Origin of the sequence: Hymenobacter artigasi, from assembly GCF_012275535.1 — a bacterium.
In the GTDB taxonomy this organism is placed as follows: Bacteria; Bacteroidota; Bacteroidia; order Cytophagales; family Hymenobacteraceae; genus Hymenobacter; species Hymenobacter artigasi.
This window is the reverse complement of record NZ_JAAVTK010000004.1, coordinates 226,722-284,392: the sequence shown is the minus strand read 5'-3', so window position 1 is coordinate 284,392 and position 57,671 is coordinate 226,722. Positions and strand designations below refer to the sequence as shown.

Here is a 57,671-nt window from a genome sequence, read left to right as displayed (position 1 = left end):
CCGCGAACCGGTGGTTACCTTTGTGGTTAGCCCCGTTTTGGGTTGTAAAAACAATAGTAATTCCCAAAGCGGCAGTTCCCCCGCCTTTTCTCACCCTATTACCGTTTTTTCAGTGGATATTTTTGACCGGGTTTCGGCCAACCGTGGGCCTCTGGGTTCGCATTCAAGCTATGCGCACGGCTACTTTGCTTTCCCCAAGTTGGAAGGTGAAATCAAGCCTCGCATGATTTTCCGGGGCAAAGAAGTGCTGACCTGGAGTCTGAATAACTACCTCGGGCTGGCCAACCACCCCGAGGTGCGCAAGGCCGATGCCGACGCGGCCGCCGACTACGGCATGGCCCTGCCCATGGGCGCACGCATGATGAGCGGCAATTCGACCCTGCACGAGCAGCTGGAAGACGAGCTGGCCGAGATAGTGATGAAGCCCACCGCCACGCTGCTCAACTTCGGCTACCAAGGCGTGGTGTCTATCATCGACGCGCTGGTGAACCGCCACGACGTAATTGTGTACGACGCCGAGTCGCACGCCTGCATCATCGACGGGGTGCGCCTGCACGCCGGCAAGCGGTTTGTGTACAACCACAACAACATGGCCAGCCTGGAAAAGCAGCTGGAGCGCGCCAAGCGCCTGACCGACGAAACCGGCGGCGGCATCCTCGTTATCACCGAGGGCGTATTTGGCATGTCGGGCAACCAGGGCGACCTGCGCGGCGTGGTGGCACTGAAGGAAAAATTCGACTTCCGCCTCTTCGTTGACGATGCTCATGGCTTTGGCACGATGGGCGCCAAAGGGGCCGGAACGGGCGAAGAACAGGGCGTACAGGATGGTATCGACCTTTATTTTTCGACCTTTGCTAAGAGCATGGCCAGCATCGGCGCGTTCGTGGCCGGGCCGGAAAGCGTAATTGACTATTTGCGTTACAACATGCGTAGCCAGATTTTCGCCAAATCGCTGCCCATGCCCCTCGTAGCGGGTGCGCTAAAGCGGTTGGAGTTGCTGCGCACCCAACCGCAGCTCAAAGAAAACCTCTGGACCATTGTGCGGGCCATGCAGAGTGGCTTGCGTGAAAAAGGCTTCAATCTGGGCACCACCACCTCGCCGGTAACGCCCGTGCTGCTGGAGGGCACCGTGGCCGATGCAACGCAGGTAACGCTGGATTTGCGTGAGAATCACGGTATTTTCTGCTCTATAGTGGTGTATCCGGTAGTGCCGAAGGGCGTAATTATGCTGCGCATCATCCCCACGGCCGCCCATACACTTGCGGATGTAGAGGAAACGATTGTGGCCTTTACCGCCGTGGCCGATAAGCTCAAAAAGGGCCTCTACAGCCGTACTACTGCGATTCCGGAGGCCGTTTAAAACGGTACTGCCAACTACCGACGCGGGCTGCCTGAAGAGGTAGCCCGCGTTTTTGTTTTTGGACTATTCTAATGGGCTGGCCGTTTGCGCAATTTGCGCAAACGGCCTTTTTTTTGACGAAATCTGCCTTTGAAAGCCGGGGAGGGCGTTTTAAAAAAAAGTGAAAAACTTGCTTGCATTTGAAATCCCTGTATATTAGGGCCGGCTTAACACCACCACAAACTCATTTTTCACCCCCAACCCCAACTTCCAATGAACAATTTTGGCAAACTGAAGGACCTCGTGATGTCGCTCGAAGACGATTTCTCGAAATTCTACGACAAGCAGAACGCTGCTGCTGGTACCCGCGTACGCAAAGGCATGCAGGAGCTGAAAACGATGGCTCAGGCGTTCCGCACCGAAGTGCAGAACACCAAAAACACCGGTGCGGCTGCGGCTGCTCCCGCTGCTAAGGCTCCGGCTGCCAAGAAGGCCGCTCCCGCCAAAGCTGCTCCGGCTAAGAAAGCCCCCGCTAAGAAGTAATTCTGAACCACGGGTTCGTGCGGATTCTTCGGATTTCGCGGATTCTGTGGACGAAAAAAAGGCCCCACCGCTTGGTGGGGCCTTTTTTGTGGATGTTGTGCGACTGTAAGGAGGGCAGGACGGTGGTATTACACCAACTCGACCAGGAAGTAGTTCTTTTTGCCCTTCTGCACCACCAGATATTTGCCGGCCAGGTGCTGCAGCGCGCCCACTGACGCATCGGGGGAGGCCACTTTCTCGCGGTTGATGCTCACGCCGCCGGCCTGAATCATCTTGCGGGCCTCGCCTTTGGAAGGAAAGATTTTGTGCAGGGTGAAATCGCTGAGGAAGGTAGTGGTGTTGAGTTCGGCCATCTCGGCGCGGAGCACGCGCAGGTGCGGCACGCCGGCAAATACATCGAGCAACGTGGCTTCATCGAGCGAGGCAAGGTCGCCGCCGCCAAACAGGACCTGCGAAGCGGCAATGGCGGCTTCGGTGGCTTCGGCCGAGTGCACGCGGGTGGTTACGTCGGCCGCCAGGGCCTTTTGCAGGGTGCGCAGGTGCGGGGCAGCCGCGTGCTCGGCTTCGATGGCCAGAATCTCGGGTTCGCTGAGCAGCGTGAACACACGGATGAGGCGCGGGGCGTCCACATCGGCCGAGTTCAGGAAAAACTGGTAGAACTGGTAGGGCGAAGTCAGCTTGGCATCGAGCCAGACGGTGCCGGTTTCGGATTTGCCGTACTTGGTGCCGTCGGCCTTGGTGATGAGCTGGCCGGTGAGGGCGTAGGCTTTGTTGGGTGCCTGGTGCCTGGTGCCTGGTGCCTGGGTTTCGGTCGATTCATCGGCGTTGTTGAGGCGGCGGATGAGCTCGGTGCCGGTCGTGATGTTGCCCCACTGGTCGCTGGCGCCCATTTGCAGGGTGCAGTTCAGCGTTTTGTTGAGGTGCACGAAATCGTAGCCCTGCAGCAGCTGGTAGCTGAACTCGGTGTAGCTGATGCCGTCGGAGCCGCTGTCCTCGTTGCCACTGATGCGGCGCTTTACCGAGTCTTTGGCCATCATGTAGTTCACCGTGAGGTGCTTGCCTACTTCGCGCAGGAAGCCCAGGAAGCCGATTTCCTTAAACCAGTCGTAGTTGTTCACCACCAGCGCGCCGGTGGGGCCTTCCGAAAAATCCAGAAACTTTTCGAGCTGGGCCTGAATGCCGGCCTGATTGTGGCGCAGGGTGGCTTCGTCGAGCAGGTTGCGCTCGGCCGATTTGCCGCTGGGGTCGCCAATCATGCCGGTGGCACCGCCTACCAGGGCCACGGGGCGGTGGCCGGCGCGCTGCAAATGCACCAGCAGCATAATGGTAGCCAGGTTGCCAATGTGCAGCGAGGCCGCCGTGGGGTCAAAGCCAATGTAGCCGGTGATGGGGGCATTGGCCGCAAGGTGTTCGGCAGTGCCGGGCATAGCGTCATGAAACATGCCGCGCCAGGTCAGTTCTTCAATGAGGGACATGGGGTCTTGGGGACTGGGGGACTTGGTTTTGGGTTGACCGGGAAGGCCGAATTCCTAAACCACGCCGGTAATAAAGAGGGGCAAAGGTAGGGGCAGGGGCAGGCAGGCGCTAATTTTGAGTCGGGATAGCACCCAAGTCCCTAAGCCCCCAAGCCCCCATGTCCCTACTTGAAGCCGACGCGATACTTAAGCAGCTCCAGCAGCGGCAGTTTCAACCCGTGTATTTTTTGCAGGGAGAAGAGCCGTACTATATTGATGTGGTGGCCGATTTGATTGAGAAAACCGTGTTGGCCGAGCACGAGCGTAGCTTCAACCAAGTGGTGGTGTACGGCAAGGACGTGGACGTGACGGCCATTCTGGGCCAGGCCAAGCGCTTCCCCATGATGGCCGAGCGCTCGGTCGTCATCGTGAAAGAAGCCCAGACCGTGGCCGACCTGGAGCAGGAACGGAGCTGGCCTTTTCTGGAGGCCTATCTTAAAAACCCATTGCCCAGTACCGTGCTGGTGTTCTGCTACAAGCACAAAACGCTGGACAGCCGCAAAAAGCTGGGCAAGCTGCTGTCGGGCAAAGACTCGTCGGCCGTGCTCATGACCAGCAAGAAGCTCTACGACAACCAGGTGCCGCAGTGGCTCACGGCCAACGTGCGCAGCCGGGGCCAGCAGATTACCGGGCAGGCCACTGCTATGCTGGCCGAGTACATCGGGGCCGACCTGGGCCGGCTGGCCAATGAAGTGGACAAGCTGGTGCTAAACCTCAAGCCCGGCCAGCCGATTGATGAGGAGCTGGTGCAGGGCATGGTGGGCATCAGCAAGGACTACAATATTTTCGAGCTGCAAAAGGCACTGGTGCAGCGCGACGTGCTGAAAGCCAACCGCATTCTGGCCTACTTCGCGGCCAACCCCAAGGCCAACCCGCTCATCCCGAACCTCACGCTGCTGTTCAACTTCTTCACCAAGCTGCTGGTGCTGCACCAGGCCGGCCCCAACCCGCCCGATGGTGTGTTCAAGAGCCTGGGCATCCTCAACAGCTTCGCGCAAAAGGAGTACCAGCAGGCCCTGCGCGTGTTTCCGCCCGAGCGGGTGGTGGGCCTCATCCACAACATCCGCCGGGCCGATGCGCAGAGCAAAGGCATCGAAAGCGGCTCGATGGACGACGCCGAGATTCTGCGGGAGCTGGTGTGGCTGATTCTGCACAACGTACCGGCCGGCGTGCTGGGGTAACAACAGCCCAATCATGGCCGTAACAGGAGGGTATTTCACTTTAAACTGATTTCACTCATGAGCGATAACCAACCTAGCGGCTCCCTGGGGGGCCTGATTTCCGGCCTGTTCGGCAGCCGAACCAATGACGATGGTACCCGTGCCGGCGGCTCCAATTCCGGTAAGCTGGTAAAAGGTGCCCTGCTGGCCGCCGGTGCGGCTTACCTCTACAAGCGCTACAAGGCCGGCAACCTGAACCTGCCGGGCATTACGCCCAAATTCAAATAGTCGGTCGGCTCCGGCCAACTCAACAAGCAGAAGGTCCCGTTGGCAATTGCTGGCAGGACCTTTTTGATTGATTTAACCTGTGGTTCCAGATGTGATACAGCTTGGCCGTAAATGCTTCGCGTATCTGGCGCTTTCTGCGCTACGGCTAGTTTCATTTGCAGCGGAATGTCGTGATAAGAACTTGACGGCAACAGAAAGATGAAAGCAGTAATAGACTTATCAGAATGGAATCTGACGGATGCGGAATTGCCCGGATTGGACAACATGGCGAAGGTGCATCTGCGGTTGCCTTATCCTGGCTATAAATCGTTAATGAACCACCCACCTGCCGAGCGAAGACGACGCATTGCGGCGCAAATATGGGAAGCTTTCAGGGCATTAAAGGCAAGTCTTGGGAAGGTGGCTTTCGAAAAAACGGGCACGCATTACCGTCCCGTTGGGGTGAGAGTGGTATTGCCGCTGAATCAACTGCCGGCCTTATTGGCAACAGCGGCGGTCAAAACGATTTCTATCGAGTCGATAGAAGGTATTAGCCGAAAAACGCCGGAGCCGGAGAGCTTCTTTTGGAGCATCAAGGCACGTTTTTCTATTCAGATAGAAAACGAAACAGGTGGATTCCAGGGGTACGAAGACCGAATTCTGTTGGTGAAAGCTGTGGATGAGGAGGAAGCCCACCGCAAGCTGCTGCCAGGCTTCGACAGCTATGCTGAGCCTTATTTGAACTCCGCAGGATTGTTGGTCCGATGGCAGTTTGAGGAATTTCTGGACGCATTCGCCACCGATGTTTCTTCGCTGGAGACATTCCTGCGCGACGAAGGAGTAGAGGTGTTTTCGGAACTCAGAAATCGAAAGCTCAAGCCCGAAATGGAGTGGCATCGGCGTGTGTAAGGCAATGGATTCCGCTGGGCAAGTCCCGAAGGATGTGCCAAGTTGAACTGCCGGACCGGCAATGAAATCCGCCTTTCCGCGTTAGCTGGGCAACCTACGGGCATTTATCGCTACTTTTGGCGAGTTCCCGGGCCCGGTGCGGCCCCTCCACGACAGGTATTTACATGAAGCTATTTCCCCGGCTGGCGCTGGCCGCCACCCTGAGTGCCGCGGCACCCATGGTAGCCCAGGCCCAGCAAACCCAGGTTTTCGCCTCCGATGAGCGGCACTTTCAGGAAGGATTGGAGTTGTTTGACCGTGGCCAGTACGGCGCGGCGCAGGAGGCGTTTCGGCAGTACCTGGCCATAGAGCCGGTGCACAGCAGCCAGGCCGGCCCCGCCGCCGGCGACCGCACCGCCGATGCCGAGTACTACTACGCCGTGAGCGGCCTTTACCTCTCGCACCCCGATGCCGAGGGCCTCATCCTGGATTTCGCGGCCAGGCACCCGGCTCACCCGCAGGCCGCCGCAGCCTACTTCGAGCTGGGCAAGTTCTACTTCGACCAGAAAAACTATGAGTCGGCCATCCGCTACTTCACCAAGGTAGCGCCCGACAACCTGAGCAACGACCAGCGCGCCGAGTCCGATTTCAAGCTCGGCTACAGCTATTTCGAGCAGAAAGACTACGAGAAGGCCCGCCTGCTGTTCGACCGCAACAAGCAGGTACAGAGCCAGTATAAGTACGCCAGTTCCTACTATGCCGGCTACCTCGGCTACCGCGCCGGCGACTACGCCGCCGCCCGCGCCGACCTCGGCGTGGCCGAGCAGAACGACGCCTACAAGCCGGTCGTGCCGGCCATCATCACCCAGATTTACTACAAAGAGGGCAACTACGATGGCCTGATTGGCTACGCCACCAAGGCCCTGCAAAACACGCCGCCGCCCCAGAATTCCGATGAAATCCAACTGCTGGTAGGCGATGCCTACTACCAGAAGGAACAGTACAAGGAGGCTGCCGAGTATTACGATAAGTACGCTGCTGTGCATCAGAACCGGATTGAGCCGGCGCTGCAATACAAAATTGGCTACGCCAATTATAAGATGGGCGACTTCAAGGGCGCCATTGCCAACCTGAAGAACGTGGCCGTGCGCCGCGATTCGCTGGGCCAGAACGCCGCCTACCACCTCGGCCTGAGCTACGTGCAGGCCAACCAGAAGCCCCAGGCCGTAACGGCTTTTGAGGCCGCCCGCCAGGGCACGTTCGATAAGAACATTGCCGAAAACGCCACCCTCAAGCTGGGCCAGGTGCAGTACGAGCAGGGCAACCTGCCCGAGGTCATCAACGTGCTGCGCGACTTCCGTAAGAAATTTCCGCGCTCGAAAAATCAGCCTATCGTCGACGACTTGCTGAGCAATAGCTTTCTGTCGTCGACGGACTACGCGCAGGCCCTGACCTACCTCGAAAGCATCGACGACCGCAGCGAAAAGCTGGATGCCACCTACCAGCGCGTGGCCTATTCCCAAGCCGCCTTGCTGTACAACAACGGCAACTACGCCCAGGCGCTGCCGTTGCTGGACAAGTCCCTGAAATTCCCGTCCGATGATGGCCTGCGGGCAGCGGCGCAGGTGTTGCGGGGGGAGATTTTCAGCGTGGGCCAGCAGTATCCCGATGCCATTACGGCCTATGCCGCCGCGGCGCGCTCGGTCCGGCGGGGCGGGGTGAGCCCCGAAGAGGCCGATTTTGAGCAGAAAGCCCGCTATGGGCTGGGCTATGCTTACTACAATACCAAGCAGTACGATAAGGCCCGCCCGCAGTTCGCCGCCTTCCTGAATGATACCGACGCCAAGCCCGCCGACCCCAACTACTACGACGCCACCCTGCGGCTGGGCGATACCTACTACGTATCGAAAAACTACCAGCAGGCCCTCGACCTCTACGACAAGGTTATCAAAGCCAACGCAGCCGATAAGGACTACGCCTACTACCAGAAGGGCCGCACATTGGGCCTGATGGGCCGTCGCGAGGAGGCCACCAGCACGCTGGCCGCCCTGCTCAAAACCAACCCCAACTCGCGCTATGCCGAGGAAGCCGTGTTCCAGCAGGCGCAACTGGCGTTTGAGGCCGGCGAGTACCAGCCGGCCGTCGCCGGCTTTACCCGCCTGATTGAGGGCCGTCCCAACAGCCCCCTGATGCCGCAGGCCCTGCAAAAGCGCGGCGTGGCCTACGCCAACCTCCAGCAGCAGGACAAAGCCGTGGTCGATTTCCAGCAGGTGCTGACTGGCTATCCGCGTAGCGAGGCCGCCGCTCAAGCACTTTACAACCTGCAGGAGAGCCTCACGGCGCTGGGCCGCACCGAGGAGTTTGACTCGGCATTGGCTGCTTTTAAAGTCCAGAACCCCGACAGCAAGGCCACTGAGAGCGTGGAGTTTGAAGCGGCGAAGTCTTTATATCTGGCTGAGAAATACAAGCCTGCCATTCTGCGCATCGAGTCCTACTTGAAGCAGTACCCCGAATCTTCCCTCGGGGCCGATGCCCGGTTCTTCCTGGCGGATTCGTACCTGAAAACCGGCGACAAGCAGCAGGGCCTGGCTCGCCTGCGCGCCGTAGTGGCCGAGGGAAAAAGTGAATTCCTGAACCGCGCCGTGGGCCGCCTCGCCGACCTCGAATTCGAAAACAAGAGCTACCCCGAAGCGGCTAAGCTCTACGAGCGCCTGCGGGGAGCCAGCACCAACCGCCGCGAAGTGGCCAATGCCACGCTCGGCCAGATGCGCAGCCTCTATGAGAGCGGCGACTACCCCGGCACCCGCCGCGTGGCCGAAGAGCTGCGTACCCAGGCCGGGGCCACCGCCAACGCGACCAACGCCGCTTTGCTCTACTTAGGCAAGGCCAGCCTGCGCGCCGAAAGCTATGACCAGGCCGCTACCGAGCTGGCAACAGCCGTCACGGCCGCCCCGAACGACATCAATGGAGCCGAAGCCCAGTATTACCTGGCCGAAACGCTGTTCAAGCAGAAAAAGAACGAGGAAGCCAAAGCTGCGGCGCTGAAGGTCAACGCCGATTTCAGCAGCTACTCGCTGTGGCTGGGCCGGGCCTTCCTGCTGATTGCCGACATCTACGCCTCGGAAGGCGACAACTTCCAGGCGCGCGGCACCCTGAATTCGCTCATCGACAATAACTTCCCGGTGCCGGAAGTGCTGGAAACGGCCCGGCAGCGTCTCAAAACGCTGGGTGCTGACCAGGCCGAGGAAACCACTCCGCCCACCAAAACCCCGGTGAAAGCGCCCACTAAAGCCCCGGCCAAAACTCCGGCGGCTCCGGCCGGCACGCCCGCCAAGCCCACCATCGCGCCCCCCAAAGGCAAAGCCCCGGCCCCGCGCACTAATCTGCGCGGTACAACCACCGCCCCGGCTGATACTACCCAGCGTTAGAAACGGCGCATTTACTTCAAAGAAAACCAGTTGCTGATGAAGCGTTTGACGATAAATACAAGCCGTTCTACCAAATCCTCCAGCGGGCGGCTGGCCACCGGGCTGGCCCTGGCGGCCGTGCTGGCTGGCGGCGTAGCGCCCGCGGCCTCTGCGCAGGCCCAGCCCACCAAAGGCAAGTATAAGGGCAATATTGAGGAGGCCGAGATTGAGATTGTGAAAGAGCGGGTGAACCAGCTGCCCGAAGCCACGCGCAACTTCGATAAAATCAAGCTCCCGACGCCGCCCAAAGTCGAGCGCAAGGTGGCCTACACCTTTCCCGATTTCCGCCTGCCCGCCGACCGCCTCACGCCTTCGGTGAAGGTGCTTACCATTCGGGCCGAGGAGCCTACGCCCCTCACCGGCAACTTCGTGAAGGCTGCCATCGGCAACTACGGCACGTTCTACGGCCGGGGCTACTTCCACAGCACCCGCAATACCGACCATGCTTATGGGTTGGATATCAAACACGTAAGCTCCATTCAGGGTCCCGTGGATGGGAAGAACTCCCGGATGTCGGAAACCAGCGCCCATGCCATGGGCGAAATTTATCGCGGCACCGCCGCCATTGGCGCTACCCTGGACTTTGGCCGCGAGCGCTACAACTTCTACGGCTACGAGAAAGCGGCCAACGGCGCCCCGGTAGTTGCGCCCGAATCCGGCGACATCAAGCAGGTGTTCAACCGCTTCGCCGCCAAAGCCTACGCCCACAACCGCGACCCCGAGCAGCAGCTGCAGTACGATGCCAGCCTCGGCTTCCGGCACTGGGGTGACTCGTTCGACGCCTCCGAAAACGACTTCCGCCTCAACGCCAAGCTTGGCTATGCCCTCGGCGAATCGAGCCGCATCACGCTGGCCGCCGATGGCTCGTTTCTGTCGGACAAGTCGGGCACCAGTATCGCCGGCCCCCCTGCGCTGCTCCCCAACTTCGGGACGCGCAGCCGCACTTTCGTGCAGGCCACGCCGGCATACGAGTTTCTGCGCAACAGCATCGCCTTCTCGGTAGGCGCCACGGTGGGCTATTCTTCCGACACGGCCACCAGCGTAGGCAAGGGCGTAATTTATCCGGCCGTGCGCCTGGGCTATACCATCGAGCCCGAGAAGTTTATGGTGTACGCCGGCCTGGGCGGTGCCCTGCAGCGCGTGACGCGCTACGACCTCACCACCGAAAATCCCTGGCTGAACAGCAACCTGAACGTGGCCGATACCCATCGTGGCCCCACGGTGTACGCCGGTTTCACGTCCACGCCCGCCCGGGGCCTGGAGTTCAACGTGAAGGCCACCTACGCCCGCGACCGCAACCTGTATTTCTACCTCAACAACCCCGTCGACCCCACCAAATTCGACCTCGTGTACGACCAGAATGCCACCGGCGTGCTCAACCTGCACGGTGAGGTGCTGTACAACGCGGCCGAGAAATTCCGCCTGGGCACCCGGCTCGATTACAACAAGTACGCCCTCAAAAACCTGCCACAGCCCTTTCACCGCCCCGAGTTCCAGGGCTCGGTGTTCGGCACCTACAATGTATTCGACAAGCTGATGGTGGGCGTGGAAGGGTATTTCTTTTCGGCCAGCTATGGTATCAGCTATCTGCCCGCTACCAAACTAGGCGTGCCCCGCATTGCCGATTTCTACCGCGCCACCGACCCGATTATTGACCTGAATCTGCGCGCCGATTACCGCATTACGCCAAAAATATCCATCTTTGTAATGGGTAATAACCTCGCCAACCGGCAGTACCAGCGATTTTACGGGTATCCCGTGAAAGGTATTAACGTATTGGGGGGAGCTACCTACACGTTTTGATTGGGAACTTAGGGTCTTAGGGTCTTGGGAACTTGAATGTTAGGAATTGAAGCCGTCCGGCCCGGTGCTGCTGCTGCTCATTTCAGATATTCAGTTTTTCGAATGCTACCAAGGCTGAGTTTCCATGTTTCAGAATTCCCAAGTCCCGCATATGCACCTCGCCGACCACATTCGCCCCCTTCTCCGTGACCACGATTGCGTGATTATTCCGGACTTCGGGGGGCTTGTGGCCGATGTGTCGCCGGCCCGTGCGCAGCCCGGCCGTCAGGCCCTGAGTCCGCCCACCAAACTGGTCGCCTTCAACCAGGCCCTAACCCGCAACGACGGCCTGCTGGTTGATGCCCTGAGCCAGCACCTGGGCCTCTCTATCGCGCAGGCCCGAGAGGCCGTGCGCGCCGCCGTAGCTGCCCTGCAGCAGGAACTCGACGACACGAACCGGACCGAGCTGCCGGGCATCGGCATTTTCCGCCGGGCGGCGGGCCGGGGCCTCGCGTTTGAGTACACCGGCACCGATAATCTGCTGGCGGCCGCCTTTGGCCTGCCGGAGCTGGCTGCCCGCCCCGTGCGCGCTGCCGATGCCCGCGTCAAAGGCCCGCAGCCCATTTTGCGCAGCGGGGGTGCCCGCCGTACCACGTTGGCACGGCTGCTGCCGGCCAGCATTATCGCCATGGCCGCCGGCCTGCTGCTGCTGGCCAACTACCAGGTAGCAATGAAAGCCGGCTACCTGCCCGTGAGCTGGCAGGGCACTATGCCCCGGTGGGAGTGGGCGCAGCGCCAGCCCGGTATTGCCACGCCAATCATCACCGAGCCCCAGCAGGCCACGCTCAGTCAGCAGGATTTCCGGACCCGTACCACCGAAGGCATGACACCGGTTGAAAGCACGCCGGCGTTGCCCGTGCCGGAAATGGCTGCGGAAAATAGCGCGCCCATCCGCCCGTCGCTCAAAGAGGAAACGCCGGAAGCAACCGTCAGCGCCGTTGCAACTCCAGTAGCTGAAGCAGCTCCGGCCGTGCCCAAAGTAGTGGCCAGCAGCGCGCCGGTGGTGGTGGCCGCCGCACCGGTAGCCCCAGCCGCCGCCCCCGTGGTGGCAAAAGCCCCGGTCGCTACGGCCAGCACCATCACAATTAAAAGCCGCACTGGCCGTTGCTACGTCATTGCCGGGGCATATCGCAGCCTGGCTGGTGCCGAGCAGGGCCGCAAGCTGCTGGCCAAAAGCGGCCACGCCTCGCACATCATCCTGCCGCCTTTCGGTAGCCGGCTGTTTCGCCTCACGGTCGCCGACTACTCCGACATGGCCTCGGCCCAGCGCGAAGCCCAGCGCCTGCGCCTGAGCACGCACTGTGACTACAATACCCTGAAATTTTAATCGTCCGCATGTCCGTTTTCCTCCTGCAAGTGGTTCCTGCCGCTGCCGATACTATTAGTACTGCCGCCGTCGCTGCTGCCCCCCTTGCCGATACCAGTGTCCCCGTCATTGACCTGCTGCTACGCGGTGGACTGATAATGATTCCGCTGGTGGCGCTCTCAATTCTCTCGGTTTACATCATTATCGAGCGCTACTTCACCATTCGCCGGGCCGCCGGCAATCCAGAAGCTTTCATGGCGGGCATCCGCTCGCTCATGGTGAAGGGCGACCTGGCCGGCGCCAAGCTATACTGCGCCCAGAATGCCTCGCCACTGGCCCGCATGGTGGAAAAAGGCCTGCGCCGCATTGGCCTGCCGCTGAAGGAAATCGAAACCAGCGTGGAAAACGTGGGCAAGATTGAGATTGCGCGCCTCGAAAAAAACATCAGCATCCTGGGCATCATCGCCGGTATTGCGCCCATGATTGGCTTCGTGGGTACCATCATTGGGGTAATCAAGATTTTCTATTCCATCGCGGCCACCAAGGAGTTTGGTATTCCGCAGGTGGCCGATGGTCTGTACGTTAAGCTGGTAACCTCGGCCACCGGCCTCATCGTCGGCATCATTGCCCACGTTGGTTACCACTGGCTGAGCATCCTGGTTGAGCGCATGGTGTTCCGCATGGAAAACTCGGCCATAGAGTTCATGGACATTCTGCAGGACAACTAGTGGGGAATGATGAATTATAAATTTTGAATTATAAATTGAGGATAGACCATTCGTCTGATTCTGTTTTCAAAGTTTATAATTTATAATTCGAAATTTATAATTCCCAAAAAATGAATCTTTCCCGCCGTCACCGCCTCACTTCGCACGTCGAAACCGGGGCCATGAACGACATCATGTTTTTCCTGATGTTGTTCTTTCTGATTGCTTCAACGCTGGTTAACCCCAACGTTATTAAGCTGTTGCTGCCGAATGCTAAATCCAGCAAGCAGGTGATGAAGCAGCCCATTACCATATCGGTGGACGCGGCCGGACAATACTTCGTTAACAAAAAGCCCGTTGCGCCTGCCAACGTGGAGCCCGAGCTGGTAGCCCTGGTGGGCACCGCCCCAACCACTGAGCAGCCCACGGTTGTGCTGCGCGTGGATGCCTCATTGAACGTTCAGAAGCTGGTTGACATTTTAGAAATTGGCAACCGCCTCAAGCTGAAAATGGTGATGGCCACTCAGGCCCAGCAGGCTGCCGGTAAATAAGCCGATTTCAGCTGGTAAAGCGTACACTGCATCATGGCTATCGACTATCAAGAACCGCACCGCCGCGAGGGCCTGATTGGCACCCTGGTCGTACACGGGGTGCTGTTGCTGTTCTTTATCTTCTCCGTATTTAAAGGCCCGAATCCGCCACTGGCCGCCTTGGGCGGTGGCGACGGCGTGGAGCTGAACTACGGCATCGACGAAGCCGGCTCGGGCAATGTACAGAGCATGGCCACGGCCAATAACTCGCCCAACCGCGAAGACAGCCGCCCGCCCCAGGCCAGCCCCGACCCGCAGCCGCGCCCCGTGGCCGTAGCTACGCCAACTCCCACGCCGCCTTCGCAGGAGAAGATAATTACCAGCGAAGCTGAGGAAAGCCCTGTATCGGCGGCGCCGGTTGAAACGCCCGCACCGCCCAAAGAAGAAGTGAAAGCCGCGCCCAAAGCACCCCGCAAAGTAGCCGTGACGTTTGCGCCCAAAGGCAGCGCCACCGGCGGCGGCAACGGCGTGAACGGCACCAGCAATACCCCCACGGGCAACAACAACGGCGACCGGCCGGGCACTGTGGGTGACCAGGGCGACCCCAACGGTACCCTCGATGCTACGGCGCTCTATGGGGCCCCCGGCCGGGGCGGTAGCGGCAGCAGCCCCGGAAGCGGCGGCTTGGAAATGAGCGGCTGGCGCTTCGACACCAAGCCAGTGGTAGAAGCGGTGGACGATAACTCGGGCGTGATTCGCTTTAAAATCAAGATTGCGGCCGACGGAGAGGTAGAATCAGTAACCAAGGTTTCGGGGAACGTGTCGCCATCGCAGGAAAAACTGTGCCGCGACAAGCTGCTCGATACCAACTTCATCAAGACTAACTCGGCTCCCGGGGGCGCAACCGGCTTTTACACGTTCAAATTCTCGGTCAAGTAGCTTTCCGGCCAACTGATTCAAGTCCCGCCGCCTGTTAGCAGACGGCGGGACTTTTTCGTTGGCATCAGCCCGAAATGCTGTTAATTTGTGCTTTCTCCCCATTTTCGCTACCCCGTGACTTATCAGGAAACCCTTACTTACCTCTACGTGCAGCTCCCCATGTTTCAGCGGGTGGGCGCGGCCGGCTTCAAAAAAGGCCTCGGCAATACCTTAGCCCTGGCCGAGGCGCTGGGGCATCCGGAGCGTAAGTTTCGGAGCGTGCACGTGGCCGGCACCAATGGCAAAGGCAGCAGCTCGCACCTGCTGGCGGCGGTGCTCCAGGCGGCGGGCTATAAAGTAGGCCTATACACTTCGCCGCACCTGCGCGAATTCACGGAGCGCATTAAGGTGAATGGGCAGGAGCTGGCTCCGGCGTATCTGGTGGAGTGGGTGGCGCGCTGGCAGCCACTGTTTAAAGAAATCAAGCCTTCGTTTTTTGAGATGTGCGTGGCGCTGGCGTTCGACTACTTTGCCCAGCAGCGGGTTGATATTGCCATTGTTGAGGTTGGCCTCGGCGGCCGGTTCGATTCCACGAACATCATCACGCCGCTGGTGTCGCTCATCACCAACATCAGCTTCGACCATCAGGCGCTTTTAGGGAACACGCTGCGCGAAATAGCCGGTGAGAAAGCGGGCATTATCAAACCCGGCGTACCGGCCGTGGTGAGCCAGAGCCAGCCCGAAGTTGCCGAAGTATTCCGAAGCGAAGCCGCCGTGAAGCTCGCACACCTCGTTTTTGCGGACCAAATCTACCAGGCTACGTTTGCCGCCGAGCCCTCGCCCGAAACGGGCCTGCGCCCGATTGCCGTGAGCCAGCACGGCCGGCCCTACCTACCCAATGCCGAGCTTGGCCTGCCCGGCGACTACCAGCAGCACAACCTGCCCGGCGTACTCGCCACCCTGGATGAGCTGCGGGCCTTGGGCTTCCGCATCACGGAAGCGGCCGTGCGGACCGGCCTGCGCCAGGTCACGACGCTTACCGGCTTGCGCGGACGCTGGAGCATCATCGGCCAGCAGCCGCTGGTGGTGTGTGATACGGGGCATAATGCGGCCGGCTTGCAAGCGGTAATGGCTCAATTACAACGTGTTCCGCATGAGCGTTTACATTTGGTAATAGGTACCGTGAACGATAAGGACGTGGCGGCCATGCTGGCGCTGCTGCCGAAAGAGGCCACTTACTACTTCTGTGCGGCTACTATTCCCCGGGCTTTGCCGGCTGCCGAACTGGCGGAGCAGGGGGCCGGGCTGGGCCTGCAAGGGCAAGCCTATGGTTCGGTGGCAGTGGCGGTAGCGGCGGCCCGCAAAGCGGCCGGCTCCCGCGACGTGGTTTTCATTGGTGGCAGCACCTTTGTGGTGGCCGAGGTGGATGAGCTGTATGCCCCGACCTGACCAACCCGCTTTACCTTTGTACATCAACAAAGACCTACTGATTTGCCCCGAGTTAAGCTTCAGCGTTTTACCGATAACGCCTCCCGTCCCGACATCATTGAACCGGGCAAACCCGAATACGAACAGCTGGGTGGCCGCTGGCGCACCGATTTCTTCGCCGCGCCCCACCCGCTAACGCTGGAAGTGGGCTGTGGCAAAGGCGAATACACCGTAGGCCTTGCCCAGCGCCACCCCGGCCGCAATTTCCTTGGGCTCGATATCAAAGGGGAGCGCATCTGGCGGGGCAGCACCCGCGCCGCCGAAATGGGGCTGACCAACGTGGGCTTCGTGCGGATGCGGGCCGAGGCGCTGGCCGCCCAGTTTGGCCCCGGCGAGCTGGATGAAATCTGGATAACCTTTCCCGACCCCCGGCCCCGTGACCGCGACATCAAGCGCCGGCTGACCTCACCTCGTTTCCTCGGGCTGTACGAACAATTGTTAACTCCGGGCGGGCTGCTGCACTTGAAGACTGATAATGAGGGCCTTTTCGAATTCACCTTGGAAACGCTGGCGGCTCGTTCCGGCGCTACCGTGGAGCGCTTCACCCGGGATTTATATTCGGAAACCGACCCGGAGTTCACCGAAGCCCAGGCCATTCAGACCAATTTTGAGGGGAAGTACCGTGCCATTGGTGTGCCCATTAAGTACGTGCAGTTTCGGCTGACGTAAGCCAATGCTGTCTGGCTTCGGGCCAAACGAAACGCCCACGCAGGTGGCCATTATTACATGGTCCTGCGTGGGCGTCGTGCTTATCAGGCAGGCGTGTTTAGTCGATTTCCAAGGCCTCAAATACGGCTTCTAATTGGTCGAAATCGCGCAGTCCCGGCTTCACTTCGTCGCCGGAAGGGAAAACCAGGCCGGCCAATGGCAGCGTAGTAGCCAGGGCGCGGGCGCGGTCGGGGTGCAGGCCGGGGCCGAGCCACAGGGGCTTTTGGGCGCTGATTTGTTGTAGGGCCGCACGGGTTTCGGGCGTTTCGGACGTCGGCAATTCCAGTACGAAACCAATGGGCGAAGCGGGTAGCGACTGGCTCAGGGCGGCGAAATCCGCTGGTAGCTCCAGGTACACCGGCGGGGCTATTTCGGCTAGCTCCTCGCTGGTGCGGGGGGTGCGGAGCAGGACGGCATCCAGGCCGCATTCGCCAGCTATAGCGTTAATCTCATGGGCGCTAAGTTGGTCGAATTCACCTATCAGTTCAACTCCGGCAATCCAGCCGGCCAACTCTTTTACGGCCTTGGTATCGAGGTATCCGGGCAGGCTGGGGTCGAGAATAAAGGTTAGTTTATCGGCACCCATGCCGGCGCAGTAGCGGGCATCAGAAAGGTTATTAATGCCGCGAATAAGAAGAGGAACGAGGTGGGGCACAGTGGAGGCGAGGAGATGAAAAGAAGCCGCCCGGCAAGCACGGCGCGGGCAACGGACGCAGGCCCGATGGGCCCGCCACAAAAGTAGCGCCGAAGCGGGAGCCCGGCCGTATTTGAGGAGTGCGCGGCCGCCGTATCTTCGCTGCCATGAATGGAACCCGCCGCACGCCTTTGCTAGCCCCCTCATTTCTGGCCGCCGACCTGGCCAATCTGCAGGCCGAAACCGAGCGCCTTGCCACCAGTGCCGCCGACTGGCTGCACTTCGATGTGATGGACGGCCGGTTTGTGCCCAACATTTCTTTCGGCCTGCCCGTGCTGCAAGCCGTGGCCCGCTACGCCAAGCAGCCCATCGACGTGCACCTCATGATTGAGGAGCCGCAGCATTACCTGGCCGCTTTCCGCGACGCGGGGGCCAGCAGCATTACGGTGCATTACGAAGCCTGTCCGCACCTGCACCGCGTGGTACAGCAAATCAAGCAGCTCGGCTGCCGGGCAGGGGTGGCATTGAACCCGGCCACGCCGGTGGCGCTGCTCGAAGACATTGCCGCCGACCTCGACGTGGTACTGGTGATGTCCGTAAACCCGGGCTTCGGCGGGCAGGCCTTTATTCCGAATACGCTGAAAAAAGTGGCCATGCTAAAGGAGCTGCTGCTGAATACCGGTTCGGACGCGCTGATTGAAGTGGACGGCGGCGTGAACATGGACAACGCCGGCCCGCTCGTGGAAGCCGGGGCCGACGTGCTGGTGGCGGGCAACTTCGTGTTCAGCGCGCCCGAGGGGCCGGTGGCCACGCTGGCCCGCCTGCGCGACCACCTGGCCGGCCTGGAAATGGATGCCATGGCCGCCGGCCGTCGGCAATAGTTGGGCCGTCTGCTCGTTCTCAGCCCCGTGAAACAACCCTTTACGCCGCCGTTGTCGTCAGTGCCAGTTATTAGGAATGTTGAGTGCCGCCTAGTGTTGCTGGGCTTGCTGGCCCTGGGGCCATTGCAGGTAACTACGGTTTCGGCGCAGGCTACCACTCCGGAGCAAACGACACCCGTCGCGGTCGTTACCCTGACCGGCCTGCTCCGCGACGCCAGCGGGCAGCCGCTGGAACTGGCCGCAGTGGGAGTGGAGGGCCAGCCCGGCGGCACCAATACCAACGCCGACGGCACGTTTGCCCTGCCCGTGCGGGTGCCGGCCGAGGGCCAGAATGTGGTGCTGGTAGTGCGTCGCTTGGGTTTCATTACGTTGCGCCAAGCCCTGCGGCTTCCCGCCGATGCCGGCAAACCGCTGCGACTGACCATGCGCCTCGACACCAAGGCCCTGAACAACGTGCGCGTGACCGGCCGCTCCGACCAGGCCGATACCCGCGAGCAGGTAAGCATTACGCGCATCGACCCGCGCTCGGCCAAGGAACTTCCGTCGCCGTTTGGTGATTTCAACGCCATTCTCAAGACCCTGCCCGGCGTGGTGTCAAACAACGAGTTGAGCAGCACCTACAACGTGCGCGGTGGTAATTACGATGAGAACCTGGTGTACGTCAACGGCTTCGAGATTTACCGGCCGTTTCTCGTTACCTCGGCCCAGCAGGAGGGCCTGAGCTTCATCAACCCCGATTTGGTTAAGCAGGTGGAGTTCAGCAGCGGTGGCTGGCAGCCGAAATACGGCGACAAGCTGGCCTCGGTGCTGAGCGTGGATTACAAGACGCCCGAGAAATTCGCGGCTTCGCTCACGGCCAGCCTGGTGGGCGGCGCGGCCCACGCCGAAGCCCGCTCCGCCAATGGCCGCGTGAGCTACCTGGCCGGCGTGCGCTACAAGAACGCGCAGTACGTGCTCAGCTCGCTAAAGCAGGCGCAGGGTGGCTATAATCCGACGTTTTACGACGCGCAGGCGTTCGTGAACATCGGCCTGGGCAAGAAAGAGGACATGCAGCGCACCACGCTGGGCCTGCTGGGTGTGGTGGCGCACAACGACTACCGCTTCTCGCCCGAAACCGGCCAGGCCACGTTCTCGACCGGTACCAACCAGTTCACCCGCGTGTTCATCGCCTACGATGGTCGCGAGCGGATGCAGTTCGACACCTATCAAACGGGCCTGAACCTGAAGCACGACTTTTCGTCGAAGCTGCAGATGGAGCTGCTGGGCTCGGCCCTGATTTCGCGCGAGTTTGAGTACCGCGACGTGGAAGCGGCTTACACCTTCGCCGAAATCAATCGCGACCCGACCTCGCCCGATTTCAATCAGGCCGTGCGTCAGCGCGACATCGGCTCGCAGTTCAAGCACTCGCGCAACAACCTCACGGCGCAGATTTTCACGGCCGAAACCCGGGGCCGCTGGACGCCCGCCACCAACCACACCGTGCGCTGGGGCGCTAAAATCGGCCGCGAAAAAATCACCGATAAGCTCGACGAGTACAGCTTTGCCGACTCCGCCGATTTTGTGCCCGATGCCCGCCGTACCCGCCTGCTGTCGGACCTGAGCCTGCAAAGCACCCGCACCCAGGGCTTTGTGCAGGACACCTGGAACCTCGATTCGCTAACCGCCCTCACCTACGGGGCCCGGGCCCACTACTGGACTACTAACGGCCAGCTGGTTATCAGCCCCCGGGTGCAGTTTTCGCAAATCAGCCGCTCACACCCCAACCGCTCGTTTAAGGCGGCCGTGGGCGTGTACTATCAGCCGCCGTTTTACCGCGAGCTGCGCAACCAGGCGGGCGACCGCACCGACCCCAGCCAGCCCCTCGTCCAAACTGCCAACCTAAACGTGGAGCTGCGCGCCCAGAAATCCTACCACTTCATCGTGGGCAAGGAAATCAACTTCCGGCAGTATGGCCGGCCGTTCAAGTTTTCGGCCGAAGCCTACTACAAGTACCTCACCGACGTGGTGCCCTACGACGTGGATAACGTGCGCCTGCGCTACTTCGCAAAGAACAACGCCCGCGCCTACGCCGCCGGCTTCGATACCCGCATCAGCGGCGAGTTTGTGAAGGGGGCCGAATCCTGGTTCAGCCTCGGCGTGCTCACCACCCGCGAAAACGTGGATGGCGACTCGCTGAACGTGGTGGATGCCAGCGGCAAAGTGACCGGCCGTGAGCCCAAAGGCTACATTCGCCGTCCGCAGGACCAGCGCCTGAACGTGGGCATCTTCTTCCAGGACCACCTGCCGGACAACCCTTCGGTGCGTGGCTACGTCAACTTTGTGTTCGGTACGGGCCTCCCATTCAGCCCACCCAACCTGCCCGACCTGCGCGGCACCGCCGACCTCACCCGCAGCTACAACCGTGTCGATTTGGGCTTCTCCAAAGTGGTGGGCCTCAAAAATAACAACGCCCCCAAAGACCATTTCTACAGCTTCGAGAGCCTCTGGCTGGGCCTGGAAATTCTCAATGTCTTTGCCGCCAACAACGTGGCCGGCTACAGCTATTTGCAGGATGTGAACGGCGTGACGTACTCGGTGCCCAGCTACCTCTCGCAGCGCATCGTGAACCTGCGGCTGATTGCACGGTTTTGAACTTCGGGCTGGCTTATTTTCGGGGGTAGGCCTTGATTTGAAATTTCCGCTGGTCGCCCCATTTTCGGATGACGCTGAAATACAAGGTGTCGTTGCCGACGCTGTCGGAGAGCATTCCCCGGATGGACGGATACTGAACGTATTGGTGGTAGGCTAAGCGGTTGGGGTCCGCCGCGTATCGATTTTCGGCTAGGTCCCTGCCCGTACCCTCGGTGCCCGGCACCAGCATGGCCTCGCCCGCCGAGTCGGGGTCCGGGGCTAGGCGCTGCCCCTGGTAATTGAGCACCAGGCGGGGCTCGCCTAGCTTCGCTACGCGCCGAAAGAAAATAAAATCGTGCGAGGTGCGGGTACGCTCTTCCACCCAGCAATCGGTGAATTCAGCCCGATAGTTTTCGAAAACGAGGACATGGGGGCTCACCACATACTCCTGAAGCAGCACCCCTTGGGCCCGGGCATCGGCCGTCGACGCACTCGTCCACTGGCCCGAATAGCTGTCCCGCACGCTGACATCAAGGTATAAATAGCCGAGCACCAGCAGCAGCCCTACCGGAACCAGTGCAAACAAGCAACCTGCTGAGCGTTTTGGCATGATGAGTTCCATTGAGGTGAATGAATGCCTCAAAAGTCCCGGCCAGGACCGGTTGCGTTCATGACAATTGTCATTTTCGCTCTGCGGTGCGCATCAGGTTGTTTTGTTGCGCAGCCGGCTCAGCGTTTCCGAGGCCATGCCTAGGTGCGAGGCGATGTGCTGCAGCGCCACCCGCTGAAACACCGTGGGGAAGTCGTGCAGGAGTAGTTCGTAGCGTTCGGCCGCCGTGCGCGAACGCAGGTTCTGGGCCCGTTGCTCGCTGAGCACGTAATATTTCTCAATCAGCCGCCGGCCCACGTAGTTAAACTCGGGGAAATCGTGGTACAGCTGCTGCAGCTCATTGTAGCTAACGGAGTGCACCACGGCGGGCTCCAGTAGTTCGAGGTATTCGGCCGAGGGCTGCTGCGCGAAGAAGCTCAGAATAGAAATCACGAAGTCACCGGCCTGCATAAACCACGACGAAACCTCTCGTCCGTGCAGCAGCGTGTAGCCCCGCACCAGTCCGGTTTCTAAAAAGTACACGCGCCGGGCTACTTCGCCGGGCCGCAGCAACAGGTGACGGGCCGGCAGTATTTCCCGCCTGACTACAGCCGCCAGGGCTTGCGCCAATGCAGGACTAACCGGCTGAATAGCATCAATAAAAGCAAGGATTGGAGCCATTCGTTGCGGATTTTGCGGTAAGTGTGCCGGCGGGCTGAAAAATATCTTTCGACCCATTCCAAACCTTTCGCCTGGCTTCGGGGTAGTGGCAGCAGAAACAAAATAAGGCCGGTTTGTGCCAACCGATACTATTTCCGTTTTACCTTTGTGCCCGATGACCACCTTCTCCGCCCTTCTTTGTGCTGTTGCCGCTGCCCCGCTCACGGGCGGTCGGGCAGTTGCGGGCGTGCATCATCACCACCATCTGTGGGAGGCCGGGCTATGTGCCGGGTGCTAGCTTAGCACCGGTTGCCCGAGTCTCCACCGCCGCGTTCGGGGTGTGTGCCCCGGGCTTCACTGTTTCATTTTGCGGGAAGTTCAGCCTTGCGCCACCCTGGTTGCGTTGGGGCGATATCCAATGTCTGTGCCCTCGTTGGGCCGCACCCGCCAGTTACCCCATTTCATGCTCCGTTTAGCTATTCAAAAGTCCGGCCGTCTGAGCGAGGACTCCCTTGCCCTCATCCGCGAGTGCGGCATCAATTTCCTGAGCACTTCCTACAAGCTCAAGACCGAAGCCACCAATTTCCCGCTTGAAATCCTGTTTCTGCGCGATGATGACATTCCCGGCTACGTGAAGGACGGCGTGGCCGACCTCGGCATTGTGGGCCAGAACGTGCTGGTGGAAGCCGGCTACCCCAATCTGGAAGTCGAAACCCTCGGCTTCAGCAAGTGCCGCTTGAGCCTGGCCGTGCCCCGCGCCGATGCTTACCCGTCCATTGAGGTGCTGCAGGGCAAGAACATCGCCACCTCGTACCCCAATATCCTCGGCCGCTACCTGGCCGAGCACGGCGTGCAGGCCAACCTGCACACCATCAGCGGCTCGGTCGAAATTGCGCCCAGCATCGGGCTGGCCGAGGCCATCTGCGACATCGTGAGCAGCGGTTCAACTCTGCTCGGCAACGGCCTGCGCGAAGTCGAAACCGTCTTCCGCTCCGAGGCCGTGCTCATCGCCCAGCCCAACCTCACGGCCGAGCAAACCGACCTGCTGGAGCAGCTCCTGTTCCGGATGCAGGCCGTGCGCCGCGCCAAACGCAGCAAATACATTGTGCTGAATGCCCCCGTGTCGGCCCTGGAGGAAGTGCGCCGGTTGCTGCCCGGCATCAAGTCGCCCACCATCACGCCGCTGGCTGAGGCCGGGTGGGTGTCGGTGCAGTCGGTGGTGCAGGAGGATGAGTTCTGGCACATCACCAGCCAGCTCAAAGCCGTAGGTGCCGAGGGCATCCTCGTCCTACCCATCGAGAAGATGATTGCCTAGCCCATTACGCCATGCAGCTCTATTCCTATCCCGACTCCAGCCTGTGGGCCGCGCTCCAGCAACGTCCTGCCGCCGCCGAAGCGCCCCAGGTTGCCGCCCGCGTCCGGGCCATTTTTGAGCAGGTTCGCGCCGGCGGCGATGCCGCGCTGCTGACCTTAGCTGCCGAGCTCGACAAAGCCACGCTGACCAGCCTGCTGGTTTCCGATGCTGAATTCGCTGCCGCTGCCGCGCAGGTTCCGGCCGAATTACAAGCCGCCATCCGCCAGGCCAAAACCAACATCGAAGCCTTTCACACGGCCCAGCGCGAACCCGAATTGCGTGTTGAAACCATGCCGGGGGTGATGTGTTCTCGTCGGGCCGTGCCGGTGCAGCGCGTGGGCCTGTACGTGCCGGGCGGCTCGGCCCCGCTCTTCAGCACGCTGTTGATGCTGGGGGTACCGGCCCGGCTGGCCGGCTGCCCCGAGGTAGTGGTGTGCACCCCGCCGCAGGCCGATGGCTCGGTGAGCCCGGTTATTCTATTCGTGGCGCAGTTGCTGGGCATTGATAAAGTGGTGAAAGCCGGTGGGGCGCAAGCCGTGGCCGCGCTGGCGCTGGGTACGGCCAGCGTGCCGGCCGTCGATAAGATTTTCGGTCCTGGCAACCGCTACGTGACCGCCGCCAAGCAGCTGGCCGCCGCCGAATTCGGCGTGGCCATCGACATGCCCGCCGGCCCGTCGGAGGTGTTGGTCATTGCCGATGCCAGCGCCAACCCGGCTTTCGTGGCCGCCGACTTGCTGTCGCAGGCCGAACACGGCCCCGATTCGCAGGTAGTGGTGCTGAGTGATTCCAGCGCAGTGCTGGAGCAGGTGCAGGCCGAAGTAGTTCGCCAGTTGGCTCTGCTGCCCCGGCGCGACGTAGCCGCCCAGGCGCTGGCAAGCAGCCGCGCTATTTTGCTGGCCGATGCCACCAGTATGCTGGAATTTTCCAACCAGTACGCACCGGAACACCTCATTCTGGCCACCGACAACGCTGACGCGCTGGCCGCCCAGGTGACCAACGCGGGCTCCGTTTTCCTGGGGCACCTCACGCCCGAAGCCGTGGGTGACTACGCTTCTGGTACCAACCACACGCTGCCTACCAGCGGCTACGCCCGCCAGTACAGTGGCGTGTCGCTTGATTCGTTCGTAAAGAAAATTACCTTCCAGCGCCTCTCAGCCCAGGGCCTGCAGGCCCTGGGCTCGGTAGTGGAAATCATGGCCGAAGCTGAAGGCCTGGCTGCGCACGCCCGTGCCGTAACACTGCGGCTGGCTTCGCTGGATGCCAATGCCAGCCCGGCCGGTGCTGCTGCCACAAAGCCCTACGCCGGCCTCATTCGCCCCAGCGTGGAGCGGATGCAGCCGTATTCCTCGGCCCGCGATGAGTTTGAAGGCATGGCCCCGGTCATGCTCGATGCCAATGAGAACAGCCTGGGCTCCGTGGGGCCGGACGATTTTAGCCGCTACCCCGACCCGCACCAGCGCGCCATAAAGGCCGATTTGGCCCGCCTGAAAGGGGTGATGCCGAACCAGATTTTTCTCGGCAACGGCTCCGACGAAGCCATCGACCTGCTCGTGCGCCTCACCTGCACGCCGGGCCAGGACGCCATCGTCATCTGCCCGCCCACTTACGGCATGTACGAGGTGGCCGCCAACCTCAACGACGTGCGCGTGGAGCGCCTGCCGCTGACCGCCGATTTCCAGCTGCCCGCCGATGCCGCCGAAAAACTCGCGGCTTCCAACGCCAAGCTGGTTTTCCTGTGCTCGCCGAATAACCCCACCGGCAATCTGCTCGCGCAGGAAGCCGTGGAAACTATTCTGCGCAGCTTCCGGGGTCTGGTCATTGTCGATGAAGCCTACGCGGACTTTGCCGATGCGCCCAGCTGGATTACCCGCTTGGCCGAGTTCCCGCGCCTGGTCGTGATGCAGACCTTCTCTAAAGCCTGGGGGCTGGCCGGTTTGCGGCTGGGGGTGGCGTATGCCTCGGCGGAGCTTATTGCTTTTCTTGATAAAATCAAGCCGCCGTACAACATCTCGGCCGCTACCCAGCAGCACGCGCTGGCGGCCCTGGCCGCCGCGCCGCGCCTGCCCGAAATGCGGGATGAGCTGCTGGCCGGCCGGAGTTGGCTGGTTGCGCAACTGGCCGAGGTAGCCATCGCGGAGCATATTTTTCCTTCCGATGCCAACTTCCTGCTGGTGCGCTTCACCGTCGATGCCACTGCCGTGTACGACCAGCTCCAGAGCCGCGGCATCGTGGTGCGCAACCGTACCACGCAGCCTGGCTGTGCCGGCTGCCTTCGTCTCACGGTGGGCACTACGGCCGAAAACAGCCAACTCGTGCAGGCGCTCACAGAAATCGGGGCCGAAACGCGGGTTTCGATTGCTGCGTCCGCGTCCAGCATCTAATAAGTACCGGGCTGACCCCCGTTTTTCTCGTACCTCGTTAATCCCATTGAGTTGAAAAAGGCGCTTTTTATCGACCGCGACGGCACTATCCTCGTCGAGCCCCAGCCCAGCCAGCAAATCGACGGCCTCACGCCCGATAAGTTTCAGTTTCTGCCCGGAGCCATCAGTGCGCTGGCCCGCATCGCCCGCGATTTGCCCGAGTACGAGCTGGTGCTGGTAACTAACCAGGACGGGCTGGGCACCGCCAGCTTCCCTGAGGATACCTTCTGGCCAGCTCATCAGCTCATGCGCGATATTCTGGCCACCGAAGGTGTTCATTTCGCCGCCGAGCACGTCGACCGCAGCTTTCCGCACGAAGGCCTGCCCACCCGCAAGCCCGGCACGGGCCTGCTCGGCCAGTACCTCGACCCCGCCAACGGCTATGACCTGCCCAACTCCTACGTCATCGGCGACCGGTTGACCGATGTCCAGCTGGCCGAGAACCTCGGCAGCCAGGCCATTCTGATAGGAGAGGAGCCCGACGCCCGCGCTGCCCTCACCACCACGAGCTGGGATGCCATTTACCATTTCCTGCGCTACCCCGCCCGCATCGCCGTCATCGAGCGCAACACCAACGAAACCCAGATTGCCATCCGCCTGAACCTGGACGGCACCGGCCAGACGGATATCCACACCGGCCTTGGTTTCTTCGACCATATGTTGGAGCAGCTTGGGCGGCACAGCGGCGTCGACTTACACATAAGTGTAAAAGGCGATTTGCACATTGATGAACATCACACCGTTGAGGATACGGCTCTGGCCCTCGGCACCGCCTTCTCTCAGGCCCTGGGCGACAAGCGCGGCCTGGCCCGCTACGGCTTCCTGCTGCCCATGGACGAAGCCCTGGCCCAAGCGGCCATCGACTTTGCCGGGCGGCCCTGGCTGGTGTGGGACGCTGAATTTAAGCGCGAGCGGGTAGGGGACTTGCCCACCGAGCTGTTCTTCCACTTCTTCAAGTCTTTTACGGACAACTCCCGGGCGACTCTCAACATCTCCTGCCAGGGCGATAATGAGCACCATAAGATTGAAGCCATTTTCAAAGCCGTAGCCAAGGCCATTAAAATGGCTCTGGTGCGCGATGCTTCAACGGCTATTCCCAGCACCAAAGGCATATTGTAGAAGGGCAGCCAGCCAATTTATTGTATATCCAAATGAATAATAAAACTTGTTATTCATTTGGATTAATAAGGATTTGATTATGGAAATCGCAGTAGTAGACTACAAGGGTGGCAACGTGCAATCGGTGCTCTTTGCATTGGAGCGGCTGGGGGCCCAACCCATTCTTACCGCCGACCCCGAAGTATTACGGCGCGCCGATAAGGTGCTTTTTCCGGGCGAAGGGGAAGCCTCGTCGGCAATGCAGGCCCTGCGCGAGTCGGGTTTGGACCTGGTACTGCCCACCCTTACCCAGCCATTCCTGGGCATCTGTCTGGGCATGCAGCTGCTGGGCACGCACAGCGATGAGAACGATACGCCCATGCTCGGGCTGCTGCCCTTCCAGGTGCAGCGGTTCGTGCCTGATGCGGACCATAAAGTTCCCCACATGGGTTGGAACAACCTGCAGGCCTTGCGCGGGCCGTTGCTGGCCGGCCTCACAGAGGCCGACCACGTGTACTTCGTGCACAGCTATTATGCCCCCGTAGGCGCATATACCATTGCCCAGGCTGAGCATCCCGCCCCATTTAGTGCGGCGGTGCAACACCGCAACTTCTACGGCGTGCAGTTTCACACCGAGAAAAGCGGCGGCGTGGGCACGCGCATCCTGGCCAATTTCCTGGCGCTCTAGCATTCGTTCATCCTCAAATAAGTACCTACCCAGTGGAGATTATCCCTGCTATCGACCTCATCAACGGCCAGTGCGTCCGGCTAAGTGCCGGCGATTTTGCCCGGCAAACGACCTATGACGCCGACCCGGTAGCCGTGGCCCGGCGCTTTGCCGATGCGGGCCTGCGCCGCCTGCACCTGGTCGACCTCGACGGTGCTCGCGCTGGCCAGCCGGTCAACCTGGCTGTGCTCGAAGCCATCGCCAGCCAAACCAGCCTGGATATTGATGCCGGCGGCGGGATTCAAACGGCAGCGGCTCTGGCGCAGGTACTGGGTGCCGGGGCTGCCCACGCTACCGCTGGTAGCCTAGCCGTGCGCGAGCCCGCCACCGTGCAGGCCTGGCTGGCGCAGTACGGGGCTGATACCATCTTTCTCGGGGCCGACTACAAAGGTGCCCACATCGTTATCAATGCCTGGGTCGACCAGAGCGACCTGACGCTAACCGGCTTCGTGGCCGACTACCTGGCGGCCGGTGGCACCACGTTTATCTGCACCGACGTGAGCAAGGACGGCCTGCTCCAGGGGCCATCGCTGCCCACCTACCGTTTGCTGGTGGAGCAGTTTCCCACGGCCCGCTTTATTGCCAGCGGCGGCGTAACCACCATTAGCGACCTGGAACTGCTCGCGGAGGCTGGTATGCACGGAGCTATTATCGGCAAGGCGCTCTACGAAGGCACCATCGCGTTGGCCGATTTGCAGCGGTTCCTGTAGTAGATTTTGATGCCTGGCATTTAGTAAATATCCCTCCCTGTGGTTAAGAAAAGACTTATTCCCTGCCTTGACGTCCGCGACGGGCGGACCGTGAAAGGCATTCAGTTTGAAGGCCTGCGCGATGCCGGCGACCCCGTGGCCCTGGCCGCCCGCTATGCCTTCGAAGGGGCCGATGAACTGGTGTTTCTCGACATCACGGCCACCAACCAGCGGCGGCAGCCGCTCACGGAACTGGTGCGCGACATTGCCCGCGTGCTGGATATTCCTTTCACCGTGGGCGGCGGCATCAGCACCGTGGCCGACGTGGAAGCCCTGCTGCTGAGCGGGGCCGATAAGGTTTCCATCAACTCCGCCGCCCTGGCTCGTCCCGCTTTCATATCGGATTTAGCCCGGCGTTTCGGTTCCCAGTGCGTAGTAGTGGCAGTCGATGCCCGGTTGGTGGACGAAGAGTGGCAGGTGATGACCCGCGCTGGAACCACGCCAACCGGCCGCCAGGCCGTAGACTGGTGCCGAATGGCCGCCGATTTGGGAGCTGGCGAGCTTCTGCTGACGTCAATGAGCCACGACGGCACAAAGGCCGGCTTCGCGCTGGAACTGACCCGGGCCGTGAGCGACGCTGTATCGGTTCCCGTAATTGCCTCCGGTGGCGCTGGCCAGCCTTCTGACTTCACCGCTGTTTTCGAAGCTGGAGGGGCGGATGCGGCATTGGCGGCCAGCATTTTCCACTTCAACGAAACCGCTTTGCCGGCGCTGAAGCAATACCTGCACACGGCTGGTATTGCTGTGCGCCTGTAACATTTGTGTAAATTGTATCTTAGTCTTTAATATGTCTGCTGCTTCCACTTCGCCCACTAGTCTTCATTTTGATGCATCTACCGGTTTGGCCCCGGCCATTATTCAGGATGCTGACACCGGGCAGGTGCTGATGCTTGGGTATTTCAATGCCGAAGCCTGGGCCAAAACGCAGCATGAGGGACGCGTAACGTTTTTCTCCAGGTCGAAAAACCGGCTTTGGACCAAAGGCGAATCCAGCGGTAATTATCTCACGGTAGTCAGCACGCACATCGACTGCGATGCGGACACTGTCCTTATTCGGGCCCTGCCGGCCGGTCCGACGTGCCATCGTGGTACGGTGAGCTGCTTTGTGCAGCCGGAACAACTACAGGCACCAGCCGCGCCAATCGGCTTTCTGGGCGCGTTGGAACGGTTGATTGTGGAGCGGCAGCAATTTCCGGAGCGTGCCCCCACGTCCTACACTGTTTCGTTGTTCAAGAAAGGCCTGCCTAAAATTGCCCAAAAAGTAGGAGAGGAGGCCGTTGAAACGGTTATTGATGCCGTAGCCGGCCACCGCGAAACCCTGCCGGGCGAAGTTGCCGATTTGCTTTACCACCTGCTTGTGCTGCTCGTGGCCTCGGGCGTTTCCATGGCCGAAGTTATCGAGGTGCTGCAGGAGCGCCACCGCCTCCCCAACACCCGGCATTTGACGGAAGGATAGAAGGATAAATGCAGAAGGCCTATAAAATGGCTACCCGCGTTACCTGTGGCTTGCCGGCTCCCAACAGCTGCAGGTAGTAGGCCCCCGGTGCCAAAGCATTGCGCGACCACGTGAGCCGATGCCAGCCGGCGGCGGCGGGGCCATCATATAGGCGGGTCACTTCCTGGCCCATGGCGTTCAGCACCCGTAATTGAACGGTGGCCGCGCTGGGTAGCGAGAACACTACTTTCGTGCTTTCCTCGAAGGGATTGGGACTCACGGGAAACAGGGTGGGCACCGTGCTCAGGGCGGGGTAGAGCACGTAGGTGTCCACCAGCACCTGGCGGCGGGTATAGAATTGCAGGGAGAGGCTATCGGCGTTTGCTTTGATGAGCATGGCCCCAAAGTCCGCGTTGAACGTGGCTTTGCTCTCGGGTAGGCGCTGCATGTTTACGCGGTAAATGCTGCGGCCACCCAGGCCATTCACTACGTAGGGCATTTTATCCACCAAAAGCCGTTCGTAGTGATGGTCGTGTCCTGCCAGCACCACGGAGGCTCCCCATTGGCTGAAGGGCCATTGCAGAGCGACCGTGTTGCCATGGGCTCCCGAAGAGTAGGGGGCATGGTGCAGGTAAACAACATTCCAACGGCTCGACGAGGCTTCTAACCGGGCTTTTAGCCATTTAGCCTGCACCGAGGTGGCACTGATGCCATCGGGCTCGGCCGGGTCGCTGTTGAGCGCAAAAAAGTGCACGTCGCCGCGCACAAAGTCATAGTAGCGTCCGTTGCCGGGCAGGGTGAAATAGTCTTTGTATGCCTCGCCATTGCGCGTGTAGTAATCGTGGTTGCCCAGGGACGGAAAGAAGCGGTTGGTGGAAGCACTCGGTCCATAGCGCCCCCGGTACTGGCCAATGTAGCTGTGGTAGTACTGGCCAATGTTTTGGTCAATTGTGGCCGAATCGCCCGCATCATAATTATTATCGCCCAGGGTGATGATAAAATCCGGGTCCCATCCTTTGACGAGCTGCGCCACGTCGCGCTCTGCGTTGCCGGCAAACCCATAGTCCCCAATGGCCGCGAACCGTTGGGCATTGCTCCGGTGCGCCCCAGCCATTAGCAGCAGCGCAACGGCACTGCTGAAACATAGCAGCCGGGAATGCTGAAGCATAGTACTGAACGGATGCATAATTATAATGATTAAAGAAAAACGCAGAATTCCAGTAGAATCGAAAGTCGTATAGTCGTTCTATACTTATTTCGCAGCCTCATTAGTTACAATTAACAAAAATGGCCGTGCTGCTACTGCCGGCCGATGCTTGAAATACCAGATAGAAAGGTATTCACCAGGTTATTTATGACCTTTTATAAACAGGTGTTCAGACCGTTTTTATCGAAATAAAATTACCCTTACTTCAGCGCTGTTTCCAACTTAGAACCAGTAGCTGCCTTTGCTTTAACTATCAGCTGCTTGTTTTCCACGGCAAACAGCCCTTTTCGCTCGACCAAGCCCGCACTTTCCTTTCCTGAAATGACTGCGGGACTTAATTTATCTACCACTTCTAACCAAACCCGTTTATGCGACCTTTTTCCGCTCGTCCACGAGTGTCGTTTCTGCCCGCTTTAATCTTTTCACTCGCTACCTTTCAAGCCGTTGCCGGCGACACTATTTCAGTCGCCCCGCATTTGTACCACATCGACCAAAAACAAAGGTTGATTATTGTCAATCAGAATCTGGCCGAACTCAATGCCCAGGGCACGGCCAGTAAAAGCACCCTGCTGCTTGACAAAGCATACAGTCTGGTTCAACCGACGCTCGCCGTCCACACCGATGAATCGTACCAGGCGCAGTCGGCTGGACTTACATATACCGTGTATTTTTCGCAGCTGCCGGTCATCCATATTGCTGCCCGCAGTCCGATTGTCGACAGTCCCAGTGTGTTTGCTCAGTTTTCCATGGCCGAGTCGAGTGGCCGGTACTCGTCGGCCAATATGGGCGTTGAGGTAAGGGGAGGGTCTTCGCAAGGTTATCCGAAGAAATCCTACGAACTCAGTTTCTGGGCCGATACCACGGGCGTTACTTCCCGGGATATGAAGTTTCTGGGCATGCGCACCGATAATAAGTGGAACCTTCAGGCCATGGCTCATGAGCCGATGCGGATTCGGAGTAAGGCGGCTAATGAGCTTTGGCAGGAGATTCACACCATTTATTACAAAGCGGCAGAGCCGGATGCCAAAAATGGTATTGCAATCTCCTACGCGGAAGTATTCGTTAACGACGAATACAAAGGCGTGTACGCGCTTAGTGAGCGCATAGACCGCAAGCAGCTTAAGCTTAAGAAATACAACAACGGCATTACCGGCGAACTGTACAAAGGATTCGACTGGGGTGGCGCGGTTACTTTCGATACGCTTCCACCTTTTTCAAACACCAATGAAACGTGGGGTGGGTTTGAATACATGCACCCTGAGGAGCAGGTGAGCTGGTCCTTGCTCTACAATTTCGTTGACTTTGTTGAGAATAGTTCGGACGCGGTTTTCTACCAAACGTATAAGCAGCGGTTTAACCTGGCAAGTGCAGTTGATTATTACATCTTCATGAACTTGTTGCGAGCTACCGATAATACGGGCAAGAATCTTTACATCGCCAAGTATAAGCAAGGCGAACCCTATTATTACGTGCCCTGGGACTTGGACAACGTTATGGGCCTGAACTGGATTGCGTTGGACCCAGCTACCACCGGTCTTCTGAGCAACGGTTTTTATGACCGGCTACTTCAGGATTGCTCCCCGGGAGGGTTTCGGGCCACCCTAACGAATCGGTGGGTACAGCTGCGCGCAAGTATTATTACCGAGCCGCACATTATGGGGCTACTTGAAGCCAACCATTCGTATTTGGAATCGAATAGTGTTTACGAGCGGGAGCAGTTAGTCTGGTCTGATTTTACGAAAGATACCACTCAGCTTACCTATATGTCCACCTGGTTGCAGGGCCGGCTGAGCTACTTAGACCAAACGCTTGCACAACCCTGCGCAATTCTGGCCACAGCTGCAACCCCCGCAGCGAATGGAATCCGTTTCTACCCGAATCCCGCTAGTGACTACCTGACAATTGATTCGGGAGGCTCGGGCTGCACCGTTAGCATCAGAAACTTACAAGGCAAAGAGGTGTTGCTTACCGGGTTATTAAATGGTCAGAATAAGCTAGATATTAGCCAATTGAGTAAAGGACTTTATATCATCAAGATTGAAACAACCAATTCCAGTAGTATATCGAAACTGCTGATTAATTAATCTGTCTTCTTTATCATTTCTTAAGCTGGAAGGGTCCGAATTGCATCGTCTGCGATTCGGACCCTTCCAGCTTTTAGTTTTTTAGCTGCCGTCGTATTTTCTCCAGCAGTGCGATGGCGATGGCGACGTCTTCTTCCTCTGTAATTGAGAGCACTGTGTTTATTCCAGGGCCGCTAACCTGTAATTGGTACTCCCTGTGGTCGGTAACCGGGAAGGTGGCTATTGGAGGTGTTACGTGGGCTTCTGATGATTGGTGGTGCACATTTTTGCGCATCTCATCAGGTGCTTCCAGCTTTTCTACTTTGAGGGCTGCTTCCTGTCTTGGCGTTGTCTCAAAGAAGCCAAACAGACTGGCAACTGCATCTGTGTTTTCTTGGCTGTTGTTTTTACCAATGGGGGTCCCGTCTGGTGTTACGCTTGATTTCTTAACGTTTTGCAATGCGACTGCATCATCCGTAGCTGCAGTGTTCAAATCTGATTCTCCGTTAGGCTGTTTCTGGGATACCAGATTGTCTATTTCTGGTAAGCCTCGGAACACGTTGGTTTGCGGCTGCGGGCTAGCTAACTCACGTCTGGAACCCTGTGCTGCTTTAAAAGCATCGATATCGGCGATGATGTTCCGTTCATCGAGAATACCTACCATGCGGCAGCCGTCCACAAATGCTTTGGCTACTCCCGGTGCATTTATTTCTTCCACGCCAAACTCTCGGATTAGCATCACATCCAGCATTTGTACTGGCAATTCCCGTGAGCGGAATTTGCGGCAGATTTGCGTGAATAGGGGTGGGGTAAGGAATGCTTCGCGGTGGAAGGTTAATTCTTCCTGCTTGTCATAAGCATGCTTAATTCGTTTGAACAGCGTCGTTGTAGTTAGCAGTTCGCGTTTGCTGGTTATGAGTCCAAACTTTACTGCGGAGCCGATTATGGCTTTGAATGACCCACTGACTTTTCTGTTCAGTTTTCTTGCCGCGTTTTCTATCGTGCATTTTCCGCCCGTGTCATCGGTAATCTCGGCTAGTTCCCAGGCGCCTGTGTAGCTCGTTCTTGGGTAGTCTATCAGTTTTGGCATATTGTGGTGTAGGGGAAGTTAGCGGCTTAACAAAACTAGTCAATAAAAGTACAAAACGAGAAATATTTTATACTTTTATAGGCTTTTGTCGAGAAACTTGTGTCAGTATGCTCTCCACGACATACAGTACATGGAGTCGTAGTATATACGAAATATAAACTTCTCTGTTTCAATAGTGTCGTTAGGAGCTCAGAAACTTAAGAAACTTTTTTTTGATATAATGCACCCATACGCTCATAACCTAGTAAATGAATCAGTTACATAACGAAATACACATAGTATAAAAGATAATAGGAGAGGAGCATGTTATTAAAGTAATTATAAGTACATAAAATGCTCAATATTTTCTACTATCTTGTACTTATTTAAATTATCTTTTCAGTACACTCTGACTCTTAGCCATCAGTGTACAAAGTGCAATGATATACAGTGCGGCACAAAGTCAACAACAAGTCTTAAGTCTAAGGACAAATCCAACCCAAACGTGTCCATATCTTTAGTACAGCTAACAGTACCCATTAATAGAGCAACTGATGATGGACTTGCAGCTTAGACACCCAACGAAATGAACTAATAAACCAACAGGCATAAACCATCCGCAACAAAGGAAACTAGAGCAACAAAACGGAACCAACAGAACTCATAGCCGAAACCAAAGTCAGCTCCGGCAGGCTGAAGGCGCTGCAAGCCGAGTGGGAAGCCACCGGCTCGGTGCCCAGGACGACAGCCAAGGCATCTGGTGTACGTACCACAGCCTGCTCGATATCTATTACAGCAAGCAGGGTCAGTTCCTGCAAATAAAAGACCTGGACCACCGCCGCAAAAAGAAATAAGGAAAGCAAGTAACCAAATAAAAGAAAACCCAATCTACTGTACAATTGAAGATAGAATCTACTCAGAGTAGAATCTATTAATGAAACCAACTGCCGAGCATTCTTCATAAAACCCTATCAAAACAAAAGTCACTTAGGCTAGTGAAACGTTAGCGAGCCTTTTAAAGCAAGAAAAAACCACACCATATATTTTGTCTTATAATTTATATTATGTTAAGTAGCATATTCAAAAAAGAAAAGGCCCGCTTGAGTGCGGGCCTTTTCAGTCATCCTAATAGCAACCCCAGCCCCTACTTCGTCAGGGTCTTAAGCTTTGCATTAAGCTTCTCCGAATCGGCATTACGGCCTAAGCGGAAATAAACTTTCTGCAGGGAAACCAGCGTATTGCGGTCATCGGGCTGCAACTGAAGTGCTTTCTCAAAATATGGAACTGAAGCTTCAAAATATTTTTTACCTTCAGTTTCAAATTTCTTGCCCGAAGCCTGATACGTTTTCAGGTCCATTTTACTGGCCTTGGTGTATGCGTCAGCTGCCTTGTTGTAATTGTATACACCAAGGTTGAACTGGGCATCGAAATTGTTGGGCTCCAACTCAACGGCTTTCTTGTAATCAGCAACAGCCAGTTCGTTTTTCTTTTGCTGGTCATACATAGAACCACGAACTGCATAAAGGTTCGAATTACCGGGGTCGGCAATGATGGCCTTATTGATTTTGGCAAGGGCATCTTCCCCTTTACCACTGGCGAGCGACATGTTCAAATCCTCCAGCATAAAGGATTTATTGTTGGGGTAAGCTACCAGAGCCTGCTGCACTACTTTAGCAGCTTCGGCATTATCGTTCTGCTGCTTGGCCATTTGAAGCAAGCGCGAATACAACGTCACCGACTTGTAGTTCATGCCCAGCAGTTGGTTATAGCTCGCTTTGGCACCCGCGAAATCCTGCTTGGCTTCCGAGGCATACGCCGAGTACAGCACTGCAGTGGTATCCTGTGGCTTAATTCTGGAAGCTAGCTTATAGCTCTCAATGGCTTTGTCGTAGCTCTTCTCGTTGTAGCTGTTCACGGCATCGTTAAATGCCCGGCCGTAGAGCCCGTCCATTCTGGCAACAGCTTGCTTGCCGAATTCGCCATCCTTTGTATCCAGCTCAATGGTCTTGTTATAAGACTCATACGATTTCTGGAGGCCCTCGCCTGGCTGCAACTGTTTGCCGTAGATGGGGCTTTCCAGCATGCCTTCGTAAACTTGACCACGGGTAAACCAGGTTTTGGCTTTGCCGCTGGTTTTCTCGTTTACAATGGCTTTATCAATGTCCGTGCGGGCTTTATCCAACAAGCCGGAACGCTGGTTCAGAATGGCGTTGGTGACGGCTGAAGTTTGGGCGAAAGCCAGCGAGGGCAACCCACCGGCCAAAGCAACGGCGACGGCAATCGTCAGAAAGGTCTTCTTCATGAGTTCGGGAATTGGCCGGGATTCAAGTCTGAGTAAAAGTCACCCGACTTGATAACGGCGGGAAAAATGAAAAAAAGTGATTTTTTGGGGTAAGGCCCGAAACCGGAAACGATGGGTTGTGGCCTTGGGTTCGTCAAAAATAAACGGGGCGGACCAAATGGACCGCCCCGCTCCTACTTCAGCAATTATGCCAAGTCGTCGGATTCGGGTTCATCTTCCGAATCTGCTTCATCGTCGCTGTCGTCTTCCAACTCATCGTCGGTTTCGTCAGCCTCGTCGGCATCATCGTCAAGCGCTTCGTTTTCAGCACCATGAAGGGCTACTACAACCTGCGCCCCACCTTCTTCGGTGGTCGTGACGAGCACGGCTTCGGTTTCTTCCTCCTTTTCTTCGGCGGCAACTTTGGCTACCGAAGAAATTTCATCGTTGGCGCTGATTTTAATCAACCGCACGCCTTGCGTGGCCCGGCCAATCGTGCGCAAATCGCTCATGCGAAGGCGGATGGTAATACCGGACTTGTTGATAATCATCAGGTCGTCAGTATCATTAACGTCCTTGATGGCCACCAGATTACCCGTTTTTTCGGTAATTTTCATGGCCCGGACGCCTTTGCCGCCCCGGTTGGTCACGCGGTACTCATCGAGCGAGCTGCGCTTGCCGTAGCCATGCTCAGTCACCACCAGTAGTTCCTGGGTGGGGTCGGCGAGGCAGACCATGCCCACAACCCGGTCGCCGGGCGTGTCGGACAGGCTGATGCCGCGCACACCGGCGGCGGCCCGGCCCATCGAGCGAACCTTGCCTTCGTTGAAGCGAACGGCACGGCCGGAACGGAGCGCGAGCACTACTTCTGAGTTCGGCGCGAGCAGCTGAACATCGAGAATGCGGTCGCCTTCGTTGATGGTAATGGCGTTGATGCCAGCCGTACGTGGGCGCGAGTATGCTTCGAGGGGGGTTTTCTTCACGGTGCCCTGCTCAGTGCAGAACATCAGGAAGGTGTTTTCGAGGTAATCCGGGTCTTTGAGGCCCCGCACATTGAGTACGGAACGCACTTTGTCTTCGCGCGGAATCTCGATGAGGTTTTGCAGGGGCAGGCCTTTGGTGGCCTTCCCTCCTTCCGGTACTTCATACACCTTGAGCCAGAACACGCGGCCAAGCTCGGTGAAGAACAACAAGTACTCGTGGGTGGTGGCCACGAAAAGATGCTCCGTAAAGTCGTCCTTCTTGGAGATAGCCCCACGCGAACCGGCCCCGCCGCGGCCCTGGGCCCGGTATTCGTCGAGGTTGGTGCGCTTGATATAGCCTTCGCGCGAAATGGTGATGACCATGGCCTCGTCGGCAATCATGTCTTCGGTCGAGAAATCACCACCGATGTAATTGATTTCCGTGCGGCGGGCATCGCCGTAGCGCTCCCGGATATCGAGAAGCTCTGTTTTGATGATGCCGCGCTGCAATACTTCCGATTCGAGCACCGACTTCAGGTAGTCAACCAGCTTCATCAGCTCGTTGTATTCGGCCACGATTTTGTCGCGCTCCAAGCCGGTGAGGCGCTGCAGGCGCATGTCCAGAATGGCGCGGGCCTGCACTTCGCTCAGCGCGAAACGCGAGATGAGCTGGCCACGGGCCACCTCGGGGTCACGCGAGCTGCGGATGAGGGCGATTACCTCGTCGAGATGGTCGAGAGCGATGAGCAGGCCTTCGAGAATGTGGGCCCGCTTCTGGGCCTCGGCCAGCTCGTAGCGCGTGCGGCGCACAATAACTTCGGCGCGATGCTCGACAAAGTACTGGATGAGCTGCTGGAGGTTCAGCGTCATCGGGCGGCCTTTCACCAGGCACACGTTGTTGACGCCGAAGGAGCTTTGCAGCTGGGTGTACTTGTAAAGGTTGTTGAGCACCACGCTGGGCATGGCGTCGCGCTTCAGGTCGTAGACGATGCGCATGCCGTCGCGGTCCGACTCGTCGCGCATGTCCGAAATGCCCTCAATCTTCTTGTCGTTGATGAGCGCGGCCGTTTTCTCAATCATCGACGCCTTGTTCACCATGTAGGGAATCTCGGTGACGACGATTTGCTCTTTGCCGGTTTTGGAGGTTTCGAACGAGGCTTTGGCGCGCATTACGACGCGGCCACGGCCGGTTTCAAACGCCTGCTTCACGCCCTCGTAGCCGTAGATGATGCCACCGGTGGGGAAGTCGGGCGCCGTAACGTACTGCATGAGCTCGGCCACCGTGATGTCGGGGTTTTCGAGGTAGGCAATGATGCCGCTCACGACTTCCGTCATGTTGTGCGGGGCCATGTTGGTGGCCATGCCCACAGCAATGCCCGTCGTGCCGTTCACCAGCAGGTTGGGGAACTTGGCGGGCATTACGCTGGGCTCTTCGAGCGAGTCGTCGAAGTTGGGCTGGAAATCGACGGTGTCCTTGTCCAGGTCGCCGAGCATTTCGTCCGAAAGGCGCTTAAGGCGCGCTTCGGTGTAACGCATAGCCGCCGGCGAGTCACCATCAACGGAGCCGAAGTTGCCCTGGCCGTCTACCAATGGGTAGCGCAGGCTCCAGTCCTGAGCCATGCGCACCATGGTGTCGTACACCGACGAGTCGCCGTGCGGGTGGTATTTACCCAGCACTTCGCCCACGATACGGGCCGATTTTTTGTAGGATTTATTGTAGCCCACGCCCAGTTCGCTCATGCCGTAGAGCACGCGCCGGTGCACGGGCTTCAGGCCGTCGCGGACATCGGGCAGGGCCCGGGAGATGATAACCGACATCGAGTAATCGATGTAGGCGCCCCGCATCTCGTCTTCGATGTTAATCGGAATGATTTTTTCGCCTTCCGCCATTGAGGGGGTTGATAGGCGGCTTGAAAAAACCCAAATAAGGTGGTTTTCAGCCGCAGGGTGAATGGTTCTTTATGTACGTGCGAAGATACAATAAAAAGGCCGCAACGGCAAGCGCTGCGGCCTTTTATAGACTTACTGAGGCAACAATTGGAAGGATGCCGGCGGCCGGCGCCAACCCTCAAAACCACCAAACGAGGGCCTTCACTCCCACCGCCGCCACCGGCCTAGCGGATGGACTTGCTGCGGTCGTTGTCGTGCTGCGCCGGCTTGGAATTCGTGGTCTTGATTTTCTCGCCGATGGCGGGGTTCTGCTTCTTCCAGAGCGGCTGGCCCCGGTACTTTACCCCGCTGTGCAGGTGCACCTTGCGCACATGGCACGATTCGATGGGACAGGTACGGCAACTGGCTAAGGCCACGAGCAGCAAACAGAATATCGAGCGAAAAAGCAGCTTCATCGGGCAAAGGTAACGCATGGGAAAGGCGGCAACAGCCCGCATTGGGCCAAACGCCGGTGGCCGGTTTTAGTCCTCGCCGTCCCACTCGGCCAGAAAGCGGGCCACGTAGGCTTCCATAAACGCATGGCGCCCACGGGCCACGGCGCGGGCGCCGTCCGTGTTCAGCCGGTCCTGAAGGTGGAAGAGCTTTTCGTAGAAGTGGTTGAGCGTGGGGGCTGTATTCTTCTGGTAGCTGGCAAAACTGTCGTGCACCACCGGGGCAATGGCCGGGTCGTGCAGCGAGCGGCCGGCGTGCCCACCGTAGGCAAACGCCCGCGCAATGCCAATGGCCCCGATGGCATCGAGCCGGTCGGCGTCCTGCACCAGGGCCGCTTCGATGCTCGAAACCGGCGTGGCTACGCCCGAGCCTTTGAAGGAAACCTCCCGAATGACGGTTTCGACGCGCGCGATAACTTCATCGGCTACCTGCTGACTGTGCAGCCAGGCGCGGGCGGCGCGGGGGCCGGCTTCGTAGTCGCCGCCGTGGAATTTCCAGTCGGCGATGTCGTGGAGCAGGGCGGCTAGCTCGGTCACCAGCGCGTCGGCCTCGGGATGAGCGGCGGCGAGGCGGCGGGCCATCAGCCAGACGCGGCGGATGTGCGCCCAGTCGTGCCCACTGCCTTCGTTGGCAAACTTGTCTTCGATAAAGCGGGCGGTGGTGGCGATTACGTCCAAGAGAGCTGTCAAAATGAGGGATAAAAAAAGCGGCCGCTACCCATGAGGAGCGGCCGCCGGGAAGCGGGCAAAAGTACGGGCTTATTTCTGCTCGTTGAGGCCCCAGTCATACTTCAGGTAGGTCAGGGGCGCATCGGGCTTGATTTTTTGCGTGGCGTAGCGGTTCACGAAATCCTGGATGGAAGTGCTGCCGTTTTTGGTAAAGTCCTTGGGGTAGAAGCTGAAAATGGAGGAGAGCTGCGGCTTATCGGCGGGCGTCAGCTTGTTTTTGGCGGGGTTGTTCACGAAGTCGCGGCCCTGCTCATCGAGCTGCGCATCCAGGCGCGGACCGACATAGGCTTCGTTGCGCAGGCGGGGGCACGACATGGCCGCACACACCAGCGCCACATGGATGCGGTTGTCCTTAAAGTTCTTGCGGATGATGCGGTGCTCGATGTCGTTGAGGGAATAATCTTTGCCGCCGAGCTTGATAAAATGCTGGTCCCAGGGCGTATCGACGAAGATTTTGGTGCCGCCCAGGTCCTTGATGCTCTTCACCGGGTAGCCGCGCAGAATGCGCTGCACGGTGAAGGCATTGTAGGCGTTTATCCAGTAGGCCAGTTCGTCCGTGGAAGTCCAGCTCTTACTGGGCAGGTGCGCAGACAGGTCCTGCAGATAAGCATTGAGCGCGAGGCTGTCGCCCTGCCACGCTTTGTAATCGACCAATCCCTGGTTGTTGACGTATTTTTTCAGCTGGCTATCCCAGGCGGCATGGGTGGGCGGCGTGGTTACCGTTTTGGCCGTGGGATTGAGGGGGATGAGGTAGCGGATATAGCCGCAGCCAGAGGTGAAAACTGTAGCCAGCGCAAACAGGCAAAGGAAGGTAAAACGAGGGATAAAGCGCATGAAGCAGATTCGCAAAAGAGTGGTGATGTCGGGCTTGATGCCCTGACAAAAGGTACTTACGCAGCCAACCCCGATTTAGGCAGCTTCACACGTCATTTAGCGGCATACCCGGTGCGTCATCCTGCGCGTGATGTCAGATGATAACACCTCAAATTACTCAACAGCCCCACGGCGCGTATCGGGGCATACCGAAAGAAATCAGAATAAGCTGGTTCATTTACTGCTTCGGCTACGCGAGCGGAGTCTCGGCATACCCCCTGAGCAGCGGGCCCGCTCCCGGTGGGTTCAACCCAGGAAATTCACTGCGATTACAGCTACCTGCCGTTTCTTCGCCTTTTAAAGCTCCATTTCTATGATTTCCCGTTATCTCCTTTCGGCGGCCCTGCTCCTGCCGCTGGCATCGGCACCGCAGCTGGCGGCCGCGCAAGTGCCGCTGGCCACCCCTGCGCCGGCCGATACCACGCACAAGTACCAGAACCCCGCCGGGGTGTCCTCACCGGTTAAAAAGTCGTTTTTCAAAAGCAAAGGGTTTCGGGCCAGCATTGTGCCGGCAGTGCTGATTGGCTACGGCATCAGCACCATCAACGGCAATGGCTTTTACAGCTCCTACGATGCCAAGAGTGACATTCGCCACACGTTTGGCGACTACACCAACCACATTGATGACTTCCTGCAATGGGCGCCCTACCTGGAGATTCCCGTGGTGCTGCTGGCCGGCGTGGAGTCGCGCAGTGACCGGATAAACCTCGGGCTTGTCATCGTAAAGAGTGAGCTGATTATGCTTTCCTCGGTGTATGTGGTGAAAACGCTGACGCGCATTGAGCGGCCCGATGGCTCCAATACCCTGTCGTTTCCTTCGGGGCACACGGCGCAGGCCTTTCTGGCCGCCAGCATTGTGCACACCGAGTTCCGCGACAAAAGCCAGTGGTACGGCATCGGGGCTTACACGCTGGCTACGAGCGTGGCGGCCTTCCGCATGATAAACAACAAGCACTGGGAGTCGGACGTGGTGGCCGGGGCGGGCTTCGGCATTCTCTCGGCTCACGTGGCCTACCTCACCCACCGCAACCGCTGGGGCCACAAGCCCACGGGCCGCGGCATCGGCGACACCAGCTTCATGCCCATGTGGACCCCGGCGGGCGGCACGGGCCTGTGCTTCACCTGGCGGCCGAAATAGCAGCCGGAGCGCCTCTGGATAAACGTCATTCGGCCCGTCGCAACAATGTGTTCCGACGGGCCGAATGACGTTTGAGCGGGCTTTATGCGTTAGACTATCGGAGGTTCGGTGCGCTCTGCATTATCGGTGCCAGTGTCTGCCTGCTCATCCAATGCTTCCAGCTCGACTTCGCGCTGCCAGATTTGAGCAGGGTTGAAAAGACTGGTGGCGGCAACCAGGTCTTCGAGCAGGTGGTCGTCGGGAGCGGCTTGCTCTTCCGGATTTTGGGGCGTTTGATTCGGGTCCATGAATCGCCTACGCTAACTGGTGACCTGACGGCTATTATTTTGGGTAACCGGTGGCAATACTCCGCTAAAATTCATTACACCGCCCGCCCCCGATGGTCAGGGTGGCGGTACCGCCCCTACTTCAATAGCATGATTTTAGGATTTCAAACCGATTTTATTCCGCTAATCACTACGGGCGTGAAAGTCCACACCATCCGCTTCGGCAACCGCTGGAGCGCCGGCCAGCCGATTGAATTTTACGTGAACGTGGGGCAGGACGACATGCGTAAGTTCTGGCCCGACGGAGTAGCGCAGAACGTTCAGGACATTCGAGTGGAAGTAAGGCACGGAACCCCGGTAATCGAAATAAACGGCCGCCAACTGTCTCCACCGGAACTCACCGAGTTCATTCACCGCGACGGGTTCAAATCGCCTGGGCTGCTGCTACAATTCCTGGACGGCTACTACGGCCTGCCTTTCATGGGCCAGCTCATTCACTGGACGGACTTAGTTTATTAGCCCAAAACGTCCCGTGGGCTCAGATTGAAGAACTAGCCGCCACCGTGAGACGCCAACGCTTCTGCCGGGACCTGCTTTACCGGGGCCTGGCCGAGCGGACCCACACCGCCACCCACGAAGCCACCAGCCTCACCGTGAAAGTGCGCCCCGACCTGATGATTACCAGGGGACCCCTCTTGGGCGAAAACCGGCCGTGTGGTATTCGTGGACTTCAAAACCACCAGCGCCTAGGACTACGCCCATTTCGTCGCCACCATTGAGCAGTACGACTACGACCGCTAGGCCGCTCTGTATTCTGACTTAGAGGCTATCCAAATAGGCAATTGTACCAGGTTATTCGGGCACAGGCAAAATGCAGCATGGCGAGGTAGTTTTCGGGCTTTTTGGCCCGGCGGATGAGCAGGTGGCGGAAGCAGTTGAGCCAAGAGTGGGTACGTTCCACGACCCAGCGCCGGGCTTTCTGGCCAGCTTGTTTGGCCTGAACTTCTTCGCCGCGCGGCCGGATGTGGGCCGTGTACCCAAGCTCGGCCACGACGTCACGCACCTGGGCGTTATCGTAGCCCGCGTCCAGGCACAGGCCCTGCTCGCTACCGGCGGCCCGTTGGGCGTCACGGGCGGCTTCGGCGGCGGGGGGCAAGCTACGCAAGGTGCTTTCCGTCAACTTCATGTCGTGCCGGTTCGCCCCCTCCAGCACCAGCCCCACCGGGATGCCCCGGGCTTCGGTCAAGAGGCTGCGCTTGACGCCGCCTTTGCCGCGGTCCGTGGGGTTGGGGCCCGTTTTTTTTCCACCCAACGGCGCTTTGTGCAGCGAACCGTTGAGGGCCATCTAGGCGAAGTTCAGCCCATCAAGTCGTCATAATCCTGCAAGGCCTCGCCCCAGAGACGCGCAAAAACCCCCGCCTGCACCCATTCCTGGAAGCGGCTATGCGCCGTCGAGCCCTTGCACAAACCCGTTGCATCCAAGCCTTTCCATTGGCAGCCCGTGCGCAACACAAAGAAAATGGCGTTCAGCACCTGCCGGTCGGCAATACGCTGCCGGTGGCGGCCCAACGGGTGAGGCTTGGGCACTTAAACGGATAACAACGGCTCTAGCTGGGCCCATAGCGTGTCTGAAATGCTAAACTCTTGGGTCGTCGCCATGCGCAAAGTCGCCATGCGCAAAGTCGCCATGCGCAAATTTAATCCCTATTTGGATACGCTCTTATTAGGCGCGGCACGATTTATTATCATCGGGGTGCAGAAACCGCGCATCAAGCGGTTAAAGCAAATGCCCGAGGTGTGGCAGTTCGAGGTAAAGCCGGCCCCCGGCCTCACAAAGCAGGGCCGCAAAAAGTACGAGCGGCTGCTGAAGGTCTTTTGACAGAAGCAAGCCCTCTCTCTACCAAGCCCACCTGCGCAACTGTTAACTCCCGCATGAAGCTGGGCGCAGGTAGTTACTGAGCAGTAGTAAGAGTACCGCATAAACACACTTGTTTCCAACCCCAAAGGCCCCCGCACCGAAGCCCCAACCACACGACTCGGGCTTCTTGGTATCGGCAAGGGCAGGCCGCTACCAGCGGGCGCATGGGCGGTGGCGGGGCCTCGCCCATTAGCCGGTTCAACTGCCCGCACACCCCACCCGCCCGGGCGGGCTCTCACTTCAGCATCCTGATGAGGTGCTCGGCGAGGGCTACGTAGGCGGCGCCGCTGGCATCAACGGCCACGCCGTTAGGCATCTGCAAATTGGCAGGCCGGGTGTCGAATTGATACAGCGTACTAACCGCGCCGGTGTCCATCGCCACGCGCCGGATGCTGTAGCTGCTCCGGTCGGCCACATAGATGTTGCCGTCGTTGGCCAGGGCCACGCCCATCGGTGTACCGAAAGTGGCCACCGCGCCGGCACCGTCGAGGCCGCCCGTAGCGCCAGTGCCGGCCAGGGTAGTTACGGTGCGGGTGGCCACCACCAGCTTGCGGATGCGCCGGTTGCCCAGGTCGGTCACGTACACGACGCTGCCGTTGGCATTGGCCGCAACGCCAGCGGCCCCGTTGAATCGGGCGGCCGCGCCCACACCGTCGGCAAAGCCGGCCGTACCGCTGCCGGCCGGGGTGCTCACCACGCCGGTAGCCACCGCCACCTGGCGGATGAGCCGGTTGTCGGCCACGAACACCATGCCGTTGGCGTAGGCCACGCCCGTGGGACCTGAGAAGGTGGCGGCCGCGCCCACGCCGTCGGCCGTTCCCGATGCGCCGCTGCCGGCCAGGGTACTCACCGCGCCGGTGGCCAGGTCAATCTGGCGGATGCGGCGGTTGCCCCGGTCGGCCACGTACACCGAGCCGTTGCCGTAGGCCACGCCCGTGGGGTCGCTGAAGGCCGCGGCGGTGCCCACGCCGTCGGCAAAGCCAGCCGTACCGCTGCCGGCCAGGGTGCTCACCGCGCCAGTGGCCAGGTCAATCTGGCGGATGCGCTGGTTGCCCCGGTCGGCCACGTAAAGCTGCCCGCGTCCGTCCACGGCCACCCCGGTGGGGTCCGAGAAGAGGCCCCTGCCGAGGTCGCTGTATCCGGACGTGGGTGGAGACGAAGGAGTGCCGTAGTCGCCAGCGAAGGTGCCGGTGTTGGGCACGATGCCCACGCCGGTAAGGGTGGGTTCGCGGCCGGTGGTGAGGTTCAGCCAATACGCGCCGCTGAACACGTACACGCCGGGCGTGCCATCGACCTGAAACACCTGCAGGCCCGCGGCCGGGGCCACGATGGCCGCACGCTGGGCTGCGGTGAGCCGGGGCGGAAGCAGTCCCTGGGTGGTCGATTGCACCTCCAGCGCCGCCGAGGCATCGGGGGCAGTGGTGCCGATGCCCACGCTTTGGGCCGGGGCCGACAGACTAACAGCTGCCAGTAAAGTTGCCAGGGCCAGGCCCCGACGCAGATTAGTAAAACGATTCTTCACGAAAAAAAGAGAAAGAAATGAGTCAATTGAGATAAGAAGGCCGGGCTACTCCACCACGCAGCGGCTGTCAAAGCGGGCCGTGGCCGTAGTGTAGCGCAGGAAATAAGCCCCGCTGACCAGGTTGGCGAGCGGTACGGCGCCGTGGGCACGGCCGTCCAAGGCCAGGGTGCGCACCACCCGGCCCAGCAGGTCGAGCACTTGAAGGGTGCCGGCCTCCGCCGGGCCAGTGTAGAGGTAGGTCGCGGGCTGTCCCACGGGCACCTTGGTCGGGTACACCACAAAGCCCGCAGCCTGCGGGGCCAGGGCCACGGCGCGCACCGGCGAGTAGGTGAACGTCCCGCTCAAATCAGTCTGCCGCAGGCGATAGTAGAGCAGCGTCGCGCCAGCTGGCAGTTTTGTATCAAGCAGCGTGTAGTCGTGGCGCACGGAGCTGGTGCCCGCCCCGGCAACCGTGCCAATTCCCTGAAATACGCGGGCATCCAGGCTGCGCTCCACCGTAAAGCCGGCGTTGTTCAGCTCCGAAGCCGTAGCCCAGCGCAGACGGGCGGCGGCGGGCCCCTCGGCCACGGCCGTGAAGTCCACCAGCGTCACGGGCAGCGGGTTGGCCGCGTTGCTCACCGTGAAACGACTGAGCGTGGTCGGGCTCATCGAAATGCTGCGGCTGCTGGCGTTGGCCACCGGGCCGCGCACGGCCCAGGGCTGACCGGCCGCGCTTTGCTGAAAGACGCGGGCCTGCGTAAAGTCGGCGATGCCGTTGTCGTTGTCGGCCAGCCAGCTCAGAGTAAGCTGCACGGCAGCGCTGGGCTGGCTGGCCGGGCTGATGGTCCAGAGGCGGTCGATACCCTTGTAGCTGGTATTACCGAAATTCACGCCCCGGCTCACGTCATCCGTCAGCAGGCCGGCTACCCGCGTAATGACGACCGTGCCCAGGTTGTTGGTGGTGGGGTCAAGCACGGCCCCGTGGCCAAAGTCCACCGCCCCGCTCAAGCCCGAGCGGGTGATTTCGAGGCTGCCCAGTACGTAGCGTCCAGTGGCCTCGCCGGCGAGGGAGGCCGTGTTGGGCAGCAGCAGGGTGTAGATGTTGCCGCCGTTTGTGGTATTGACCAGACCATTGCTCAGGCTGAGCAGGTTGCTCACGTTGAGGTCACCGGCCAGGCGCAGGGTGTTGGCCCCGACCGTGGGCTTGCTCACCAGCACCTGGTAAAGGGTGGCCCCGCCGGGGGTCAGTAACTGGTTAGCCACCCCGCTGAAGGTGACGGCGCTGGTGCCGGGCAGCAGCGTGCCGGTGTTGGCGAAATCGCCCTTCACTTCCAGCGCCCCCGTGCTCAGGTCCAGGGTGCCTGGGTTGATTATAGGACCGTCTACACGCAGGGTGCCGGCGTTCGTTAGGGTGCCGCCGGCTTGGTTGGTGAGGCCGCCGGTGCTCACGTAGAGCGTGGCCCCGGCCTGCACCGTGATGGTGGACCCGGCGTTGGTCAAGTCCTGAGCAGCGGCCGGGGAAGCACACAAAGCTGCCCCAAGGGCTATTGGGGTAAATAAGTGTTTCATAATTCGTGCGAAAATTTTCTTCCTCGGTAAGGACCCATGCAAAACGTGCCCTTCGGAAGTAATTATGCTGTTTGACAATTACTTCCGAAGGGCACGCAATACCTCGCAAAGGTAGCCTGAGCATTCTGCATAAAAGATATTATTGTATATTTTTATGTATGGCAGCGTTTATGCAGTCGTTAGCAGATTTTGACTTGTCTACCCATTGGGGTTGGGTTGCACGCTGGACTTGCACACGGGATACTATTCGACACCTGATTCGGATATCAGCTTTATCCGTTCCACATCGGCCTACTTATTAATGGTGGCCAGAGCCGCTGTCGTCAAATAGTTGCTCATCCACGCCCGCATCTTACTCAACATCCGCCGCCGCTGCCGCCCGCCATTCCACTCGTGCAGGTGGCCCCGGGTGCAGGGCGGCCAATTCTGAGTAGCGCATCCACAAATAACAACAAAGCAGAAAAACATCCCGCGTCGCTACTAAAATTGCCGGCAGCATGGCCATTTCCAGCTTCCGCAAGTCATCGGCCGCCATGTACAGCTTCGGCACATCACCATCAGCCGGTCATGCAGCTCCAGACTGTAGGTGGTCGGGTCCAGCAGCACCCCGGCCCATTTCTTAAAGCCTACCATCCAACTCCGCGTCACCAGGTGGTGCCGCAACGTTTCCTTGGCATAGCCCCACGCCAGCATCGACTTGCGGTAGTCGTCATACCACACCGTCACCGACTCCTGCTCGACCACCGCCGCCTCGGGCACCGGGGCTGGCCGCAGCGCTACCCGCAGCCCAGCCAGCGTCGAGGCCTCCCCTTCGGCCCGCAGCTTCCGCCACCACGCCAGGGCATCTTTGGTCAGCCGAGCCAGCAGGGCGTTGGCATCATCCGGCAGCGGATACGATTTGCGGAATTCCTGCCGGGTCGCGTTCCAGTCCGCCGGCTTGCATTTCTCCCCGGTGGCACATTTGAGGCGAACCCCATCAAGATAAACCACCAGGTGCACGGGGCACCGGCCCACGCTGTCTTTCTTGTCGGTGCGAAGAACGAATTGGGTAACCATACAAAAGGGGGGCGTAACGGGGGGCGTCTGTCCCACCGTAAAGTGAAAGATACGCACCCAGGAGTACCGATTCCCCTAGACGCAAAAAACCCGGAAAACGGCCTCCACGACGTGTGAAGCAGTTTTCCGGGTGTTCCGGTAAAGGATATGTGAGCCGCCTGTCGGACTCGAACCAACGACCCTCTGATTACAAGTCAGAAGCTCTACCAACTGAGCTAAGGCGGCGGGTTGGTGGTGCAAAAGTAAACAGCCAACACCGTATTCCCAGCAATTAGGCCACATTTAGCAAAAAAAAGCGGGCCGGCATCATCGACGCCGGCCCGCTTAGCCTTGGTTAGAAGAGCTAATTAGCTGCGAATCATTCGCAACTGCTTCTTCAGGGCTTCGATGCGCTTCTGGCCTTCGGCGATGCGGCCCTGGTACTCCTCGCGGAGCTGGGAAGCATTTTTAGAGCGGGCGAAGAAATCGAGGTTGGTTTGCAGGGTCGAGTGGTCGTTTTCCAACTCGTTGATTTCCTTGCGCAGAGCCATTTCCTTGCGCGTGAGCTGCTGCTGGGCCTGCGGGCGGGCTTTGAGGCGCGCTACTTCGGTCTGGAACAACAGGTCGGTACGGTCGGCGTAGCCCAGGCCGGGAACGTGGTCGAGGTACTTGCCGAGCAGCGACAACAGCTGCTCTTCGCTGCGGTCGGCGGTGCCGCGGCTGGGCTGCTCGTCGTTGGCATCAAACTCGGTGGCCCAGCCAGCCAGAATGGCGCGGAAGCCTTCGAGCGAGCCCGGTGCTTCAACGCTGAGGGCATTAACCTGCTCGGCGATGGTATCGAGGTGCGCGGTCTGCTCAGCCGACGACTGCTGTACTTTCTCCTCGCGGAAGCGCGACTCCTGCTTGGGACGCTCAAACACGGCGTCGCAGGCGGCGCGGAACCGGTGCCAGAGCTTATCGGCCAGCTTATCGGGCACGCGGCCCACGTCCTTCCACTCCTTCTGCACCCGGATGATGACCTGGCGGGCAGCATCGCCATCGGCATTGTTAGCGGCTTCTTCAGCCTGGTCGATGAGGGCCTGCTTGGCTTTCACGTTCGCCGACTTCTCGTTGTCGAGGGACTTGAAGAAGTCATTCTTCCGGTTGAAGAAAGCTTTGTAGGCGGCCCAGTACTGCTTATTGAGGGCATCGGCCTGGGCGCGGGGCACGAGGCCGGCGGCTTCCCACTCGGTTTTGATTTCCTGCAGCTCGTCGGTCTTCGAGCGCCACAGGTTCACGCGGTCGGTTTCGAAGGTAGCGAAGGGCAGCACGCGCTCCAGCAGCGCCTGCTTCACCACAAGGTTGGCTTTCTCCACGGTCGAGCGCTGGTCCACGAACTCCTTGCGGCGCTGGTGCAGCACATCCGAAGCAGCGATGAAGCGCTGCCACAGCGGCTCGCGCTGGTCGTTGGGCACGGGGCCGATGTTCTTCCAGTCCTCGTGCAGCTTGGTCAGCTCATCGAGGGCTTTATTGATGCCGGAAGCCGAGCCGAGGGCTTCGGCGCGCTTGATGAGGGCCTCTTTGGCCTCCAAGTTGCGGCGGCGGTCCAGGTCCTTCATCTGCAGGAACTGGCCCTGCTTGCTGTAATAGATGTCGAGCAAGCCGTGGTACGTATCCCAGATGCCCTGGCTGTCGCCCTGGGGCACCGCGCCAGTGCCTTTCCACTCGGCCTGCAGGGCCTTCAGCTTGCCGGAGCTGTCTTTGGTTTCGGCGGCGTCAACCAGCGTGCGGAGTTGGTCGAGCAGGGCTTTTTTCCGGCTGAGGTTGTCGCCACGGCTGGCATCCTCGGCTTTGGCATCTTTGGCACGGCTCTCGCGGAACTCCTGCAGGGCTTTGTTCAACTCCTGCTGGCCTTCGGGCTGCTGGAAAGCAAAGGCTTCAGCACCTTCGCCACCGGCGGCGAATTTCTCGCGAGCGGCGGTGCGGGCCAGGCCCACATTGGTTTCATACTGACGGGTAAGGTCGAGAATCTGCTTGCGGTTCTGGCGGGCATTGGTGCCGCGCAACAGGCCCACCAGGTAGTTGGCCTGGGCAGGCAGGTCGAGGGCCGTGAAATCAGGAGCAGCGGTTTCAGTAGCTGCGTCACCTTCCACGCCGGTTGGTTCTTCACCGGCATCAATAGCCGCCACATCGGCCGGGGCCGCATTAAGCGGGGTTTCCGACGAGGTAGGCAGCGTGGCCAACGGCTCCTGCGCCGCTTCCAGCTCCGGGGCATCGTGCAACTCCACGGTAGGCAGCGCGGGGGCCTGGTCTTCGACGGTAGCGGCCGTGTTTGCGGCGCTCAGCGTTTCGGGGTCGGCAATGGGCGCGGGCGTGGCACTATTAATGTGCTCGGCGGCGGCCAGGGATTCGGGATTGGGCGTAGTGGCCATTTCTTCACCGTAGTGCTCAATGGCGCGGGCCTGTGGAGCCGAAACATCGCTGCCGTCCACGGTTACGGGATGAGAAACGTGCTGGGCGGTTTCGGCGGCGGCAGCGGCTTCGGGCGTGCCGGGGGTGGGCACGACTGGGCCGAGGTCGGTGGCGATAACGGCGGCCCCGGGGGCTTCGGCAGTACCGGCACCATCAGGCTGGCCGGCGGCCAAATCGGGCGTACCCTGGGCGGGCAGCTCTACCTGCGTTTCGCCGGCCGCGTTGGGCGTGGCCGTAGTGGAAGGCGCAGCAGCATCGGCCGGGGCCGATTTGCCCTCAATCTCAGCCAGACGGCGTTGCAAAATGGTCATCCGGTCTTCGCCGGCCGGGTCGTTGCCGCCCGCGAGCGGAGCAGTGGGGTTTTCTTCAGCAGCCATAAATCTTCGTAAAAGCCAGCCCGGAGCAGGGGGCCAGAGGGGAGAGCAAAAAAAAGTGGGAATAAAACAAAGGTCCGGACAAAAACCTCATTAGTTGAGCCGGGGGTCGACGGGATAGTTGGCCAGGACTTTAAACTTGCCGCCTTTCTCCCGCAGGATTTCCCGCCAGAACGCATCAGATGCCAAAGTAAACACTTTCCCGGCGCTTGCGGGGTGCCGTATCCAACTCTGACCCTCCATTTCGCCGGCCAGCTGGCCCGCCGACCACCCCGAATATCCGGCAAAGAGCCGTACATCACCGGCTTCGATGGCCCCACTGCCGAGCAGTCCCAGCAGGGTTTCAAAATCGCCGCCCCAATACACGCCCTGGCCTAAATCGGTGGCCCCGGGCAGGTCGGCCCGGCGGTGCAGGTAGTGCAGGGTGTTGGGCTCGACGGGCCCACCCACGTAGATGGGCACCATGGCGGCGGCCGTGGCCTCAGGGGGCAGGTCGAGCACGTCGTCGAGCACGAGGCTGGTGAGGCGGTTCAGCACGAGGCCAAAAGAGCCGTCGGCGGGCTCGTCGCGGCAGAGCAGCACCACGCTGCGCTCGAAATTGGGGTCGCCGAGGAAGGGCTTGGAAATGAGCAGAGTACCGGGCCGCATGGGAAGGGAAATTATAAATTATAAATTTTGACTTATAAATGGCACTGCGAACCGCGATGAGAAAGTCAGCAGGACGGACTTTACAGATGGTAGTACCTTGCACCGCCAAGGCCATTTGGCTTCCAAAGTGTGGTGCAATAAGACTGCATCAGCCGCAAAATTGTTCCCTGGCACCATACCCCAACCCTGGTAGCAATACCGTCAATTTATAATTCAAAATTTATAATTTATAATTCTCTCAGATTCCCTCAATGACTGACCTGCACCTTGCCGACCTGCGCAAAACGTACGCCCAGCGCACCCTTTCCGAAGCCGATGTGCTGCCGGACGCCGTGCCGCAGTTTCGGGTATGGCTGGAAGAAGCCATAGCGGCCCAGCTCGACGAGCCCACGGCCATGACCGTGAGCACGGTAGCGGCCGCTACGGGGCAGCCATCGTCGCGCGTGGTGCTGTTGAAAGGACTGCCCGATGACGCCGGCTTTCTGTTCTATACTAACTACGAGTCGCGCAAGGGCCAGGAGCTGGCCGGGCAGCCGCTGGCGGCGCTTAACTTCTTCTGGCCCGGCCTGGAGCGGCAGGTGCGCGTGGAAGGCCGCGTAGAAAAGGCTCCGGAAACGATGTCAACCGAATATTTCCAGAGCCGGCCGCGCAGCAGCCAAGTGGGAGCCTGGGCCTCGCCCCAAAGCCAGGTCATCGGCAGCCGCGAAGAGCTCGAAGCCCGCGAAGAAGCCGTAGCCGAGGAGTTCGGGGAGCAAAACCCGCTGCCGCGCCCCGACAACTGGGGCGGCTACATCCTGCGGCCCACGCGACTGGAGCTGTGGCAGGGCCGCCCCAGCCGCCTGCACGACCGCATCGTGTACGAATGGGATGGCGCCGCCTGGAAGCGCAGCCGCCTGGCCCCGTGAGATTTCATTTAACAATTAACATTTATCATTTAACAATCGAAACTGCGTGAAGCGTGCATCGAGCGAAAATGTAAATCATGATTGTTAGCATGTTAAATGATAAATGTTAATTGTTAAATGAAAAGTTTTGGCTGAAATTCAACCCCTGCGCGGCTGGCGCTACAATGCGGCGCTGAGCGCCAACATCGATGCCTATGTTTCGCCGCTGTTCGATGTCGTATCGGCGAAGCAGCGGGAGGCGCTATATCGCAACCCGCTTAATTCCATTCACCTGTCGGTGCCCCGGGGCGAAGACCCGACGGAAGAGGCGCTACTGCGGCTGCGCGAATGGCAGGCCAGCGGCGTGCTGTGGCAGGATGCGCTGCCGGGCATCTACGCCTACTACCAGTATTTTCAGTTGCCCGGCAGTACCCGCAAATACTGCCGCAAGGGCTTTATGTGCCACATTCGGGCCTATGACTGGGACGAAAACGTGGTGCTGCGCCACGAGAACACCCTGCCCGCCTCGGTGAACGACCGGGCCGAGCTGCTGGCCCGCACCCAGTTCCAGACCAGCGCCACGCACGGGCTGTACCGCGACGAAGATTTTGAGTTGGAAACCTACCTGGACGAGGCCATGCGCTCGCCGCTGCTCGAAACCGAGGAAGACTACCAAGGTGCGCGCGACGTGCTGGCCGTGATTCAGGATGCCACGATTATTCGGCGGTTTCAGGAGGTGCTGGCCAAACGGGAGGTGATTCTGGCCGATGGCCACCACCGCTACGAGGGCTCCCTGGCCTACCGCCAGGCCCGCGAGCTGGCCGCCGACGGACGCGCCACCGGCCTCGAGCCCTGGAACTACCACCTGATGTACCTCACCAACGCGGCGGCCGACGACCTGCGCATTCTGCCCACTCACCGCCTGCTGCTGGACCTGCCCGCCGAACTAACCACCGGTGAGCTACTGGCCCGGCTGGCCCCCTACTTCACCGTTTTGCCGACTGACGATGCCAGCGACCTGCCCGAAATCATCGCCGGAAAGCAGTGGGCTTTCGGCCTGTACGTGGATGGGCAGTCGTTCAAAATCCGGCTTCGGCCCGAAGTGCATGGGCAGTTGGACTGGGACACGACCGAAGAAGTGAAGGCGCTGGACCTGACGGTGCTGCACTTTTTCGTGCTGGAAAAGGTGCTGGGCATTGTGGGGCCGGACGTGCAACGGGCGTGGCCGGGCGTGGCCTACGTGCGCAATTTCACCGAATGCCTCCAGCGCGTGGACCGGGGCGAAGCCCGGGCGGCCTTCATCGTGAACGAAGTGACCATGGCCGAAGTGGAAGCCGTGTGCCATTCCGGGGCCGTGATGCCGCCCAAATCGACTTTTTTCTATCCCAAAACCATCGGCGGTTTCCTCTTCAGCAGCATTGCCGACGAGGAAGCCGGCAACGCTTTCGCCGAGCATTTCCAGGCCAACCCCCAGTGAAACTCATTTTAGCTTCTAACTCGCCCCGCCGCCGCCAGCTGCTGACGGATATGGGCCTGCCCTACGAAATCCGGCTGCGCGAAGTAGACGAGGATTTTCCCGTCCACCTGCGCCGCGCCGAAGTGGCCGAATACCTCGCCGCCCACAAAGCCGCCGCCTACGCCCCCGACCTGGCTCCCGACGAACTCGTGATAACCGCCGACACCATCGTGTGCCTCGAAAACGACGTGCTGAACAAGCCCGCCGACCGCGCCGAAGCCACCGCCATGCTCACCCGCCTGCAGGGCCGCGCCCACGACGTGTTCACGGGCGTGTGCCTGCTGGCCGGCGATGACCGCCAGATGGTATTCTCGGACCAGACTACCGTGCATTTCCGCTCGCTGAGCCCGGCCGAAATAGGCTACTACATCGACACCTGCCAGCCCTACGACAAGGCCGGCTCCTACGGCGCGCAGGACTGGCTGGGCATGGCCGCTATCACCCGGCTTGAAGGCTCGTATTTCAACGTGATGGGCCTGCCCACGCACCGCGTATGGGCCGCACTGGAAGCCCTCGGCGCGTTGCCCGGCAGCGCTCAGCCACGATGAGCCCGGTGATGAAGCTGCCGGGAGCACGCTTTTTCGGGATGCTGTCGATTGGAATGCTGGCTCTGTGCGCGGGTTACGCGGCGCTGGTGCTGCACAGCGCCACCTGGGCCGAAGCGCGGCAACTGGATGCCATTTTCCCCTTTTATAAATGGCGCATCCGGCTGTTTTCCGCTACTGAGTTTACCCAATTCGGACAGCTGCTGACGGGCTTAGCCGTAGTGCTTGCCCTGCCGGCCGTTGTCCTGATTGCCGCACCCGCCGGCCGCGCCGAATGCCGCCAGTGGGGCAGCGAGTTGCGCGCCGTGCTGCGGGGCCTTGGCCGTGCCTTTAGGGCCCTGCCCACGGCGCAACAACGCGGCGCGGTTCTGCTCCTGCTCGCCCTCACGGCCTTTCGGCTGGTAGCCAGTATTCCGGCCGTGACGCCGGGGTATGACGACGTGCCTTCGTACGAAATGTTTGCCAGCAAGAGCCTGCTGGCCGTTTCGGCGTACTATCCGGTGCCCAATAACCATGTGCTGTCCAATACCATCAGCGGGGTGTTTTATCGGGTGAATCCCGGGTTTTGGTTTACGATGCGACTGCCCGTGGTGCTGGCGGCCACGGTAGCCACAGTGCTGCTGTTTTTGGGCCTGCTGGGGGCCCGGGCCAGCTTTCGGGTGGCGTGGATGAGCACGCTGCTGTTCAGCCTCGCACAGCTGAGCCTGTACCACGTGGCCGTGGGCCGTGGCTACTGGCTCCTGACGCTGATGGGGGTAATTGCCTTTTTTGGGTCATTGGCCTTGGCAGCTGGCACCCGGCAGCCCCGCGCCGCCTGGACGGGGCTGGTGGTGGGTGGCGTGCTGGGCCTGTACACGGTGCCCACGTTTGCGCTGGTGCTGGGGTCGGCTTTTTCGTGGCTGGGGCTGGGCTATTTGCGACGGCGCGACTGGCGAGCCATTGCGTGGCTGGCGATTCTGGGAGCGGTGATAGCAGCGGGCAGCCTGCTGCTCTATGCGCCGCTGATATTCGTATCGGGGCCGGCTATTTTCTTCAACAATGGCTTTGTGGCTCCACAGCCATTGGGCATATTCTGGCGGGGCCTGCCGGCCTATCTCTGGGAAACAGAAGGCTTTCTGGCGGGTCAAGGCAAAGTGGGCGGACTACTGGTGCTAGCGGTGCTGGGCGCGGTGGTGCTGCTGTGGCGGCGCGTGACGGAGTGGCCGACGACGCAGCGGTTGCCCTGGCAGCGGCTGGTTCCGGCGGCGCTCTGGTTCATGGCTTTTCCCTACGCCATGATGGCCGCACAGCGGGTTTTTGCTCCCGGTCGCGCGGTACTGTACAAAGCATTTTTCTTCTTCCTACTGCTGGCTTTGGTGGTCGACTGGCTCCTGCAGGCGGCCCCGAAACCCTGGCAACGCGGTCTGCGCATGGCCCTGAGCCTGGCGGCCATCGTGTGGCTGGGCTACGAATTGAACAGCCTGTGGCGCGACAACCAGCGCCCACGCCGCCGCAATGCAGAAATGTACCATGCCTTCGAGTGGCTCGACCAGCACCCCAAGGCCCCCACGCTCATGCCTGAGTCAATCCACAGCATGACCGTGCGGATGTACCTGCACTCGGAGCGCCCCGGCCAGCACTGGCCCATCGACCATATTCCGCAGCCGGGCATCAGCTACACGTACGTGCTGGCTTTTCCCGATTTGCACGGTTGGTTTCAACCGGGGTTCACCTTCCCACCCGTTTTTCATAACGAGCTGGTTGAAATCTACCAACTGAACCCGGCCGTGGCCGATTCGGCCAGCGCGGCGGGGGCGCTTCCCTCCTATTGGCACTTGGTGGAATAATGTCATTCCGACGCAGGAGGAATCTGAGCACGATTTACCTCAGATTCCTCCTGCGTCGGAATGACTGTTAATGCCCACGCGCCAGCAGCGCAATGCCGGCCACAATCAGCAGCAGGCCGCCGGCCTGGGGCAGCGTCAGGGCCTCGCGTAGCACTACCAGACCCAATATGGCCGTGAGCAGCACCGAGCCGCCAACAATCACGGGCGTACCCACGGAGGAATTCACGCCCCGCTGAAACACCACAAACGTGAGGATTTCGGCCAGGCCCACGCCCAGCCCGGCCAGCACGGCCCAGGCCAGACCTTTGCCGGACATGGCCAGCGGCTGGCCCTGCAGCTTCAGTTTCAGCAGCCACGCGGCCCCGAGGGCGGCGGCTACCAGCTGCAGCACCACCGCGCCCACGGCGGGCGGCACATGGTCGGCGGCGAGCTTGATGAAGAAGTTGTAGAGCGCCAGGCACAGGGCCGTGAGCAACGCCAGGGGCAGCCAGTTCATCATCGGCTTATACGAGCTTATAGTTGCGGTATTCGCCCATGCGATAGCCGGTCAGCTGCTCCAGAAAGCGCTTGAACCGGTCTTTCAGCCGGTGCTGGTTGCGGC

Annotated in this window: 50 protein-coding genes, 1 tRNA gene and 2 pseudogenes (1 of these 53 only partly in view); 31 read left to right on the top strand and 22 right to left on the bottom strand. The window is 59.7% G+C overall.

Annotated features, from left to right (window positions below):
• Window positions 1-112 precede the first annotated feature (112 nt).
• Together HBN54_RS09400 and HBN54_RS23970 are read left to right on the top strand one after the other, a co-directional pair.
• The gene (locus HBN54_RS09400) at window positions 113-1,360 is read left to right on the top strand and encodes an aminotransferase class I/II-fold pyridoxal phosphate-dependent enzyme (RefSeq protein WP_168672932.1); all 1,248 of its coding nucleotides are present in this window, start codon (window positions 113-115) and stop codon (window positions 1,358-1,360) included.
• Between the two features lie 252 nt (window positions 1,361-1,612).
• Window positions 1,613-1,783 (top strand): annotated as a pseudogene (locus HBN54_RS23970) (histone H1); the annotation flags it as partial.
• Window positions 1,784-2,010: 227 nt separating this feature from the next.
• Here the strand turns inward: HBN54_RS23970 and tyrS are convergent.
• Window positions 2,011-3,357: a tyrosine--tRNA ligase gene (gene tyrS / locus HBN54_RS09390; protein ID WP_168672930.1), complete on the bottom strand. Its 1,347-nt coding sequence runs from the start codon at window positions 3,355-3,357 to the stop codon at window positions 2,011-2,013.
• A 158-nt stretch (window positions 3,358-3,515) separates the two neighbouring features.
• Between tyrS and holA the strand changes: the two genes are divergently transcribed.
• The 11 genes from holA to trmB all read left to right on the top strand — a co-directional run bounded on the left by holA (window position 3,516) and on the right by trmB (window position 16,638).
• A complete protein-coding gene (gene holA, locus HBN54_RS09385) occupies window positions 3,516-4,577 on the top strand; it encodes a DNA polymerase III subunit delta (protein WP_168672929.1) in 1,062 nt (353 codons plus the stop codon).
• A gap of 57 nt (window positions 4,578-4,634) precedes the next feature.
• Window positions 4,635-4,844, top strand: coding sequence for a hypothetical protein (locus tag HBN54_RS09380; RefSeq protein ID WP_168672928.1), 210 nt, complete (start codon window positions 4,635-4,637; stop codon window positions 4,842-4,844).
• A gap of 198 nt (window positions 4,845-5,042) precedes the next feature.
• Window positions 5,043-5,732 carry a DUF4288 domain-containing protein gene (locus HBN54_RS09375; protein WP_168672927.1) on the top strand — a complete coding sequence of 230 codons (690 nt, stop codon included), beginning with the start codon at window positions 5,043-5,045 and terminating at the stop codon, window positions 5,730-5,732.
• Window positions 5,733-5,896: 164 nt separating this feature from the next.
• Window positions 5,897-9,139, top strand: a complete 3,243-nt coding sequence (locus HBN54_RS09370; protein ID WP_168672926.1) for a tetratricopeptide repeat protein — start codon at window positions 5,897-5,899, stop codon at window positions 9,137-9,139.
• A gap of 36 nt (window positions 9,140-9,175) precedes the next feature.
• Window positions 9,176-10,981: a TonB-dependent receptor gene (locus HBN54_RS09365; RefSeq protein WP_168672925.1), complete on the top strand. Its 1,806-nt coding sequence runs from the start codon at window positions 9,176-9,178 to the stop codon at window positions 10,979-10,981.
• Between the two features lie 151 nt (window positions 10,982-11,132).
• Window positions 11,133-12,347 (top strand): HU domain-containing protein, encoded by a 1,215-nt coding sequence (locus tag HBN54_RS09360; protein ID WP_168672924.1) that lies wholly within the window; start codon window positions 11,133-11,135, stop codon window positions 12,345-12,347.
• A gap of 8 nt (window positions 12,348-12,355) precedes the next feature.
• A complete protein-coding gene (locus HBN54_RS09355) occupies window positions 12,356-13,054 on the top strand; it encodes a MotA/TolQ/ExbB proton channel family protein (protein ID WP_168672923.1) in 699 nt (232 codons plus the stop codon).
• 110 nt (window positions 13,055-13,164) lie between these two features.
• A complete protein-coding gene (locus HBN54_RS09350) occupies window positions 13,165-13,584 on the top strand; it encodes an ExbD/TolR family protein (protein WP_168672922.1) in 420 nt (139 codons plus the stop codon).
• 33 nt (window positions 13,585-13,617) lie between these two features.
• Entirely contained in the window at window positions 13,618-14,502 is an 885-nt protein-coding gene (locus HBN54_RS09345) for a hypothetical protein (RefSeq protein ID WP_168672921.1), read from the top strand.
• Window positions 14,503-14,589: 87 nt separating this feature from the next.
• Window positions 14,590-15,930 carry a bifunctional folylpolyglutamate synthase/dihydrofolate synthase gene (locus tag HBN54_RS09340; protein WP_317170199.1) on the top strand — a complete coding sequence of 447 codons (1,341 nt, stop codon included), beginning with the start codon at window positions 14,590-14,592 and terminating at the stop codon, window positions 15,928-15,930.
• 42 nt (window positions 15,931-15,972) lie between these two features.
• The gene (gene trmB / locus HBN54_RS09335) at window positions 15,973-16,638 is read left to right on the top strand and encodes a tRNA (guanosine(46)-N7)-methyltransferase TrmB (RefSeq protein ID WP_168672920.1); all 666 of its coding nucleotides are present in this window, start codon (window positions 15,973-15,975) and stop codon (window positions 16,636-16,638) included.
• Window positions 16,639-16,735: 97 nt separating this feature from the next.
• On the opposite strand, the gene HBN54_RS09330 is transcribed toward trmB, so the two are convergent.
• Window positions 16,736-17,332, bottom strand: a complete 597-nt coding sequence (locus HBN54_RS09330; protein ID WP_168672919.1) for a beta/alpha barrel domain-containing protein — start codon at window positions 17,330-17,332, stop codon at window positions 16,736-16,738.
• A gap of 146 nt (window positions 17,333-17,478) precedes the next feature.
• On the opposite strand from HBN54_RS09330, the gene rpe reads away from it, so the two are divergent.
• Both rpe and HBN54_RS09320 read left to right on the top strand, forming a co-directional pair.
• Entirely contained in the window at window positions 17,479-18,192 is a 714-nt protein-coding gene (gene rpe, locus HBN54_RS09325) for a ribulose-phosphate 3-epimerase (protein ID WP_168672918.1), read from the top strand.
• A gap of 27 nt (window positions 18,193-18,219) precedes the next feature.
• Window positions 18,220-20,823 (top strand): TonB-dependent receptor, encoded by a 2,604-nt coding sequence (locus tag HBN54_RS09320; protein WP_168672917.1) that lies wholly within the window; start codon window positions 18,220-18,222, stop codon window positions 20,821-20,823.
• Between the two features lie 13 nt (window positions 20,824-20,836).
• Here HBN54_RS09320 and HBN54_RS09315 read toward each other — a convergent pair whose 3' ends face one another.
• Both HBN54_RS09315 and HBN54_RS09310 read right to left on the bottom strand, forming a co-directional pair.
• Window positions 20,837-21,412 (bottom strand): hypothetical protein, encoded by a 576-nt coding sequence (locus tag HBN54_RS09315; protein ID WP_168672916.1) that lies wholly within the window; start codon window positions 21,410-21,412, stop codon window positions 20,837-20,839.
• Window positions 21,413-21,505: 93 nt separating this feature from the next.
• A complete protein-coding gene (locus HBN54_RS09310) occupies window positions 21,506-22,072 on the bottom strand; it encodes a Crp/Fnr family transcriptional regulator (protein ID WP_168672915.1) in 567 nt (188 codons plus the stop codon).
• A gap of 442 nt (window positions 22,073-22,514) precedes the next feature.
• Between HBN54_RS09310 and hisG the strand changes: the two genes are divergently transcribed.
• The 7 genes from hisG to hisIE all read left to right on the top strand — a co-directional run bounded on the left by hisG (window position 22,515) and on the right by hisIE (window position 29,855).
• Window positions 22,515-23,366, top strand: a complete 852-nt coding sequence (gene hisG / locus HBN54_RS09305; RefSeq protein WP_168672914.1) for an ATP phosphoribosyltransferase — start codon at window positions 22,515-22,517, stop codon at window positions 23,364-23,366.
• Between the two features lie 11 nt (window positions 23,367-23,377).
• Complete coding sequence (gene hisD, locus HBN54_RS23965) at window positions 23,378-25,786, top strand: histidinol dehydrogenase (RefSeq protein ID WP_317170198.1); 2,409 nt, start codon at window positions 23,378-23,380, stop codon at window positions 25,784-25,786.
• A 51-nt stretch (window positions 25,787-25,837) separates the two neighbouring features.
• Window positions 25,838-26,944, top strand: a complete 1,107-nt coding sequence (gene hisB, locus HBN54_RS09295; protein WP_168672913.1) for a bifunctional histidinol-phosphatase/imidazoleglycerol-phosphate dehydratase HisB — start codon at window positions 25,838-25,840, stop codon at window positions 26,942-26,944.
• A 79-nt stretch (window positions 26,945-27,023) separates the two neighbouring features.
• Window positions 27,024-27,611, top strand: coding sequence for an imidazole glycerol phosphate synthase subunit HisH (gene hisH / locus HBN54_RS09290; RefSeq protein WP_168672912.1), 588 nt, complete (start codon window positions 27,024-27,026; stop codon window positions 27,609-27,611).
• A 32-nt stretch (window positions 27,612-27,643) separates the two neighbouring features.
• Entirely contained in the window at window positions 27,644-28,360 is a 717-nt protein-coding gene (locus tag HBN54_RS09285) for a 1-(5-phosphoribosyl)-5-[(5-phosphoribosylamino)methylideneamino]imidazole-4-carboxamide isomerase (protein WP_168672911.1), read from the top strand.
• Between the two features lie 39 nt (window positions 28,361-28,399).
• A complete protein-coding gene (gene hisF / locus HBN54_RS09280) occupies window positions 28,400-29,155 on the top strand; it encodes an imidazole glycerol phosphate synthase subunit HisF (RefSeq protein WP_168672910.1) in 756 nt (251 codons plus the stop codon).
• 31 nt (window positions 29,156-29,186) lie between these two features.
• The gene (gene hisIE, locus HBN54_RS09275; protein ID WP_168672909.1) at window positions 29,187-29,855 is read left to right on the top strand and encodes a bifunctional phosphoribosyl-AMP cyclohydrolase/phosphoribosyl-ATP diphosphatase HisIE; all 669 of its coding nucleotides are present in this window, start codon (window positions 29,187-29,189) and stop codon (window positions 29,853-29,855) included.
• A 19-nt stretch (window positions 29,856-29,874) separates the two neighbouring features.
• Here hisIE and HBN54_RS09270 read toward each other — a convergent pair whose 3' ends face one another.
• Window positions 29,875-31,002, bottom strand: a complete 1,128-nt coding sequence (locus HBN54_RS09270) for a metallophosphoesterase (RefSeq protein WP_168672908.1) — start codon at window positions 31,000-31,002, stop codon at window positions 29,875-29,877.
• 407 nt (window positions 31,003-31,409) lie between these two features.
• Between HBN54_RS09270 and HBN54_RS09265 the strand changes: the two genes are divergently transcribed.
• On the top strand, window positions 31,410-33,125 hold the full coding sequence (locus HBN54_RS09265; protein ID WP_168672907.1) for a CotH kinase family protein: 1,716 nt from the start codon (window positions 31,410-31,412) through the stop codon (window positions 33,123-33,125).
• A 73-nt stretch (window positions 33,126-33,198) separates the two neighbouring features.
• Here HBN54_RS09265 and HBN54_RS09260 read toward each other — a convergent pair whose 3' ends face one another.
• The 7 genes from HBN54_RS09260 to HBN54_RS09230 all read right to left on the bottom strand — a co-directional run bounded on the left by HBN54_RS09260 (window position 33,199) and on the right by HBN54_RS09230 (window position 41,360).
• Window positions 33,199-34,194 (bottom strand): hypothetical protein, encoded by a 996-nt coding sequence (locus tag HBN54_RS09260; RefSeq protein WP_168672906.1) that lies wholly within the window; start codon window positions 34,192-34,194, stop codon window positions 33,199-33,201.
• A gap of 611 nt (window positions 34,195-34,805) precedes the next feature.
• Window positions 34,806-35,060 (bottom strand): hypothetical protein, encoded by a 255-nt coding sequence (locus HBN54_RS09255; RefSeq protein ID WP_168672905.1) that lies wholly within the window; start codon window positions 35,058-35,060, stop codon window positions 34,806-34,808.
• Between the two features lie 257 nt (window positions 35,061-35,317).
• Window positions 35,318-36,475: a tetratricopeptide repeat protein gene (locus HBN54_RS09250; RefSeq protein ID WP_168672904.1), complete on the bottom strand. Its 1,158-nt coding sequence runs from the start codon at window positions 36,473-36,475 to the stop codon at window positions 35,318-35,320.
• A 185-nt stretch (window positions 36,476-36,660) separates the two neighbouring features.
• Window positions 36,661-39,306 (bottom strand): DNA gyrase subunit A, encoded by a 2,646-nt coding sequence (gene gyrA / locus HBN54_RS09245; protein WP_168672903.1) that lies wholly within the window; start codon window positions 39,304-39,306, stop codon window positions 36,661-36,663.
• A gap of 224 nt (window positions 39,307-39,530) precedes the next feature.
• Window positions 39,531-39,761 carry a hypothetical protein gene (locus HBN54_RS09240; RefSeq protein WP_168672902.1) on the bottom strand — a complete coding sequence of 77 codons (231 nt, stop codon included), beginning with the start codon at window positions 39,759-39,761 and terminating at the stop codon, window positions 39,531-39,533.
• A gap of 66 nt (window positions 39,762-39,827) precedes the next feature.
• Window positions 39,828-40,487: an HD domain-containing protein gene (locus tag HBN54_RS09235; RefSeq protein ID WP_235955455.1), complete on the bottom strand. Its 660-nt coding sequence runs from the start codon at window positions 40,485-40,487 to the stop codon at window positions 39,828-39,830.
• 69 nt (window positions 40,488-40,556) lie between these two features.
• Complete coding sequence (locus HBN54_RS09230) at window positions 40,557-41,360, bottom strand: DUF547 domain-containing protein (RefSeq protein ID WP_168672901.1); 804 nt, start codon at window positions 41,358-41,360, stop codon at window positions 40,557-40,559.
• 352 nt (window positions 41,361-41,712) lie between these two features.
• Between HBN54_RS09230 and HBN54_RS23230 the strand changes: the two genes are divergently transcribed.
• On the top strand, window positions 41,713-42,537 hold the full coding sequence (locus HBN54_RS23230; protein ID WP_210427998.1) for a phosphatase PAP2 family protein: 825 nt from the start codon (window positions 41,713-41,715) through the stop codon (window positions 42,535-42,537).
• Window positions 42,538-42,626: 89 nt separating this feature from the next.
• Here HBN54_RS23230 and HBN54_RS09220 read toward each other — a convergent pair whose 3' ends face one another.
• Window positions 42,627-42,824: a hypothetical protein gene (locus HBN54_RS09220; RefSeq protein ID WP_168672900.1), complete on the bottom strand. Its 198-nt coding sequence runs from the start codon at window positions 42,822-42,824 to the stop codon at window positions 42,627-42,629.
• Between the two features lie 129 nt (window positions 42,825-42,953).
• On the opposite strand from HBN54_RS09220, the gene HBN54_RS09215 reads away from it, so the two are divergent.
• Together HBN54_RS09215 and HBN54_RS23225 are read left to right on the top strand one after the other, a co-directional pair.
• Entirely contained in the window at window positions 42,954-43,322 is a 369-nt protein-coding gene (locus HBN54_RS09215) for a hypothetical protein (RefSeq protein WP_168672899.1), read from the top strand.
• Between the two features lie 44 nt (window positions 43,323-43,366).
• A complete protein-coding gene (locus HBN54_RS23225) occupies window positions 43,367-43,582 on the top strand; it encodes a hypothetical protein (protein ID WP_210427997.1) in 216 nt (71 codons plus the stop codon).
• A gap of 47 nt (window positions 43,583-43,629) precedes the next feature.
• Here HBN54_RS23225 and HBN54_RS09210 read toward each other — a convergent pair.
• Window positions 43,630-44,390 (bottom strand): annotated as a pseudogene (locus HBN54_RS09210) (IS5 family transposase).
• Between the two features lie 70 nt (window positions 44,391-44,460).
• On the opposite strand from HBN54_RS09210, the gene HBN54_RS09205 reads away from it, so the two are divergent.
• A complete protein-coding gene (locus HBN54_RS09205) occupies window positions 44,461-44,682 on the top strand; it encodes a hypothetical protein (protein ID WP_210427996.1) in 222 nt (73 codons plus the stop codon).
• A 274-nt stretch (window positions 44,683-44,956) separates the two neighbouring features.
• Here the strand turns inward: HBN54_RS09205 and HBN54_RS09200 are convergent, their stop codons facing one another.
• The 6 genes from HBN54_RS09200 to HBN54_RS09175 form a co-directional block, all read right to left on the bottom strand.
• Entirely contained in the window at window positions 44,957-46,243 is a 1,287-nt protein-coding gene (locus HBN54_RS09200) for an NHL repeat-containing protein (RefSeq protein WP_168672898.1), read from the bottom strand.
• Window positions 46,244-46,288: 45 nt separating this feature from the next.
• Window positions 46,289-47,791: a T9SS type A sorting domain-containing protein gene (locus tag HBN54_RS09195; protein WP_168672897.1), complete on the bottom strand. Its 1,503-nt coding sequence runs from the start codon at window positions 47,789-47,791 to the stop codon at window positions 46,289-46,291.
• A gap of 480 nt (window positions 47,792-48,271) precedes the next feature.
• Window positions 48,272-48,847 (bottom strand): Arm DNA-binding domain-containing protein, encoded by a 576-nt coding sequence (locus HBN54_RS09190; RefSeq protein ID WP_168672896.1) that lies wholly within the window; start codon window positions 48,845-48,847, stop codon window positions 48,272-48,274.
• A 152-nt stretch (window positions 48,848-48,999) separates the two neighbouring features.
• A tRNA-Thr gene (locus tag HBN54_RS09185) sits at window positions 49,000-49,072 on the bottom strand.
• 122 nt (window positions 49,073-49,194) lie between these two features.
• Window positions 49,195-51,654 (bottom strand): DUF349 domain-containing protein, encoded by a 2,460-nt coding sequence (locus HBN54_RS09180; RefSeq protein WP_168672895.1) that lies wholly within the window; start codon window positions 51,652-51,654, stop codon window positions 49,195-49,197.
• Between the two features lie 90 nt (window positions 51,655-51,744).
• Complete coding sequence (locus HBN54_RS09175) at window positions 51,745-52,299, bottom strand: YqgE/AlgH family protein (protein WP_168672894.1); 555 nt, start codon at window positions 52,297-52,299, stop codon at window positions 51,745-51,747.
• A 251-nt stretch (window positions 52,300-52,550) separates the two neighbouring features.
• Here HBN54_RS09175 and pdxH point away from each other — a divergent pair, with 251 nt between their 5' ends.
• From pdxH to HBN54_RS09155, 4 genes are all read left to right on the top strand, one after another.
• Window positions 52,551-53,204 carry a pyridoxamine 5'-phosphate oxidase gene (gene pdxH / locus HBN54_RS09170; RefSeq protein ID WP_168672893.1) on the top strand — a complete coding sequence of 218 codons (654 nt, stop codon included), beginning with the start codon at window positions 52,551-52,553 and terminating at the stop codon, window positions 53,202-53,204.
• A gap of 127 nt (window positions 53,205-53,331) precedes the next feature.
• Window positions 53,332-54,660 carry a DUF1015 domain-containing protein gene (locus HBN54_RS09165; protein WP_168672892.1) on the top strand — a complete coding sequence of 443 codons (1,329 nt, stop codon included), beginning with the start codon at window positions 53,332-53,334 and terminating at the stop codon, window positions 54,658-54,660.
• Window positions 54,657-55,247 (top strand): Maf family nucleotide pyrophosphatase, encoded by a 591-nt coding sequence (locus HBN54_RS09160; protein WP_168672891.1) that lies wholly within the window; start codon window positions 54,657-54,659, stop codon window positions 55,245-55,247. Before HBN54_RS09165 ends, HBN54_RS09160 begins: the two co-directional genes overlap by 4 nt.
• A 38-nt stretch (window positions 55,248-55,285) precedes the next feature.
• Complete coding sequence (locus HBN54_RS09155) at window positions 55,286-57,070, top strand: hypothetical protein (RefSeq protein WP_168672890.1); 1,785 nt, start codon at window positions 55,286-55,288, stop codon at window positions 57,068-57,070.
• Window positions 57,071-57,137: 67 nt separating this feature from the next.
• On the opposite strand, the gene HBN54_RS09150 is transcribed toward HBN54_RS09155, so the two are convergent.
• Together HBN54_RS09150 and HBN54_RS09145 are read right to left on the bottom strand one after the other, a co-directional pair.
• Window positions 57,138-57,569: an EamA family transporter gene (locus tag HBN54_RS09150; RefSeq protein ID WP_210427995.1), complete on the bottom strand. Its 432-nt coding sequence runs from the start codon at window positions 57,567-57,569 to the stop codon at window positions 57,138-57,140.
• A gap of 4 nt (window positions 57,570-57,573) precedes the next feature.
• Window positions 57,574-57,671, bottom strand: partial view of a glycosyltransferase family protein gene (locus HBN54_RS09145; protein WP_168672889.1) — the end only. Its footprint extends 775 nt past the window's final position; the window shows 98 of its 873 coding nt (coding positions 776-873); its start codon lies off the right edge, out of view; it ends in the stop codon at window positions 57,574-57,576.

What these genes read in the sequence shown, in the direction of transcription:
- tyrS (WP_168672930.1), bottom strand. Translation starts at nt 3,357, where the DNA reads ATGTCCCTCATTGAAGAACTGACCTGGCGCGGCATGTTTCATGACGCT.
- holA (WP_168672929.1), top strand. Translation starts at nt 3,516, where the DNA reads ATGTCCCTACTTGAAGCCGACGCGATACTTAAGCAGCTCCAGCAGCGG.
- HBN54_RS09380 (WP_168672928.1), top strand. Translation starts at nt 4,635, where the DNA reads ATGAGCGATAACCAACCTAGCGGCTCCCTGGGGGGCCTGATTTCCGGC.
- HBN54_RS09375 (WP_168672927.1), top strand. Translation starts at nt 5,043, where the DNA reads ATGAAAGCAGTAATAGACTTATCAGAATGGAATCTGACGGATGCGGAA.
- HBN54_RS09370 (WP_168672926.1), top strand. Translation starts at nt 5,897, where the DNA reads ATGAAGCTATTTCCCCGGCTGGCGCTGGCCGCCACCCTGAGTGCCGCG.
- HBN54_RS09365 (WP_168672925.1), top strand. Translation starts at nt 9,176, where the DNA reads ATGAAGCGTTTGACGATAAATACAAGCCGTTCTACCAAATCCTCCAGC.
- HBN54_RS09360 (WP_168672924.1), top strand. Translation starts at nt 11,133, where the DNA reads ATGCACCTCGCCGACCACATTCGCCCCCTTCTCCGTGACCACGATTGC.
- HBN54_RS09355 (WP_168672923.1), top strand. Translation starts at nt 12,356, where the DNA reads ATGTCCGTTTTCCTCCTGCAAGTGGTTCCTGCCGCTGCCGATACTATT.
- HBN54_RS09350 (WP_168672922.1), top strand. Translation starts at nt 13,165, where the DNA reads ATGAATCTTTCCCGCCGTCACCGCCTCACTTCGCACGTCGAAACCGGG.
- HBN54_RS09345 (WP_168672921.1), top strand. Translation starts at nt 13,618, where the DNA reads ATGGCTATCGACTATCAAGAACCGCACCGCCGCGAGGGCCTGATTGGC.
- rpe (WP_168672918.1), top strand. Translation starts at nt 17,479, where the DNA reads ATGAATGGAACCCGCCGCACGCCTTTGCTAGCCCCCTCATTTCTGGCC.
- HBN54_RS09315 (WP_168672916.1), bottom strand. Translation starts at nt 21,412, where the DNA reads ATGCCAAAACGCTCAGCAGGTTGCTTGTTTGCACTGGTTCCGGTAGGG.
- HBN54_RS09310 (WP_168672915.1), bottom strand. Translation starts at nt 22,072, where the DNA reads ATGGCTCCAATCCTTGCTTTTATTGATGCTATTCAGCCGGTTAGTCCT.
- hisG (WP_168672914.1), top strand. Translation starts at nt 22,515, where the DNA reads ATGCTCCGTTTAGCTATTCAAAAGTCCGGCCGTCTGAGCGAGGACTCC.
- hisD (WP_317170198.1), top strand. Translation starts at nt 23,378, where the DNA reads ATGCAGCTCTATTCCTATCCCGACTCCAGCCTGTGGGCCGCGCTCCAG.
- hisH (WP_168672912.1), top strand. Translation starts at nt 27,024, where the DNA reads ATGGAAATCGCAGTAGTAGACTACAAGGGTGGCAACGTGCAATCGGTG.
- hisIE (WP_168672909.1), top strand. Translation starts at nt 29,187, where the DNA reads ATGTCTGCTGCTTCCACTTCGCCCACTAGTCTTCATTTTGATGCATCT.
- HBN54_RS09270 (WP_168672908.1), bottom strand. Translation starts at nt 31,002, where the DNA reads ATGCTTCAGCATTCCCGGCTGCTATGTTTCAGCAGTGCCGTTGCGCTG.
- HBN54_RS09265 (WP_168672907.1), top strand. Translation starts at nt 31,410, where the DNA reads ATGCGACCTTTTTCCGCTCGTCCACGAGTGTCGTTTCTGCCCGCTTTA.
- HBN54_RS09260 (WP_168672906.1), bottom strand. Translation starts at nt 34,194, where the DNA reads ATGCCAAAACTGATAGACTACCCAAGAACGAGCTACACAGGCGCCTGG.
- HBN54_RS09250 (WP_168672904.1), bottom strand. Translation starts at nt 36,475, where the DNA reads ATGAAGAAGACCTTTCTGACGATTGCCGTCGCCGTTGCTTTGGCCGGT.
- gyrA (WP_168672903.1), bottom strand. Translation starts at nt 39,306, where the DNA reads ATGGCGGAAGGCGAAAAAATCATTCCGATTAACATCGAAGACGAGATG.
- HBN54_RS09240 (WP_168672902.1), bottom strand. Translation starts at nt 39,761, where the DNA reads ATGAAGCTGCTTTTTCGCTCGATATTCTGTTTGCTGCTCGTGGCCTTA.
- HBN54_RS09230 (WP_168672901.1), bottom strand. Translation starts at nt 41,360, where the DNA reads ATGCGCTTTATCCCTCGTTTTACCTTCCTTTGCCTGTTTGCGCTGGCT.
- HBN54_RS23230 (WP_210427998.1), top strand. Translation starts at nt 41,713, where the DNA reads ATGATTTCCCGTTATCTCCTTTCGGCGGCCCTGCTCCTGCCGCTGGCA.
- HBN54_RS09220 (WP_168672900.1), bottom strand. Translation starts at nt 42,824, where the DNA reads ATGGACCCGAATCAAACGCCCCAAAATCCGGAAGAGCAAGCCGCTCCC.
- HBN54_RS09215 (WP_168672899.1), top strand. Translation starts at nt 42,954, where the DNA reads ATGATTTTAGGATTTCAAACCGATTTTATTCCGCTAATCACTACGGGC.
- HBN54_RS09205 (WP_210427996.1), top strand. Translation starts at nt 44,461, where the DNA reads ATGCGCAAAGTCGCCATGCGCAAAGTCGCCATGCGCAAATTTAATCCC.
- HBN54_RS09195 (WP_168672897.1), bottom strand. Translation starts at nt 47,791, where the DNA reads ATGAAACACTTATTTACCCCAATAGCCCTTGGGGCAGCTTTGTGTGCT.
- HBN54_RS09190 (WP_168672896.1), bottom strand. Translation starts at nt 48,847, where the DNA reads ATGGTTACCCAATTCGTTCTTCGCACCGACAAGAAAGACAGCGTGGGC.
- HBN54_RS09180 (WP_168672895.1), bottom strand. Translation starts at nt 51,654, where the DNA reads ATGGCTGCTGAAGAAAACCCCACTGCTCCGCTCGCGGGCGGCAACGAC.
- HBN54_RS09175 (WP_168672894.1), bottom strand. Translation starts at nt 52,299, where the DNA reads ATGCGGCCCGGTACTCTGCTCATTTCCAAGCCCTTCCTCGGCGACCCC.
- pdxH (WP_168672893.1), top strand. Translation starts at nt 52,551, where the DNA reads ATGACTGACCTGCACCTTGCCGACCTGCGCAAAACGTACGCCCAGCGC.
- HBN54_RS09155 (WP_168672890.1), top strand. Translation starts at nt 55,286, where the DNA reads ATGCTGTCGATTGGAATGCTGGCTCTGTGCGCGGGTTACGCGGCGCTG.
- HBN54_RS09150 (WP_210427995.1), bottom strand. Translation starts at nt 57,569, where the DNA reads ATGATGAACTGGCTGCCCCTGGCGTTGCTCACGGCCCTGTGCCTGGCG.